Annotated in this window: 23 protein-coding genes and 1 tRNA gene; 13 read left to right on the top strand and 11 right to left on the bottom strand. The window is 43.9% G+C overall.

The features are described from left to right. Together ACYQ4O_RS10675 and ACYQ4O_RS10670 are read right to left on the bottom strand one after the other, a co-directional pair. Positions 1-184, bottom strand: a 184-nt coding sequence (locus ACYQ4O_RS10675) for a type II toxin-antitoxin system RelE/ParE family toxin (RefSeq protein ID WP_460175567.1), incomplete at its 3' end; no start/stop codon positions are given. Beyond that, complete coding sequence (locus ACYQ4O_RS10670) at positions 181-486, bottom strand: type II toxin-antitoxin system RelB/DinJ family antitoxin (RefSeq protein WP_308513091.1); 306 nt, start codon at positions 484-486, stop codon at positions 181-183. The genes ACYQ4O_RS10670 and ACYQ4O_RS10675, both read right to left, overlap by 4 nt. Before the next feature lie 54 nt (positions 487-540). On the opposite strand from ACYQ4O_RS10670, the gene ACYQ4O_RS10665 reads away from it, so the two are divergent. Next, positions 541-594, top strand: coding sequence for an ESPR-type extended signal peptide-containing protein (locus tag ACYQ4O_RS10665; RefSeq protein ID WP_374041553.1), 54 nt, complete (start codon positions 541-543; stop codon positions 592-594). A gap of 138 nt (positions 595-732) precedes the next feature. Here ACYQ4O_RS10665 and ACYQ4O_RS10660 read toward each other — a convergent pair whose 3' ends face one another. Both ACYQ4O_RS10660 and ACYQ4O_RS10655 read right to left on the bottom strand, forming a co-directional pair. Beyond that, positions 733-1356 (bottom strand): DedA family protein, encoded by a 624-nt coding sequence (locus ACYQ4O_RS10660; protein ID WP_066592900.1) that lies wholly within the window; start codon positions 1354-1356, stop codon positions 733-735. A 166-nt stretch (positions 1357-1522) separates the two neighbouring features. Further along, the gene (locus ACYQ4O_RS10655; protein WP_308513090.1) at positions 1523-2440 is read right to left on the bottom strand and encodes a YicC/YloC family endoribonuclease; all 918 of its coding nucleotides are present in this window, start codon (positions 2438-2440) and stop codon (positions 1523-1525) included. 84 nt (positions 2441-2524) lie between these two features. Here ACYQ4O_RS10655 and rph point away from each other — a divergent pair, with 84 nt between their 5' ends. From rph to ACYQ4O_RS10620, 7 genes are all read left to right on the top strand, one after another. After that, positions 2525-3244, top strand: a complete 720-nt coding sequence (rph, locus tag ACYQ4O_RS10650) for a ribonuclease PH (protein WP_308513089.1) — start codon at positions 2525-2527, stop codon at positions 3242-3244. 2 nt (positions 3245-3246) lie between these two features. Beyond that, positions 3247-3843, top strand: coding sequence for an RdgB/HAM1 family non-canonical purine NTP pyrophosphatase (gene rdgB / locus ACYQ4O_RS10645; protein WP_308513088.1), 597 nt, complete (start codon positions 3247-3249; stop codon positions 3841-3843). 2 nt (positions 3844-3845) lie between these two features. Next, positions 3846-4991: a radical SAM family heme chaperone HemW gene (hemW, locus tag ACYQ4O_RS10640; protein WP_308513087.1), complete on the top strand. Its 1146-nt coding sequence runs from the start codon at positions 3846-3848 to the stop codon at positions 4989-4991. Positions 4992-5170: 179 nt separating this feature from the next. Then, positions 5171-6586, top strand: coding sequence for a type I glutamate--ammonia ligase (gene glnA, locus ACYQ4O_RS10635; protein ID WP_308513086.1), 1416 nt, complete (start codon positions 5171-5173; stop codon positions 6584-6586). Positions 6587-6654: 68 nt separating this feature from the next. Then, positions 6655-7722, top strand: a complete 1068-nt coding sequence (glnL, locus tag ACYQ4O_RS10630) for a nitrogen regulation protein NR(II) (RefSeq protein ID WP_460175566.1) — start codon at positions 6655-6657, stop codon at positions 7720-7722. Beyond that, entirely contained in the window at positions 7719-9164 is a 1446-nt protein-coding gene (gene ntrC, locus ACYQ4O_RS10625; protein WP_460175565.1) for a nitrogen regulation protein NR(I), read from the top strand. Before glnL ends, ntrC begins: the two co-directional genes overlap by 4 nt. Positions 9165-9195: 31 nt before the next feature. Beyond that, the gene (locus ACYQ4O_RS10620) at positions 9196-10194 is read left to right on the top strand and encodes a radical SAM protein (RefSeq protein ID WP_308513083.1); all 999 of its coding nucleotides are present in this window, start codon (positions 9196-9198) and stop codon (positions 10192-10194) included. Between the two features lie 28 nt (positions 10195-10222). Here the strand turns inward: ACYQ4O_RS10620 and xth are convergent, their stop codons facing one another. The 5 genes from xth to ACYQ4O_RS10595 all read right to left on the bottom strand — a co-directional run bounded on the left by xth (position 10223) and on the right by ACYQ4O_RS10595 (position 17401). Next, complete coding sequence (xth, locus tag ACYQ4O_RS10615) at positions 10223-11020, bottom strand: exodeoxyribonuclease III (RefSeq protein ID WP_308513082.1); 798 nt, start codon at positions 11018-11020, stop codon at positions 10223-10225. Positions 11021-11127: 107 nt separating this feature from the next. Further along, a complete protein-coding gene (locus ACYQ4O_RS10610) occupies positions 11128-13182 on the bottom strand; it encodes a M3 family metallopeptidase (protein WP_308513081.1) in 2055 nt (684 codons plus the stop codon). Further along, entirely contained in the window at positions 13179-14045 is an 867-nt protein-coding gene (folD, locus tag ACYQ4O_RS10605; protein WP_308513080.1) for a bifunctional methylenetetrahydrofolate dehydrogenase/methenyltetrahydrofolate cyclohydrolase FolD, read from the bottom strand. The genes ACYQ4O_RS10610 and folD overlap by 4 nt, the downstream gene beginning before the upstream one ends. 82 nt (positions 14046-14127) lie before the next feature. After that, entirely contained in the window at positions 14128-14793 is a 666-nt protein-coding gene (locus ACYQ4O_RS10600) for a response regulator transcription factor (RefSeq protein WP_277037160.1), read from the bottom strand. A gap of 223 nt (positions 14794-15016) precedes the next feature. Beyond that, positions 15017-17401, bottom strand: coding sequence for a PAS domain-containing sensor histidine kinase (locus ACYQ4O_RS10595; protein ID WP_460175564.1), 2385 nt, complete (start codon positions 17399-17401; stop codon positions 15017-15019). A 149-nt stretch (positions 17402-17550) separates the two neighbouring features. On the opposite strand from ACYQ4O_RS10595, the gene rpiA reads away from it, so the two are divergent. Beyond that, positions 17551-18243 carry a ribose-5-phosphate isomerase RpiA gene (gene rpiA, locus ACYQ4O_RS10590; protein WP_374041552.1) on the top strand — a complete coding sequence of 231 codons (693 nt, stop codon included), beginning with the start codon at positions 17551-17553 and terminating at the stop codon, positions 18241-18243. Positions 18244-18638: 395 nt separating this feature from the next. Further along, the gene (locus tag ACYQ4O_RS10585; protein WP_308513077.1) at positions 18639-18851 is read left to right on the top strand and encodes a transposase; all 213 of its coding nucleotides are present in this window, start codon (positions 18639-18641) and stop codon (positions 18849-18851) included. A 212-nt stretch (positions 18852-19063) separates the two neighbouring features. On the opposite strand, the gene ACYQ4O_RS10580 is transcribed toward ACYQ4O_RS10585, so the two are convergent. Further along, positions 19064-19154 (bottom strand) — tRNA-Ser (locus tag ACYQ4O_RS10580). A gap of 735 nt (positions 19155-19889) precedes the next feature. Then, positions 19890-21569, bottom strand: a complete 1680-nt coding sequence (locus ACYQ4O_RS10575; RefSeq protein ID WP_460175563.1) for a ShlB/FhaC/HecB family hemolysin secretion/activation protein — start codon at positions 21567-21569, stop codon at positions 19890-19892. A gap of 876 nt (positions 21570-22445) precedes the next feature. Between ACYQ4O_RS10575 and ACYQ4O_RS10570 the strand changes: the two genes are divergently transcribed. The 3 genes from ACYQ4O_RS10570 to ACYQ4O_RS10560 all read left to right on the top strand — a co-directional run bounded on the left by ACYQ4O_RS10570 (position 22446) and on the right by ACYQ4O_RS10560 (position 43459). Next, positions 22446-39521: a leukotoxin LktA family filamentous adhesin gene (locus ACYQ4O_RS10570; protein WP_460175562.1), complete on the top strand. Its 17076-nt coding sequence runs from the start codon at positions 22446-22448 to the stop codon at positions 39519-39521. Then, the gene (locus ACYQ4O_RS10565; RefSeq protein ID WP_460175561.1) at positions 39467-42451 is read left to right on the top strand and encodes a hypothetical protein; all 2985 of its coding nucleotides are present in this window, start codon (positions 39467-39469) and stop codon (positions 42449-42451) included. The genes ACYQ4O_RS10570 and ACYQ4O_RS10565 overlap by 55 nt, the downstream gene beginning before the upstream one ends. A 483-nt stretch (positions 42452-42934) precedes the next feature. After that, positions 42935-43459: a hypothetical protein gene (locus tag ACYQ4O_RS10560; RefSeq protein ID WP_460175560.1), complete on the top strand. Its 525-nt coding sequence runs from the start codon at positions 42935-42937 to the stop codon at positions 43457-43459. The last annotated feature ends 123 nt before the right edge of the window (positions 43460-43582 follow it).

Below are 43582 nucleotides of genomic sequence, written 5' to 3'. Positions count from 1 at the left end.
ACCACGGCTCTTGTTCAAAACGACGACAGCGTTCAGGCATATAACTGAGGGAGGCAATGCCTTTGTGAAGTTTTTCAATCAGTCCAGCCGCTGTTTCCGGTAAACATTGTTCGTAGGCAATAAACTCAAATATGTCACAAAGATCTTGCTCAGCGGATGCGGTAATTTCAATGCTGAAAATCATTTGCCGGTTCTTTCTTTGAGTTTCGCAAAAACCTCTTCCATTGGAAGAACACGTCCTTCCTCAATGTCACGAAAACTTCTTTCCATCCTAGAGTCAAACTCTTCTTTACTCATCTGCGAAGCATCTAAATGTCTCGGCATCTCCAGAGTAAACGGCAGGGCCTTTTCATCGACAACTCGTTTTAAAAAAATACGGATGGCATCCGACATGGTTAATCCCATGGATTCAAAGACTGCATTCGCCTCGTGCTTTAACTGTTCATTGATACGAACTCGAATAAATTCATTGGCAAGAGCTTGCATAACGTCACCTTTGACAAATTACGTATTCACGTTGTAGACACAATTATAGGACTAATGATGAACAAGATATTCAAAAAAATCTGGAATAAGGCTAGAGGAATGTCTTAGGGGCATAAACAAATATCTTGAAGTCTTCGAGTTCGGTCCTACTTTCATGCCACCTTCCTCTTGACGAAGTTCCTTGTCTTTCAAGAAAAATGGTATCTCATCCTTGGGATAGTGCTGAAGATAATCAGCAGTATGCCTTCACTTTTCCTTTCTTTTCTTGTAAACGGCAGACCCAAGAATCCCTACAATAACAATCAGAATGCTTCCGACTACCAACCAGGAAAGATTGTCCTTGATAAAAGGAATTGAGCCGAGCCAGTAACCGAGAGCTGTCGAAATACAGGTCCATGCCAAGGCACTCAAAGCGCTGTAAATGTTAAAAAGCATAAAGTTCATCTTTGAGGAACCGGCTACGACAGGGATAAGAGAGCGAATAAGAGGAATAAAGCGGGCAAGGGCTACCGCATTGCCGCCGTGCTTGTCAAAAAAGAGCTTGGCCTTTTGAAGATTTTCTTGATTGAACCATTTGCTGGATTCGTGGGTGAAAAGCCTTTTGCCAATCCAGGCTCCAAAGAGGAATCCAACAATATTGCCGAAGAGCGCTCCGACCGTTGAGCCGAGAATGACAGCCCAGGGATCAAGAACGCCGGCAGCGGCTGTTGCACCAGCGACGAATAGTAGGGAATCTCCGGGAAGGAAAGGTCCGGTAAAAAACACGCCGGATTCTAAGAAGAAGATTAGACCGAGAACCACATACAACCAAAGACCATAGGTCTCGTGCATATGGCTCAAAAACAAATCTACATTGGTGAATAACTCCATGAACACGGCGCCACCTTCCACTTACTCTCACTCTTATTTATCAATTCTTACTCAGATAATAAGGAGAAGTGGAGGATAAAGGGGGAGTTCATTGCCATTGTGGTGACATAGAAGATATTCAAAGAAAAAAGGACCGTTTAGACGGTCCTCTCCATGACAAAAAGTGTTATTGAAGGTTCTGAACTTGTTCGCGCATTTGTTCAATAACAACTTTTAGTTTTACTGCTGTATCAGTCATTTCAATAGCACTGGCTTTGCTGGCTAAAGTATTGGCTTCTCTATTAAGCTCTTGAATAATGAAATCCAACTTGCGGCCCAAGGATCCACCTTCCTTAACAGCGGCACGAATCTTAAAGACATGGGTCAGCAATCGATCCATTTCTTCGGCAACATCAATCTTGGTTGCAAAAAGAGTGACTTCCATTCTGATTCTGTCATTGACTTCTTCGGCAGTCAGAGAGCTCTTATTGCTTAGTTCATCGGTTAATGCCTCAGCAAGTCGTGCTTGAAGTTTAGCCTTTAGTGCATTAATGATTTCAGGGACTTTCGGCTGTAGTTCCTTGACTAGCTTTTCAATCTCATCGCATTGACGAAGCATGATTTCAGCCAATTTGTTTCCTTCTTCATTTCGAGAAGTATTGAAACGGTTAATGCATTCCTGCAAACCGGCTAATACTGCCGTTTCAACTTTTGCGTTGACATCGGTCTGATCGTTGAAAATTCCCGGCACTTTCAAGATTTCCCCGATAGTCATGTCTTTGACTTTGACGACTTTCTTTATTTTTTTTGAAAGATCGTGAAGATTTTTAATAGCTTCCATGTTGACGGAGCTAATGTTCTGCAAAGGACAAGTTCTATTGGAAATGTAGATTTTGCATTCGACTTTTCCTCTTTTGATGTCAGCACTATCGCCAATAAGCTTTCTGACTTTGGGTTCCAGAGAACGCAAGCCGTCTGTCGCGGCGTTGTAGTAGAAATCTAAAAATCTTGAATTGACTGCTCTTAACTCGATTTGAAGAGTTCCTATTTCTGTATCCGCAGAGACCGAGCCGAAGCCTGTCATGCTGTAGATATTGTTGCTCATTTTTATGTCCTTGAATCTTCTAAAATTGCTCTATTCTAAAACTATCACACTATTAGTAAACGTAAATACTTTTCGGAGGCATAGATGGAGACTGTAGTAAGGCCGAGCGGCCGGACTCCTGAACAAATCAGACCTGTTCGAATTACAAAGAATTTCACTTGTTACGCAGAAGGTTCCGTGCTTATTGAAATGGGTAACACCAAAGTCATCTGTACCGCCTCAGTGGAAGAAAAAGTTCCGGGTTGGATGAAAGATGAGAACCGCGGCTGGGTCACGGCAGAGTACGGAATGCTTCCGCGTGCTACCGGAACTAGAACCGATAGAGAAGCAGTAAAAGGTAAGCAAAGCGGAAGAACTCAAGAAATTCAGCGTTTGATTGGACGTTCTCTTCGTGCAGTTGTGGACATGGAGAAGCTGGGGACTAGAACAATTAAGATCGATTGCGACGTCATTCAAGCAGACGGAGGTACACGGTGCGCTTCTATTACCGGGGCTTATGTGGCCTTAAAAGATGCGGTAGAAAAACTTCTGAAAGAAGGGCTTATTCTTGAAAATCCAATCAAAGCTCAAGTTGCAGCTTTGTCTGTCGGAGTCTTTCACGGGCTGCCGGTCTGCGATTTGGATTATGAAGAAGATCATCTCTGCGATACCGACATGAATGTTGTGATGACAAGTGAAAATAAGTTTGTTGAAGTTCAAGGGACAGCAGAGGGAGACCCGTTTGACGAAGAAACACTCGGCACTTTAATCCAACTGGCTAAGAATGGTATTAAAGAATTGATGAAGGTTCAAAATCAGGAATAACGATGTTTAATAAGATTGTTTTAGCAAGTAATAACAAGAAAAAAATGAAAGAGATGAACGAACTTCTTGCTCCTTTGGGAATAGAAGTCGTCTCTCAGGGCAGCCTTAATATTTCTTCTGCCGAGGAGCCTTTTTTTACTTTCATTGAAAATTCTTTGGCAAAAGCCCGTCATGCCTCCAAAGAGTCTGGGTTGCCTGCAATTGCTGACGATTCCGGTATTTGTGTAGACGCTTTAGGGGGAGCTCCGGGAGTATTTAGCGCTAGATTCGCCGGAGAAAATGCTGATGATGAAAAAAACAATCAGAAGCTTCTAGAGTTGATGAGAACTCAAAACAATAAACGAGCCCATTACGTTTGTGTTTTGACTGCCGTTCGTAGTGCAGATGATCCTGAGCCTCTCATTGCTGTAGGCAGATGGGAAGGTGAAGTTAGCCAAGAAAGAAAAGGCCAAGGCGGCTTTGGCTACGATCCTTATTTCCTTATTCCTGCGCTGGGCAAACATGCAGCTGAACTGTCCGCCGAGGAAAAGAACGCTATCAGTCATCGAGGCAAAGCAATGCAGCAGATGAAAGAACTCATCGTCAATAATTGGAAATAACAATGATTCCATTATCTGTCTACCTTCACTGGCCGTGGTGTATTCATAAGTGTCCCTATTGTGATTTTAATTCTCATGAATTTAAGAGAGAAAAAGATTCCGAAGATCAATATGTGAAAAACCTCCTCTTAAGTGTTGAGAGGCTCTCACACAGGGGAGGGGGTCGGCAGATTTCAACAATCTACCTTGGAGGCGGTACCCCGTCATTGCTGTCTCCATCGTCTATTTCTCAGATTCTTGAGGGACTTCATCGGAACTTTGTTGTTGCGCCGAATGCTGAAATATCGATGGAGGCTAATCCGGGAACCTTTGAATATAAGAACTTTGCAGGATACCGAAAGGCCGGAATTAATCGTCTCTCAATTGGAATACAAAGTTTTGACGATCAAAAACTTAAAGTTCTCGGAAGAATTCACTCAAGTGAAGAAGCCAAACGCGCAGCTGGCGCAGCGGCTGAGATTTTTGAGAATTTTAATCTTGACTTGATGTTTGCTTTGCCGGGACAAACTTTTGAAGAATTAGAAAAAGATATCTCAACAGCATTGAGCTTCGGAAGCACTCATCTTTCTTACTATCAGCTTACTATCGAGCCTAACACCTATTTCGGTAAATACGAACCCGCTAATCTGCCCGATGACGATATGAGAGCAGATATGGGTGACTTGGTTGCTGAATCGCTGGTCCAAAACGGATTCGAGCATTACGAAATTTCCGGCTATGCAATGCCCGGATTCCAATGCCGTCATAATTTGAATTACTGGCAATACGGAGACTATCTTGGAATCGGACCGGGAGCGCACGGCAAACTCACGCAAGACAAAGAAATTTGGAGAACGGTCAGTGCGATGAACCCGGAACTCTGGAGAGAAAAGGTCCAGTCAGGGGGCACGGGACTCGTGATAGATATTAAGACGCCTCAAGAAGACATACCCTTTGAATTTATGCTCAATGCTCTTCGATTAAGAGAAGGAGTTCCGACAGAACTGTGGAAACAAAGAACTTTTCTGTCTTATGAGTTCATTCGGCCCACGGTCGAAAAGCTTCAAAAGGAAGGTATGCTCGTCAGAGATCCAAATCTCGTAAAAACAACGGAAACAGGTTGGAACTTTTTAAATTACGTACAAGAAGAGTTCCTATGCACTAATTAGGCGCAATTGCACTAAAATGGTGCTTTTCGTACGAAGAAGATTGCTCTGTATTTTTGCCGCGGCTTTCATGCACCAACGTGGTCACTGCTGTTTAGAGTTATCACTGAAAATGTTGGCACGGTTTTTGCGTATAGTTGATTAACTTCTTAATACACATGCTACTCAGTTAGGAGAAAATGATGGCTAAAACAGCTGACGATGTAATGGACCTGATCAAGGATCAGGATGTTAAATTCGTGGATCTTCGTTTTTGCGACTTTATGGGCAAAGAACAGCATGTCTCCGTTCCTGTTTCTTCATTTGATGAAGACAAATTCGAGGAAGGCCATGCATTCGACGGCTCTTCAATCCGCGGATGGAAAGGCATCGAAGCCAGCGATATGTTGTTGATGCCGGATCCGGACAGCGCAAGAATGGATCCGTTTACTCAAGAACCAACACTTATTCTTACCTGCGACGTCGTTGATCCTGCAAACGGTAAAGGTTATGAACGCGATCCCCGTTCCGTTGCCAAACGTGCAGAAGCTTATCTCAAGAGCACCGGCATCGGCGATACTGCTTTCTTCGGTCCGGAACCGGAATTCTTTATTTTTGACGGTGTTTCTTGGGAAACATCTATGGACAAATCCTTCTTCAAGGTTTCCTCTTACTGCGGACACTGGTCCAACAAGGAAGATATGGAAGGCAGAAACACCGGCTTCCGTCCTGCAGTTAAAGGCGGCTACTTCCCGGTTGCTCCGACAGACAATCTCAACGATGTCCGCGCAGCAATGTGTCTTGCTCTTGAAGAACAAGGCGTTCCTGTTGAAGTACATCATCATGAAGTGGGCGGCGCAGGTCAATGCGAAATCGGAACTAAGTTCAGCACATTGGTAAAACGTGCTGACTGGACACAAATTCTCAAATACACTGTTTGGAATGTCGCTTTGAATTGGGGACATACCGCTACATTCATGCCGAAACCATTGGTTGGCGATAACGGTTCCGGTATGCATGTTCACCAGTCTATTTGGAAAGACGGCAAGAACTTGTTTGCCGGCAATGGTTATGCCGGTTTGTCTGAAATGGCTCTTTATTACATCGGCGGCGTTATCAAACACGCCAGAGCATTAAATGCCATTACCAACCCGACAACAAACAGCTACCGCCGCTTGGTTCCGGGTTTTGAAGCTCCTGTTAAATTGGCTTATTCTGCACGTAACCGCTCAGCTTCTTTGCGTATTCCGTACGTAGCTAGCGACAAAGCACGCCGTGTTGAAGTCCGCTTCCCGGATCCGATGGCCAACCCATATCTCTGCTTTGCTGCCTTGTTAATGGCTGGTCTTGACGGTATCCAGAACAAGATTCATCCGGGTGAAGCTGCTGACAAGAACCTTTATGATCTTCCTCCGGAAGAAAATGCCAAGATTCCGACAGTTTGCTCTTCTTTGGAACAAGCCCTTGATAGTCTGGCTGCTGACCATGACTTCCTGACAGCCGGCGGTGTCTTCACCGAAGATATGATTCAGGCTTACATTGAAGTCAAACGTCATGACGTTGAAAGAGTCATGCTTGCCGTTACACCGGAAGAGTACGACATGTACTACGCCCAATAATTAAAATCTTTTGACTGAAAAAGGGCATCCGGTCTTGTGATGCCCTTTTTTAACTCGGATTGCTACCCATGAGGTTAGACACTGACAAAATCGGCGGATTGAATCTACTCTCCACCAGTGTGTTGATTGTAGATGTGAACGGCATGATTGAGTATGTAAATGCTGCTTGTGAATCTCTGCTCGGACGTTCTAATAAAATTCTTTTCGGTTTTCCGGTGTCTTCCTTTTTACCGAAAGCCAGAGAGTGGATCGGAAGTTATAAGAAGAATACTTCCTCTCTTTTTTCGATGCGTGCTGAACTCACCGAGCTCATCCTTCGTCCCGGAGCGCTGGTTCAGGTTTATGCCTCCGTTCATCCTTTGCCTGAAGAAGAGCAGCTTTTAATAATCGAGCTGCAGCCTGCGAAGAATTCTTTGCTGCTGAATCATAATAAACACATGAACGACTTGTCAGAAAATACAAGGCGTTTATTGCGGAATTTGGCCCATGAAATTAAAAATCCTCTCGGAGGAATTAGAGGAGCAGCCCAGCTTTTAGAGTTCGATCTCAAGGATGAAGAACAGAAAGAATATACCCGTGTGGTTATCAGCGAAGCCGATAGACTGCAAGGTTTGGTCGATAAACTTCTTGCTCCGTACCGTCAGCCCTATAAACCCTCTAAAACCAATATCCATGAGATATTGGAAAAAGTAAGGCTTCTTATCGAGTCCGAGTTTTCTTCCGGCCTGACCATTGTTAGGGACTACGATATTAGTGTTCCGGACATTGACGGCGACCGAGGTCAGCTAACCCAGATTTTTTTGAATCTATTACGCAATGCAGTAGAAGCACTTGAAGAGCAGATTAGAGAAAATACTGCCCGGCTGACTATTTCAACTCGAGTTGTTCATCATGTCATGATTGGTGCATTGCGCCACAAGACAGCTCTGAATATTCATATCGTAGACAACGGTCCGGGAATTCCTCCGGAACTCCAGGAAAGCATCTTTTTTCCATTGGTGACAGGTAAAGCGGGAGGCACCGGACTTGGTCTGTCATTAGTCCATTCCTTCGTAGAGCAGCACGGGGGTTCAATCGAAGTTTACAGTAGGAAAGGGAAGACAGATTTCAGTCTGCTGTTCCCTCTGGAATTATGAAAAAAGTTTGGATTGTTGATGATGATTGGTCGATTCGTTGGGTTTTAGAAAAAGCGCTTCAAAAAGCTGAAATCCCTGTCCAGACCTTTCAAAGTGCTGATGAAGTTCTAGAAGCACTGAAAACAGAAACTCCTTCGGTTCTGGTTAGCGACATCAGAATGCCGAATCAAAGCGGATTGGAACTCCTTGCCGAGATAAAGAAAAATGCGGACTGGACATTCCCGGTCATTATCATGACTGCTTTCTCTGATCTGGACAGTGCTGTATCGAGTTACCAAGGAGGCGCGTTCGAATATCTTCCAAAGCCTTTTGATATCGGCAAAGCCATTGAGCTGATAGAACGAGCGATAGAGGAGTCTACTGCTGATGAACAAACATCTGAAGTCCTCCCTCTCGATGCGGAAATCATTGGTCAGGCTCCGGCAATGCAGGAAGTGTTCCGTGCGATTGGAAAACTCTCTCAGAGCAATGTCACCGTATTGCTTACCGGAGAGTCTGGCTCCGGTAAAGAAGTGGTGGCCCGTGCTCTGCATCATCATAGTCCTCGTGCAAAATCAGGCTTTATTGCTTTGAATATGGCCGCTATCCCACGCGAATTGATGGAAAGTGAATTGTTCGGCCATGAAAGAGGGGCATTTACCGGTGCCAACAATATTCGGCACGGCAGATTTGAACAGGCAGAGGGTGGAACTCTGTTTTTAGATGAAATCGGAGATATGCCTTTCGAGCTCCAGACTCGTCTTCTGAGAGTTCTATCGGATGGATATTTTTACCGCGTTGGCGGTCATCAGCCTATAAAGGCAAATGTCCGTGTGATCGCTGCAACTCATCAAAATTTAGAAAAGATGGTGAAAGAGGGAAGCTTCCGAGAAGATTTATTCCATCGTCTTAATGTGATTCGTTTGCGTCTTCCGCCGTTACGTGAAAGAAAAGAAGATATCCCTTTATTAGTGCCGTATTTCTTATCCAAGTCCGCAAAACAGCTTAACGTGGAACCAAAAGGCATCAGTAAAGAAGCCATGGATATTCTTGCAAAATTTGATTTTCCCGGCAATGTCCGTCAGCTGGAGAATGTCTGCAATTGGCTGACTGTGATGGCTCCCGCACAAATTATCACGCCTGCGGATTTGCCGGAAGATTTTAATCATGAAAAAGAAGAAGTCCAGTCCCATGACTGTCGGACACAAGAAAATACACCTGTTCCGGATGCACAGGTGCCGATTAACGGCTTTGATTGGACGGAAAGCCTTAAACTAGCAGTCAGCCAGCAATTGGAGGCAGCTACGCCTAACTTAATGAAACAGTTGACGGAAACCTTTGAAAAAATTGTTTTAACAACGGCATTGGCTGAAACAAAAGGGAAGAAAGTTGAAGCCGCTTTGAAGTTAGGAATCGGCCGCAACACCATGACAAGAAAAATTCAAGAGTACAACTTAGAATAAAGCACTAAATAATAAAAGTTGTTATTGATTAATGGAAATAAGAGAAGTTGAAGAAGCGCTCCGCCAAAATGGAGCGCTTCAGGTACATATAGATCATTTTTGGCGCCAGTGGATTCTCAGAAAAGCGCCGACTGCGCGTACTCCTCGTTTGCCGCTTTCAGTCCAAGAGACAGCACACAAATATAAGGATGAACTCAATAAGCTTGCAGAAGTCGTAGAGGAATGCTCTTCATCCTCTGATGGAACGCGTTTGGTTTTGAAACTTCATGACGGACAATTAATCGAGTCGGTAATTCTTCCGCGAGGTGGTGTATGTGTTTCGACTCAGGTCGGCTGCGCTGTGGGATGTGTGTTTTGCATGACCGGGAAGTCAGGTCTAATTCGTCAATTGAGCGACTTAGAAATTTTGGCTCAGGTTGAAATTGCAAGACGATACCAGCAGATTAAGAAAGTGGTATTTATGGGAATGGGAGAGCCGTCCCACAACCTTAAGAGAGTTCTTTCATCCATTAACTTCTTGGCAAAGTATTCTGGTATTTCCTATAAGAACTTAGTTCTTTCTACTGTGGGGGACAGAAGGCTTTTCGATGCCATTATGGCCTCTAAAGTTAAGCCGGCTTTAGCCTTGTCCCTGCATTCAACGTTTGATGAAAAAAGAAAGCAATTAATGCCTAATATTCAACCGATGCCGGTTGCGGATATGATGGCGTTTGCCGCAGAATATGCCAAGGCTGGCGGTTATCCTGTGCAATTTCAATGGACGTTGATTGACGGTGTGAATGACGGAGACGAAGAAGTTGAGAACGTTATCTCTTTGTGGAAGGGACAAAAGGCCATTCTCAATATGATTCCCGTCAATAAAATTGCAGGAAGTCCTTACGAGAGGCCTTCCGAGGAAGCTATGCTTTCCATAGCGGAACGTCTGAAGAAAGGCCACGTCCTATTGAAGTATCGTCATTCTGCCGCGCAAGAGGTGGAGGGCGGCTGCGGTCAGCTTCGAGCCAGAAAAATAGAAGAACTTCCCGAATAATTAAATGCCGGGAGGTCCCGGCATTCGCTTAAAGTTCCAAGGTCAAAGTAACCGGAGCGTGATCACTTGGTCGTTCTAGACCGCGGAAGCTTTTGTTAACGACAACTGAGCGGTTGAATTTAGCTAAAGGTTCAGAGATAAGAATATGGTCAATTCTGAGGCCGAGATTTCTTTGGAAAGCCTTCATACGATAGTCCCACCAAGAATAAATCTTTTCCGGCTGTTCATGCTGACGGAAACTGTCGACCAATCCTAAGTTCAGCAAATTCTTAAATTTCTGACGAACTTCCGGAACACAAAGAACCGTGCCTTTCCATTCTTCGGGGTGCTTGGCATCGATGTCTTCGGGAGCAATATTGAAGTCACCGAGCAGTACTAAGTTCGGATACCGCTTCAGTTCTTCTTCCAACCAAGCTGTTAAATTGTCGAGCCATTTCAGCTTATATGGAAACTTTTCACTTTCGGTTGTTTCTCCGTTGGGAAAGTATCCGTTAACGATGCGCAGCGGCATTCCGTCTAAAGATAAAGTCATTGCCAAGAGACGGCTTTGAGGATCCTCAAAACTGGGAAGGTTTTTGACGATGTCAGTACACTCAGAGAAAACGCTCTTTTTCGTCAGTGTGGCTACACCGTTGTAGGTCTTTTGACCAAAGGCTTCGGTGTGGTAGCCAAGTTCAGCAAAAGCCGGTGCATCTACTTCCTCGGTGGGTTGTTTAAGTTCTTGAAGACAAAGAATGTCGGGTGACTCTTCTTGCAAAAATTGGAGAACGTGAGGCTTTCTTACTTTAAGGGAGTTAACGTTCCAGGTGGTAATTTTGCATTTCATAAAAAATCTCGTAAAAATGCCTTCTTATTTAAGAAAACGGCAGACAAAAGAAAACGCCTGCCGAATTTCCGGAGGCAGCGGCCTCTGCCGGAACAGAGGCCTAAAGACTAACGATCCAGCAGACCATATGAACGCAGCAATGCGTCCGGAGAAGGATCTCTGCCACGGAAGGCTTTGAAGCTTTCTTTAGCAGGGCGTGAACCTCCGACGGCAAGAACTTCCGTCAGCCACTTCTGTCCGACTTCCGAATTGAAGATGCCTTTTTCTTCAAATAAGGAGAACGCGTCTGCAGAAAGTACTTCGGCCCACTTATAGCTGTAATAACCCGCAGCATAGCCGCCGGCGAAGATGTGAGAGAAAGAGTTGGCAAAACGGTTATATTTCGGTGGGAAAACAACCGCTACTTCTTTTCTTACGGCATCCAATAGTTCCTGAACGGTACAAGTCTTCGGATCATAGTCACAGTGAAGGAGCATATCGAAGAGGGCAAATTCAATTTGACGAACATTTGCCATACCCGCTTCGAAGTTCTTAGCTGCGACAATCTTGTCAAACAATTCCTTCGGCATTGGTTTGCCGGTATCCACATGGGATGTTAATGATTGAATGATGTCCCAATTCCAAACGAAGTTTTCCATAAACTGGCTTGGCATTTCCACGGCATCCCATTCAACATCGGCGATACCGGAAACAGACAAGTCCGTTTGCTTAGTGAGCATGTGGTGAAGCCCGTGGCCGAATTCATGGAAAAGTGTTTCAACGTCGTTAAGCGTGAGGAGGGCTGGTTTGTCCCCGACAGGAGCGGAGAAGTTGCATACTAAATAAGCAATCGGTGTTTGAATTTTGCCGTCGACCTCTCTGCGAGATCTCTGGTCGTTCATCCAAGCACCGCCGCGCTTACCTTCTCTTGCGTAGAGATCAGCGTAGAAGGAGGCGATTTCTTTTCCGGCTTTGTCTTTAATGACAAAATACTTGACTTCGGGGGCCCAAACAGGAGCCTTGGTTTCTTCCACTTGAATTCCGAAGAGTTTCTCAACTAGTCCGAACAGACCTTTAAAGACGGTGGGCTCAGTAAAGTATTGTTTTACTTCCTGATCGCTGTAAGAATATTTTTTCTCTCTTAAGCGTTCGCTGGCATAAGTCAGATCCCAAGCCTTAGGATCTTCGAGCTTCAGATCTTCTTTGGCAAATTTCAGAAGCTCTTCCATATCTTTCTTTGCGGCCGGTTTCGCCTTAGAGGCAAGTTCTCTCAAGAATTTGATAACTTCTTCCGGAGAATCTGCCATCTTCATCACTAGAGAGACTTCGGCGAAATTTTTATAACCTAGCAAACCGGCTTCTTGAGATCTCAATTCTAGGAGTCTCTCGATAATGGGGGCATTATCTTTACCCGCAGGGCTGAATTCAGAAGCACGGGTGCTGTAGGCGTGGTAAAGCTGTTCTCTTAGGTCTCTGTCAGCAGCGTACTGCATGATGGGAAGGTAGTTAGGCATATGTAAAGTAATCTTGTAACCTTCCTTACCTTCTTTTTGAGCCTGCTGTTTAAACAACTGCTTCTCAGATTCCGGAACTCCCTCTAATTGTTTGGTTCCTTCGGGGAGATACAAAGAAAAATCGTTGGTGCAGTCAAGAAGATTCTCAGAAAATTCCTGAGAGAGCTGGGAACTTTCTTCATTGATGGCACTGAGTTTTTTCTTATTTTCTTTGGAGAGTTCAGCGCCGGAAAGAACAAACCCTGTAATTTGTCTTTCTAGGATGCGTTGGCGCGTTTTGTTGAGTTGTTTACCTGCTTCAGAGCCTCTGAGCTCTTTGTACTTTGCGTAAAGCTCTTCATTTTGTCCTAACCAGCTGTAAAGCTCGGAAATAGAGGGCAAAAGTTCATTGACGATCTTGCGAAGCTCGGGAGTATCTTTAACGCTGTTTAAGTGGGAAATAATCGTCCAGCCGAAATTTAAATTTTCTTCAGCATCATCAAGTCTGTCGATGATGTTGTTCCAAGAAGGAGCGCTTTTAGATTCAGTAATGCCGTTTGTTGTTTCTTTGACCTTTGCAATTAATTCAAGGATTGCAGGCTTAAATGATTCCTCATCCAAATGATCGAAAGGAATAAGCTTGTCCTTGTTTTTAACGACATCTAAAAGAGCATATTTTTGGTTTGTCATTGGTTTTCCTTTTTCTGGAAACTGTTTTCAGCAGCGATTAGAGTGTTTTCAAGAAGCATCGTAATGGTCATGGGACCAACGCCTCCCGGTACCGGTGTGATAAATCCAGCCGTTTCTTTGACATTTTCAAAGTCAACATCGCCGCACAGTTTTCCTTCTGAATTTCTATTAATACCAACATCAATAACGACGGCACCGGGCTTCACCATTTCAGCTTTCAAGAAAAGAGGACGCCCGACAGCAGCGATAATGACGTCAGCTTGCAGAGTTAGTTCCTGAAGATTACGTGTTTTGCTGTGGGCAAGGATGACTGTCGCGTTCTTTTCGAGCAGAAGCTGAGCCATTGGTTTTCCGACGATATTGCTTCTGCCTAAGACGAGGGCGAGCTTGCCTTCCAAATCGATATTGGCGGATTCAAGCATTTTAATAACCCCGTGAGGCGTGCACGGTTTTAAACACGGAAGGCCGCAAGATAATGCGCCGACGTTATGAAGATGGAAGCCGTCAACGTCTTTCGCAACATCGATTGTTTCGATGATTTTTTGTTCGGAAATATGTTTAGGAAGAGGCAGCTGAACGAGGATTCCATCTACTTCTTTGTCCTGATTTAAGGTATTAATTAAATCTATAACTTCTTTTTCCGTGGAGTCGGCAGGAAGTCTGTGAAGAATGGACTTAATGCCGCAGTCCCCGCATGATTTAACTTTATTTCGTACGTAAACTTGGCTGGCCGGATCTTCACCTACCAAAATGACAGCCAGACAGGGCTGACGGTATTCTTTCGTTAATTTAGAGGCTTTGTCTTTAATACTTTTCCTGATCTGCTGAGATAAATCTTTTCCGTTAATTAGTTGTGCGGTCATCTGTTACTCCATAAGTTGTTCTGGAAGTCTAAACAAAAACGAGAAGGGGAGGCCTTCTCGTTTTGTAATCTGTTTTTAAGTCTTAGCTAATGGAGCTGTCTTTTAAGGGAGCCTTGTTGGCATTAAGAACCACTCTCATCAGATCTGCAACTGTGCCAGAGTTTGTTTTATCCATGATGGATGCTCTGTGAGCTTCTACGGTCTTGATTGAGATGCCTAAATCAGAGGCGATTTGTTTGTTCAAGCGACCGCTGACGATTCTCTCTAAAACATGCTGTTCACGCGGGGTGAGCTTACTTAACAAGGCATCGTTAAGAGAGCGGCGTTCTGCTCTGATACGTCTCTGTCTTGCTTCCTGGAGCATTCTTTCAACCTGTGAGCGCAAAGCGGCCTGATCGAAAGGTTTTTCAATAAAGTCGACGGCACCTTTCTTTAAGGTGGAGACGGCCATTGAGACATCACCGTGTCCGGAAATGAAGATAATTGGAATGTCGCATTTACGGGCAATCAAGTGTTCTTGAACCTCAAGACCGCTCATACCCGGCATTCTTACGTCCAATACGAGAACTGCGATAGCATTGGGATCGAATTTAGCAAGGAACATCTCTCCGCTGTCGAAAAGTTCAACGCGATAGCTAGATGCTTCTAAGAGCCACTTAAGAGAGTCTCTAACAGCTTCGTCATCCTCTACGATATAGACGACACCTAATGTCTCAGGATTGTCTTGAGTGTAGTTTTTCGAGGTCATCTGAATCATCTGTACGCCTTTCAGAAATTATTCTCAATAATGTTTATACGAAGATTTTTAAATTTAAGGTTCGCTGCTCACGCTAGAATGCTAACTAATTTGAGCTACCCTAATTATATACTTTTTATAAATACCCCGCGGGTATTACCCGTGGGATAATGATAAAAAAATTCAAAAAATTTTCACTAAAGTTCAGATCATAAGTAGTTTTCTCTAAGATTTTCTAATTATTTGCAACGATTTTGAGTTCGAAGGAAAATATTGTTCCGCCTCCTGGGTTATCTCTAACTTCAAGCCTTGTATTGTGGGCTTCAGCAATCGTCTGACACGTACTCAAACCAAGTCCGAGTCCGTTCTTTTTAGTTGAGAAGAATGGAGTGAACAAACTTGCCTTCATGGTGTCGTTTATTCCCGGTCCATGATCTTCAACAGCAATCGCTACGTGATCTTCTTCTTTTGTGACTCTGACGGTGATTTCTAAATTCGGACTCTTTGCCTCAGTGCATGCATCTGCTGCATTGCGGATGAGATTAAGAAGAATCTGCACCACCTGCACCGGATCGCACATAACTGTCGGAAGGGTTTTTGGAACTTCGTAATTCAGACGAACACCGTTGTATTTCTTTTCAATAAGTTTTCCCAGTTCCATCGTATCGTTAAGAACATTTCCGAGGAGGATCGGTTCAAGGCTAGTTGAACGTCTCTTAGCAAAGGAGCGGATGTTTTTAATAATTTTGTCGATGCGGGTAGCCTGAGCGGAAACTTTTTGGAAAACTTCAATAACCTGCTTTTTATTTACCTCAGAAGCGTTGTCCATCACTTCGATAGCGGTACTCGTATAAGCGACAATCGCCGTGAGCGGCTGGTTAATTTCATGAGTAATCGTAGAGGCCATTTCACCCAGTGTAATTAAGCGGGATGAAATCTCCATTTTGTTTGTTTGTTCCTCGAGGGTTTTTTCACTGATTTTCTTATCAGTGATGTCTTGCGCCGTTTGGAGCGTAACATGAGAACCTCCGGGAAGCGTGATTCTGCTTTCCGAGACGTTGAACCATTTTTCCATCGAAGAAACCCAAATATCTCCGGTGCGCTTGCCTTCGGCATTAAAAGGTTCATGGAAAGAGCGAGAAATGTCCTGATGCCCTTTTACTGTAGAGCCCATCGTTTCCACATATAAGTCATTGCGCATTCCGAGAATATTTCCCGAAGGCTTGTGAGTGACTACAGAGATACAGGAATTCACGGAATTCAGGAGTTTTTCATAAGACGCAATCGCGTCATTGATCAATGTTTGGGAATTAAAGTCGTTTGTATTATCGCGAATCAAGTAAATCCAGCCCGATTGCTCTCCATCTTGCGAATAGAAAGGCGATGCTAAAAGCATTCCTTTTATCTTCTGAGAGTTCTTTTTCCGAATAGTGATATCGAACCGATACGGAAGCTCAGAAGCATTTAAATCTTTAGCTGAAAGAATAGTAGATGGAAGAGGAGTCGAGTCCCCCCAGAAAGGATAGGGACTTTCTTTTCCGAGAAGTTCGTTTTCTGAGTAACCGCAAAGATTGCACATTGACTGGTTGAGATAGATGATGGTTGAGTTCATATCCGTGATCAGAACTCCCATCAGCATAGACCGCTCGATTGATCTTCGTAATTCAACTTCCTTTGTTGCCGCATCCAAAGCGTTTTGATTCTGCACCATCTTTTTATATAAAAAGAACAGCAACAAGAGGAGGAACAACATCAAGCTGCCAAGCCAAAAGAGTAAAGGGCTGGCAAAAATTAAAGGACTTTCTACAAGATTGCAGCCATAGAGCTGAATAGAAGAGGGAAGAGGGTCGGCGGAGCGAATATAGCTTGGAATCGTGAAGTCGTCAGGCGGATTGTAAAGAGCTTTTCCTGCGATCAATTCTGTTCCGTGCATCAAGCTAAATTCGTAATCTGACCGAAGAATATTGGGAACCGATTCCTCAAGAAGTCGAGAAAGAGAAATACGGGCGAGGAGCGCGTATTCTTTTTCATTCAATGTAAACGGATAGATAATTACCGTATTAGGAGATGTTGAATCATATGGGATCTCCCAATAGCTGCTGTAAACGACTCGTTTAGCGGCAAGTGCATCCCGAATACTGTCTCTTACTACTGGCGGATAATCAAGGTAGTTATATTGTCTGAAACTTTCATTTCGAATACGCGGGCCTACGAGAGCAGTGATTCCTTTTCCATTGGGCTCAATGAGTCTTAAGAGAATAACCTCAGGGTTTTGGAGTAAAAATTCTCGGCCGTATTTATCGAAGACTTCTTTGCTGGGGCCTTCTTGCTCTAATTTCTCAATAACCCTGGCCATGGTTGAGCTGGTTGAAGTTAATCTCAGCTCAATGTTGTTTGCCACCTGGGTTGTGCTTTTCATAATGTTCGTTCTTAGGATGGTCTCGTTATTTGTCCGAACATTGATATATAAAGCGGCAAAGATAACAATAAGAAGGACTGCTATCGCCCAAATAAATGGGGTGATACCGGTAGATAACTTAGATTGTTTTTTTAGAGCGGTGACAGATTCACCGAACCGGTCCATTATCTGACTGCTGTAAGTAGAGTGGGCTTCGCTCATGAGAAACTTTTTTTTCGCTAAGGTCTGAAAGTATATAACCAAAATATCTTCTGATTTGAAAGACCAACGGCTAAAACAAATATTTGTTTTAAAGAAAGGTCGTACAAGAGGATAAAATCACATGTAGTTTTTACCTAACTTAAGGACAAATAACAATGGATGAGCAGGCAAGAAAGAAAGAGCTGGCTGCAAAGGCTGCAGTCGACTATGTTATTGAAAATGAATATTTAGGGGTTGGTACCGGCACGACAGTAAGCTTTTTTATTGCCGCTCTTCAGCAATCCGGGAAAAAAGTTAAAGCCTGTGTTTCCAGTTCGGATGCAACTACAAGACAGCTTTTAGCTTTTGGCTTTCCGGTAGTAGAACTCAATGAAATTGAGGGAAGAATCCCTGTTTATGTTGATGGCTGCGACGAAATTGATGCCAATTTCAACATGATTAAAGGGGGCGGAGCTGCTCTTACGGGCGAAAAGATCGTTGCCCAGGCCAGCGATAAATTTGTTTGTATTGCCGACGATACAAAACTCGTCAAACAGCTCGGCGCATTTCCTCTGCCCTTAGAAGTTCTTCCCAAGGCTGTGGAACAAATTAAAAAATCTATGGAAGGTATTCGAGGAGTACCTAAAGTCAGAGAATGCATCACTGATTACGGAAACAACATTATTGATGTGTCCGGTTTACAGATCCAAGATCCTTTAAAGCTTGAAGAAGCCATTAACCAATTACCGGGCCTAGTTACCTGTGGAATTTTTGCCAAGAGAGGAGCCGATGTTTTAATCGTAGGTTCTTCTGACGGCGTAAAAATTACAACAAAGAAGAATAAATTCTCTTTTAAGAAGTAAGAAGCAGAACTATCTCTCTCAACTTTTTTAGTTTGAGAGAAAAACAAAAAGATTTTTTACGAAAGCCCCCAGAATTCCGCAGGCCTTACTCTGCAGATGGACAGGGGCTTAATCGTCTACATGACGTTTCAGTTTCTGAATGTTTTTCTCAAAGACTTGTATCGAGGCATCATCGCCCACAGAAATCACTTTCCCGTGAGTTCTCAGAGAAAAGATAATCAGTTTGACCTGGTCTCAGTAGCTGATAATGAAAACAATTTGACACCTTAACGAGAAACGACACTTACTACTGGACAAATTGCTCGAAGATAATGGCTTCAGGAAGCGCTATATTCTCTCGTAGGCTTACTCATAAAGATATGTAGTGCAAGGATACAAAATCCTATGATGAATGGATGAAGTTTGCTCGCAAGCTTCTGTTTGTATCAACAATAAATATAGCTTGGCTCCGCCAAAAGTTTGCGGCTATGCTTAAAGGAAGAAAGGCAAGCATGATCTGTGCCGGTAAATACGACTACAGCTCGGGCCAGCTAGAAGAGGCGAACAGCAAGATCAAAGTGCTCAAACAGACTGCTTACGGTTACCGGACGTCTAGTACTTCTCGCTGAAGTTAAAAGGCGTTCTATCAGACAAGCTTGACTCGCCTTGGAATACGATGAAACGGGGCTATGCTGTACTCAAGCCAGGCTTACGGAATACCCTACCATTCTCACGAAAGACTTGAAGATCCTAAGTGAGTGAAAGCGTAATGATCTTTAAGGCTTTGTTGCGCTTAATGAGATGTAAAAAGACGATGAAGAAACTTTAAATGACTTGATTGTGGCGGAGAGGGGGGGATTCGAACCCCCGAAACCTTTAAAGGGTTTACACGCTTTCCAGGCGTGCGCCTTAAACCACTCGGCCACCTCTCCGTAAAGAAGTCAGCATTGTATACAAATTTTTTTCGTTTGTCATCTCTGCTGAATAAATTTATTTCGCCTCAATTGTGACAAATTCTCTACATTCAAAAAAAGTTAATAAAAACAAAAGTCTCCAGAATTTATCATTCTAGAGGTTTTAAAAATTGGACATTCCGTAGGCCTGAATCTATTTGAGTTATATACCGACTTTTCCACATCATGACGTGGAATTTAGCCTACGTTTCTACATTTCACTATAGAAAAGTAGGTAATTGAGGTAAATAGATTTCTGAATACGTAAGTCGTTTACCAGTACGGCCTGTAAAGCTCCGTTCTTCAGGCGCGTGATGTAAAGGTTGAATCTAAGTTTTTCAGTCAGGCATATTCTGTTGTCAAATGTACTCTTTGATAATAAATGGGAGCTCCTTCACAACATGCGGCGAAATGGGAAGCACGGAACGGCTCTACATAATTGACAACGGATGGAGGAGCACTTCTTTTTTCGAATATTTACGGAGCCATTTGCAAAACAAAATAAATAGCCTCTGCCTCTCCGTTAATTTCAAGTACGCACAGCCTTTTGATTTTGTTGAGGAAACCAAAGTTTCTCTGAGCTAAGCCAACACAGGCTCCGACATGTTCTTTCTGTGAATATCGAATTGAAGCTTTTCTATCAACCTTGTCTCGACGTTTGGTCCGGACAAGGTGAGCTAATAAAAAGAGATTGGAAAACTTTTGTTTGGCAGGTTAAAAGACATAAGTCAGACTAAAGTCAAGCCTTCCTCTTGAAATATGCTCAACTTCTTTATCACGAAGATGTCTTTTCAGCGGGAAAGAAAGAGTTAAAGAAGAGGACAGGTTGTTTCTCCAATACCAGTCCAAACCTACACCGGTGCCTGCGAGCCAACGCTGCTTATTAATCGAATAGCCGGAAAGGCGTCCAAAATCAAAGAATGCCTTGGCATTAAGATTCCAAGGTTGGAATCGATAATACATTTCTGAGTTGATTGTCCATCCATTCTCTGCGCCAATGATATCGATAGGATAGCCTCGTACTCCCGATGTTTGACCCAGATAGAAGTAGTCGGAGGAGAGAGCATCTCCGCCACCTAAAACGCTCTGAACGGAACCCTTAACAATGCCAAAAATGCGTTTGCCTTCATCCCAGCGCCCGTACCCTGAACTTCTAAATAAAACCGGATTTGTCGTTTGGTTGTACACCTCATTGGTTGAATGGTGTCGGCTCAATTCTGCATGGCCATATAATGTCCAGGGTGTGCCTACCTTTAAGGCATCCGCACCCAGCGTCATAGAGTCGATTTTGGTTTGCGCAACACGCAAAGAACCAAAAACATCCGTGTGCGATTTTTGTTTAGATATTTGAATGTAAGGCGTTATTTTTACCTGAGAAGAAAACACAAAAGCTTTTTCTAACTGCAAGCTGTAGTTTGAAGAGCGTCCTTTCACATTTAAGTCACGAGAAGGGCCTTTCTTTACTTTGACATTGCCGCCGGAGGCAGAAAATATCAGTCTGGTTCCGGTTGCAGATAAAGGCAAACTGTAACTTGTATATCCCAGCAAGCTTCCCTGGCTTTTTATGACCATTGCGGTGAAAGAGTCCTGCATTCCCGTCATGCTCGGAAGCTCCAAAGTTCCGCTTACTCTCAATTTGCCGGTGGAATAAGAACCATAGGTATCGGAAAACAGGGAGGCATACCAATAGGGCTGGTCATCTGCGATGATATTGTACGAAGTTGTTCCGTAACGGCTTCCCGGTTCAATATCAATATGCAGCTGCAGACTGTTTGTCATATTGAACTTGATGAGGTCGTCAACCATTTTTGCGTAATTTGCGACTCGATTTTCCGGTAAGTCAAAAGCCTGCAGGATATAAGAGTCTCTAGTGTACGGAGCACCTTTTACCTTGACTTTATCGGTTTTGCCTTCTATTAGGGTAACTGTTAAAACTCCAGCGGTTAGCTTCTGAGGCTGTAAAGTGGCCTTGCAAACTGCATAACCTTTGCTGTGGTAGAGCGTGTCAATGGCCTTAAGCAAGTCAATAAGATCGGAGGAAGTTACTTTCTTACCAATCCAGGGAGACACAGTTTTTTCAAACTCTTCTTCTGTGAGGACTTCACTTCCTGTGTGTTTTACACCGTTGAGCATAAACACAAAGCTGTCTTTAGCGGGAAGTTTCTTCTGGAGTTTCTTTTCCGATTGTTCTTTGGTAAGTTTCTCGGCTCTTTGGAGAGACTGCATCTGTCTTTCCTGACGGACAGAATCAATTACCTGATCCAGCTCTCTTGCCGGCAGACTTGCGGCGGGGAAGGCTGGAACGTTCTGTGCTGCGCAAGTAAAAGGAACACCGGCCAGAACAGCTAAACCCAATAAGGAAGTATTTAAGGTTTTTCTGAACGAAATATGCACAGCAGTAGCGAGAGAGATTCGGCAGGTGTCTGATTTCCGGGATATCGGTCGAATGAAATCAGACGAGAAACGATTTGTTCTTAACATTTTTATTTTTACTCTTATTTGAGATTGCTTTTTCAGGCAATGGGGCTTTTTTTGTCAGAGGCAACTTAAAATTTAACAGTGTAATTAGTTTTTCTGATTTTCTCTTTTTGAGTTACCAATTTCCTCATCGGCATTTAGTACTAATTATTCAAGCATCCTTTCTGATAAATATTTCTAAAGCTTAACCTTCCCGTTGTCAACTTTGTGACGTATCGGGATAAGGATGATTGTGAAGAGCAGTTCTGGATCTCCTAACCGACTTTTAGTCACCAAAAAAACTTTGAAGCGTTACGTTGTTTTCCTCCAACATTTCACATTCTTGACGGCCAAAAATATGACGAAGAAGTTAACTCATATAGACGTTTTTTTGATTGAAATTTCCGTAAATAGGAACGTTGTTTTTTAATTGTAGTAACGGTATCTACTGAGAAAATGACACTAGTTATGTTAGGCGTTTTCTTTATATTTATTCGAATTGACGATGTAGTCAAAAGCATGTAACAACTCGTAATATTTCATTAAGTATTAATACTTATATTACTTCGATATAAAAATGTTTTATGTAACTATAAAATGAAATAAAGTCATTAAAAATCATAAAGTTGAAAAGATATTCTTCCTGATAAAAGGTTTGAGGCATTAGTTGTTTTATAGGTGGGATATTTTGTAAGAATTAATGAACCGTTTAAAATTAACTAAATATAAATAGACTGCCGGTAGTTCGTTCAAACGAATTTAGAACTAGAAAAAAATGAATAACCGACAAAAGAAATAAAGTCCAGGGGAAATATGAATAAGATCTATAAGGTTCTGTGGAACTCTTCTCGTAACAGCCACGTTGTAGTGGATGAAGCGCATCATGCTCACGAAGGTTGTTTTAGTTCTGCTAGCGGTTGTTCTCCCTCAACACATCATCATTCTTTAAAACTCGTCTTAGAGACGCTATTGGCAGCATCGGCCTTTTCTATAGCCGGAGGTTTGGAAGCAGCGGGTAGTGAAATTACGCCGGTTCAAAACTGGGGTACGACGATTACAACGAACGGAAATGTACACGAGATCACTACCAATAAGATTGTTAATGATGTGGTCGGCGTAAATCGCTTCGAAAAATTTAAAGTTTCGGGCGGAGAGATCGCCAATATGATTTTCCCGAAAGACACTGCTCATCTGGTTAACTTTGTAGATGATAAGACTTTAGGGATCGTAATCGATGGAACCGTTAACGGAGTAAAGGGAGGAAAGATTGATGGTGATCTTTATTTCGTTTCTCCGAAAGGTTTTGTAGTAGGTGCCACGGGCGTGGTTAACGCAAAAGGCTTGACGGCAATCGTTCCGACTGAAACAGAATACAACTTGATGGAAAGCGAGCTAACCGGGAGGCTGAGTACATCGGGCCTTGAACTCCTTAGGAAAGGCCAGAAGGAAAAGGGCACAGACCTTCCTCTTAATCCTCACGGGGTGGTGACAGTTCAGGGCAAAATTAATGCTGGCAATAACCTAACCTTGGCGGCTGCAAATATTACCATCCCAAAAGATGCAGTCGTTCAGGCTGGTGTTACCGACTTCTCTGACTATGTAAATATTAAAGACGGTTCAAATATAAAAGTTAATAGCGGTTTAGATCCGCAAAATCTAAAACTCACTGAAGTGGACGGTGAAGTCGTTCTTCTGGCATCTGCCGAGACGAATTTAAGCGATTGGAACCCAGTGGATATTGGAGCCTCGGAACACAGCAAACGTGAGGCCCATATAACTATAGGCGGTGAAGTATCTTCTAAGGGTAAAACAGGCAACGTCAAAGTAGCGGCTAAGGCTAAAAATAGCGACAATCTTCTTGGAAATATTTCAGCAAAGGTCAAATTGGAGACAGGGGGTAAAATTACAGCTTCGGGAAATGTCTCTGTGACGGCTGAGGCAACAACGAATTTAAAATCCAACGGGCATCTCTCTGGAGTTACGGAATATGTGCTCGATTTTCTTGGGGGCCAGATCAATCTTCCTTTGCCAAAGGTAGCTTATTCGAATTTAAAAACAAGTGCTCTGATTGATATCGATCAAGGCGCTAAAATTTCGGCTAAACAAGATGTGTCCCTGACTTCTAAAGCTACAGTCAAGGATAAGATTGGCATTTCTGCGGCTGACAAAGGAATTTATCAATCTCCGATAAGTGAGGTGGTAGATCAGTTTCCTCAGACGGCATCAGTAATAGGATTTTCGACACAATCAAGTGCTGTTAACGTAAAAGGTTCCATTTCAGCGGAAAAAGACTTATCAATTCTGTCTGAAGGTAAATTCAATTTAGATTTGAGTGCAAAAGGCAATTCAAATAAAAAATCGGTTGCGGCCACCTCTTTTATCTACTCTGACACTTCCGCAAATTCTTCTGTGACAGTTGCGGATACCGCTATTTTGGATCTTGGCTCCTCCGACTCAATACTTGATATACAGTCAAGGCAGACGAATGATGTATCCACAGACTCGACAGTCACTTATAAGTCTGAAAAATCTGCAACATATGGGGGAATAGCATTTAACTATTCTGTGTTTAATTCAGCATCGAATGTAGAACTGAATTCCTCGCCGAGAGTTAAAGGACAGGAAGCACCTCTTAAATATATCAACCTTTCTTCAGATAACACTACTTCTTCCTGGCTTGTTAATTCCGCAGTTGATTCCAAATGGACCTGGGCCTCAACTGCTTTGGTTGGTGCAGCTGATTCTGCCTTTAAACTTGAGGTGATGAACAAGATTTTGGGTTTAACAAACCAAGATCTTGTCAAGGCAACTGCCCAAGAAAACTTCCGTGGGGTTGTAGCAACCACTTTCGCTTTGGGTTCTCAGACCTCTAACGTAAAGGTAGGAAACGGCGTAAAACTGTATTCAAGATCCGGAATTGATTTATCGTCAAATGCCGTTGTTTCTGACTATGTATTTTCCGCAACTGGCCAAAGTTGGGCAACTGACGAGGGAACCAAAGGACTTGCGGCAGTTTCCGTTGTAGTGGCAAAACCGTCTTTTACTGACTCTAGTATTTCTACAGTAGATTCTCAAGTGCTTATTGGAGACGGAGCCTCTCTTATTGCAAACGGAGACTCTTATATACCGAAAGAGGAAGTGGACGGAAAAGAGGTTTCAGGTGAGGAAAAGAAGGGGATTAGGATTCAGAGCTCCTCTGCGATGGAATGGGATCGGTTTAATTCTTTAGTCGAGGAGCTCAACGAATCCTGGGATCTCCTTTTGAAGCAATTTACCAAAGAGAATGATATCTATCAAAAACTTCTAGCCTTTAAAACAGATACCGAAACTATTCGACAAAATTTAGCCCAAGTTTCAGGAGATAACACCCTTTCTGCATGGGGGAAAACTAAAAAGGTTGGTGAATCTCTTAAGGGGATGCTTAAATATGTTAAAGATTTAGAGGGTGTCTATAAGGCGATTAAGGACATCCCCAACCTTACTCATTTGACCTCGCTGCTAGAGTCTGCTTTGGCCTTTATTGGAGCAGAAAATTACGCCAATATTAAGTCTTATGCCGCAACGATTGCCCCAAGTACAGATGGCACATCCTCTGCCTTCGATTTGGCGTTATCTGCAGCTTACGCACAACAGCGTACATCTAGCTCGATTATTGTAGGCAATGGGACAGTTATAGAGACTAAGGGAGGTTCTGATCTAGTTTTAGATTCTTCTAGCGATAATGCCCAAGTAGGCATTACAGGCCGATTAACAACTGAGTTCGTTAATTGGATTGATGTCAATACCAAATCAAAGTCTATTGGCGGATCTGTATTTATTCCGGTTCTTGAAACAAAAAATGAAATTCATTTAAACCCGAATGTACAGATTATTTCTGACGGCGACCTTGGAATAAACGCCAAGGATAAAGTTACTGCGGTCTCTATTGCAGTCGGCGGCAGTGATACTGACAATGTTCTTGCCATAAATGGAATGGCTGTTGCCTCTTCTGTGGATGCTTCAAACCGAATTGTTATTGATCCGGGCGCTCTTCTGAAAGCTAAAAATATTCACATTGAAGCTTCCCGTAAGGACTCTATTCAGACCGTTGCCGGAGCCTATAGTGGATCAGGCGGAGCGGCATTCGGCATCGGAGCTGCCATCAATATGGACGGCTTTGTTAATGAAGTTCAGATTGGAAGCAAGGAAGAAGGTAAGGAAAAAGTTAAGTTGGAAGCCGCTAAAGGTGAGGACGGACTAGAGGTGCTTGCCTTTTCAGATACAGCAGTCAACGCGGTAGGCGTTGCAGGCGCTCTGTCAACTACAAATCCCTCTCGGGAAGAGACCAGCGGCCTCCAGTCAATTCTGACGACCGGTGGACGAAGCCTTATTACGGTAGTTAATGAAAAAATCACATCGAGCTTTGCCGGCAAGTTTGCGGAATGGGGAAAAACAGCTGCTCAGAAATTAACACACAGTCAGGATCAGGCCTCTAATGCAGCTAACCAGAATGCTTCAAATAACAATGCAGGGCTTCAGAATAACGGACAAAATCTTGCTCAGAATCAGAATCAGGCGCAAGTAAACAATCAGCCTCAACAACTCAAAATGCAGTTTGATTTGGCAGGAAGCGTTGCTTGGAATGATTTCCGCCTTGCCAATACGGTTGAAATGAGTTCTGTTATTCTTGACTCTCAAAAGGTTTCGATTACTGCGCATGATGACAAATGGATTGGGGCATGGGCAGGAGCTGCGGCCTTAAGTATAGGGAAGTCAGATAAGACTTCTCACAGCGTGGGTATCGGTGGAGCTGTTGGCGTCAACCAGGCCAATATCACCAACTCTGTACTACTGAATAACGTTGAAATCAAAGCCGGAAAAACCTCTGTCTCTGCTCGCTCTAAAGGAACAATTACCGTAGAAGGTTTAGCCCTGGCCGTTTCAACAGGAGGTAAAAGAGGATCAGAGGCCTTTGATGGCTCGGTTTCGGTCAATATGATTGATCAAACCACCCAAGTAGATGCTGACAATATTGTTTTGACATCTGACTCTTCAGATGCTCAGGGGTATGAACAGACTGCTTGGAATGGTGTGACTCAAGTTACCGGCGGTACTTCGGCAGGTTTTTCTTCTTCTAAAGGAACTTCACTTGCCGGTGGCTTCTCTGTAGCTATTTCTGAAATTAACAATAACATTGCCTCTAAACTTAAAAATGCAACCTTCACGTCTGCCGGTGATGTAAGGATAGCAGCTCTTGTTTCCGGGAACCAAATTACTCATGCCTTTACCGGTCAACTTGCAGTTGGAGGGGACTCAACATACGCATTTGCCGGAGCAGCCGGCGTAGGGCAATTGAACAACACCGTCTCCGCCGGATTGGAAAATTCCACAATAAAAGGAAAATCTCTAAAAGTTGAATCTAGGACTGCAACGAATGAGGAGGTAAAAGAGTTATCTCAACAAGGTCCCGAGAGCAGTAATGCATCGAATGCAGCTTCAGACTATCTTGAAGAGCAAGGTATTCAAAAAGAGGATGGAAAGAGCTCAAGCGAGCAGGCTCAGGAGATTCTTTCCGATCTGAAGTCTGTTTCCGGCATGACGGTTAAAGTCGGTCAAGAAGAAGGAAAAACAAACGAAATTGGCTCCTTTGTAACCGGTAAGCCTTTGGTTCAAGTAACCGTAGGAATCGACATTGGTATTGGAGGAAAAAGTGGCGCAGCAGGTGTTGTTGTCAACACGATAGATAATTCTTATTCCTCATTGGTAAGCGGCAATACGCTGACTCTATCCAAAGGTCTTTCTGCCGGAGCTGTAAACAACGTGACCAGCGTCGGCGTAGCCGCGGGAGCTGCGGGCGGTAAAGGCAGCTTTAACGCTGCCGGACAGGTTGTTGTCTCCAATGTAAATCAGAATGCGCTTACGACAATTGACAACAACATCTTGTCTTCAGAAGGAACGGTTTCCTTAGATTCAAGAAATAATGCAACGACGGTAAATGTTGCCGGAAATGCAGGATTGAATTTCGGAGAGGGGGTAGGACTCGGTGCAGCAGTCTTGGTAATGAATACCAACAACACTGCGGACATTCTTTTCAAGAATACTAACAAGTTTGCGGCTTCAGCATTAAACGCAGTAAGCGCTAATAAATCTTCTTCCTGGGCTGCTGCCGTTGACGGATCTTTCACAACAGGTTCGGTCGCAATTGCAGGGGCAGTGGCGGTCAACCGTGTCCGAAATACTGCTAGGGTTACCGGAGAGACTCTCATACTCTCGTCGTTAAATAGCGCGACTTTTGATGCGTCCGACGAATCCGCACTCTGGACTCTTTCCGGCGCAGTTGGAGGTTCAGCCGGTACGGGCGGCATCGGAGGTGCTGTATCTTATGCAGGATTTGGCCAATATGGAGATAACGGAACAATCATTCATCTTAATACGATCGAGCTAGGAGAAAACTCCTCTTCAACAGCCCTGAGTCTTTCTGCTCACGGTAAAGAAAAACTTAACTCTTTGACATTGGGGGTTGGAGTCTCGGCAGGGACCTTTGGTTTACAGGGAGCTGCTTCCGTTCTCGAATCCTCCGGAAAAGTTCAGGCTGTTATTGATAATCTTCGTGGATCAACTCTTGCCTCGCTTGACGTTCAGTCCAAACATGACGCTTCTCTAGGTAATTTGTCAATCTCAGCGAGTGCAGCGGGAACCGGAGCAGGCGGCGCAGGTATCGCTATTAATCGTATTAAAAACTGGCAGACACTCTCTTCAGTTGGCAACGCAGGTAATTTGACTTCACCTTTGACACTCGACGCCTTATCTATCACGGCTAGGGAACATCTAGCGATTACGGCAATCGGAGTCGGTGGCAGCGGTGCCGGAACAGGAGCATTGCAGGCTAGTCTGTCTCTAAACCAGATCAATTCTGACGTTTCAGCAGGTCTTCTCAACAGCAATATCAATAGTTCTTCAGTGGCTCTTATCGAAGCCGTTCGAGATACCGATGTTGAGACCTACAACGTGCAGGGAGCCGGGGCAGGAACGGCCTCAGGAGCTTTAGGCGTTACATACTCGGAAATTAAGGGTAATTCTCACGCAGATGTAAAGAATTCAACCATTAAAGTTGAGAACGGAAGCACAACCAGAAAATCTTATTCGGGCAAGGATGCCATAGAAAACGAAGAAATTGTTCACGGTTTGTTGTCTAAAATCTCAGCGAAAGATTTAGGTGCGCAAAGGAAAGCAAGCGAACTATCTGGTCTTGCGGTGCACGCAGATTCGACACAGACGTTTAAGACAATATTTGCTGCAGGCTCAGGTTCGGGTTCTGCGTCTCTTACGGGGACGGGCAGTGGAATTACGAGCCAATCCAATTCTGCGGTTAATATTGAAGGAAGCACACTTTCTTCTGTAAAGAAGGCTGATGTTTATGCGGGGAATGATTCCAATGTCAATGCGCTGTATCTGACCGGCTCAGGGGCTGCCACTGCTGCCGCAGCAGCAACAGTTAATGTTCTTAGTTTTGAAAACAAGGCTTCCGTCGGTATAAAGAATTCAGCAATGACGGGCGAGAGCATGAACATTGCATCTCGAGTTAGAGAAGGAAACAGTCTTTTCGGAATCCAAGGAGCAGGGGCAACCGCTGCGGCTGGTGCGGTCTCAGTCATGGTGGTAAGAGAGAATTCAACCTCCTCAGTAGCGGTTGAAAATTCCACGCTTACGACAACAAACGGAGATTTGGCTCTTTCTTCTGATCTGTCTTCCTTTAGCGCGATTCTCGGTGTATCAGGTGCAGGAGCACAAGGATTCGGAGCTGCCGGGGATGTTTACTGGGTAAGAGGTCGAAACGTCTCAAACCTTGCAATTTCTAAAGGCTCGGCTTTAAATGCTGCCAAGAATTTAGGGATAAAAGCTTTAGCTGAGGGCAAGGTCAACTCTATAAATGCAGATGCAGCAGGTGCTGAATTTGTAGCTTTGGCTGCAGGAGTAACAGGGACGGATCTTAAGACGGATGCTTCCGTTTCTGTTGAAAACTCGAAGGCTTCATCATCAGAAGACGTCTCTATTACCGCTGAAAACAGCAATACAACTAATTTAACACGTGCAGATGCCAGTGGTGCCCTTGCCGCGATTGGAGCGGCTGTAGTTGTTGAAAATCTAAACGGAAATGCCCGTGTGTTGATCAACAATAGTCAAATTGAAGCCGCTAAGAATTTAACGATAAAGGCTCTGGATGATCGATCTACAAACATCGGGTTAGGTTCCGGTTCAGGTGGTTTAGGCGTTGGCACGGCTGCTGTATTCGTATCCACGCACGGCTCTCAGACTCCGGATTTCCTTACAGATGAAAGTGCTCGCAAACGTTATGAAGAAGCGAAATCTAAATACATTGATGATGCTTCATCAAACGGAACTTTAGACTTTATACAGAAAGCGTTCAATGCAAGTAATTTGGGATCGGCCCATATCTCTGATACGGAAAGCGACACCATCAAAAAGTCTCTAACCTCTGACAACAAAAACATCGGAGCTCAAAGCGGTGCTTCGATTAGTGTCACATCGAGTAATTTGTCAGGTCAAAATATAGATCTCTCGGCACTTCAGGATTCAAAAGAAAAGTCCGGCACGCAAGGTATGGTCGGAGGAATCGCGATAGGCGGAATTACCCTCGGAGCGTCTGTTGGCATTATTCGCGATCATAATTACGCTGGTATTAGCGTCACGAACAGTACTCTGCATGCAACAGATACTTTGAAACTCAAGTCTGAATTAGACACAAAGAATAATCTGAAAGTTTTCCAGGGATCTGGTGGCGTTTTTTCCGCAGCAGCGACAGTCGCTGATGCGGCTTTGGATGGGCAAGCTCTCGTTAACATATCAGGAGGAGCCCTTAAAGCTTCCAACATGGTTGCTTCCACTGTTCTCAATAACTCCCAGACAGAGCTTGAGAGCTGGGGTATACAAGCCGGAGGAATCACCGGAGGAGCTTCTATAGCTTACATAACGGACAGTACGGGTCTGAATTCGAGAATTCAAAACGCTGAGATTGATGCATTAAATGCAAATATTCAGACGGTCGCAGCCAGAAAATTAAGCGCTAAGGCAATTGCTGGATATGGAGGCGGTGTAAGCGGAGTGGGTTCCGATTCAAAAATTACCATTGCTAAGCCAACAGGTTCTGCTTTATCTTCTTTGCTGAATTTAAGTGGCAGCGTAATCAAAGCTCAGAACTTGACGGTTCTCAATGATGAGCATAGTCAATTTGCCGTCAAATCGTCTGGTTATGGTGGAACCGGCATAGCTATCGGCGTCTCATTAGCGAAGATTGAAGACTCTTCTGCCTTATCTACAGTGGTGGAGCGCAACACTATCAATGAAGCCAGCCAAGTAAAGGTTATGACAGCCGCAGGAAAGGATTCAGATGAGGAAGCCGCTGGCGATGACAATATCCTGAAATTCTCAGCAGAAGCTGTTTCTTATGGCGGAGCGGCTGTTCAGTCACTAAATAATTCTGCTTCTGTTGTAAATACAACCTCTGTTAGTACGACTTTCCAAGGGAACAAATTTGTTCCTGCTGAGGATGCAAAAACAAAGATAATACCGACATTGCAAGTCTTGTCACAAGGTGTAGCCAATTACGAGGTGAAGTCTTTAGCTGGAGAGGGCGGAGCCATTGCAATTGGCAGCGGTGTTTCAGAAATCACTCACGGTGTAAACGTTGCTACTACAGTTTCTGAAAGCGTTGGAACGACATTGCAAAATCTAAATATCGGCGCAATTAACGAAGAAAACGTTAAGGGTATTTCGGAAAGTGCCGGAGGAGCTGTTCTTCTTATTGAGGGTACAGGAACGAGTTGGGACGCTGCCCGCGTTGTACACACAGATAACTCTGAGACACAAGTCACTGTGAATGGTAATTGGCAGGTGGCCGACGAAGTTTCTATTTTTGCTGAATCTCATCATAACTTACGTTTCAAAGCGGACAACACTAAGGGAGCTTTGGCTGGAGGATCAGGTGCGGCTGTTGTCAACACCCTTTCAGGCACTTCTTCTGTCACGGTTGGAGACAATGCGATAATAAAGGCGGGCTCGGATATTTGGATTGGAGCAGAGGACTATCTTGATATTGCAGCGACAGACGGTGCTTATATTGTCGACTCCGGCGTTCATGGAGCTTTTGCAGGGTCAGGAATTCACATTGATACGGACTACAACCACTCGAACTCTGTGGTGATCGGTGCGGGCTCTCAAATCAGTGCCGCTGAGGTCATTAGGCTGCAATCGTATACCGATATCAATGCAGACTTGAAGGTTCTGGCAGACTCTTATGGAGCGGTAACCGGCGCAACAGCAGCAGGGAATCACAAGTTTACTTTAAACAACACTGTGGACTTGAAGGAAAAGAGTTCTTTGAAGACTACTGGAACTTCATCAGAAATTGTTGTTTCAGCTTCCTCTACAGAGAACCTTCATCTGGAGTCTATCGGCAAAGTAGCCGGTGCTTTGAGCGGCTCAGGCGCTTCGGTGAATGCAAATGTAGCAAGAACTGAGTTAGTCACGATCGAACAAGGTGCTCTTCTGGACAGTAACGGTTATGTTCGTTTGTACTCGGGTAAAGATGCCTACGGGTCGGAAAACAAACTGGATCTTTTGGCCTATTCTCATGCCTACGCATATTCTGCTCTGCCTGCTGCCTCTACTAAAGTAGAAGGCCACTATGTCCTGACAAACAAGATTAATGTTCTAGGCAACGTTTATGCAGCACGAGAAATTGACGCGTTTGCATCTGAGGGAATAGTAAACAGCAAAGAATCTGCTCGTGCATGGAGATGGACCGGTACTAACCAGGGAGACATTAAGGTTGCTACAACTGAGGCCGGAGAGGTTCTACCTGATTCTTTCACACTGGATAATCAGATTTCAGTAGCAGGTTCTTTGATAGCAGGCAAAAATGTCTCTTCTGATATCGTGATATCCGGAGTTGTGAAAAAAGAGAGTGATGCCTTCCAGCTGCTCTTAAATGGAGCCCCTGTTACTTCTTTAATTAAACCGGAAATTACCATTACAGGCGAAGGGCCTGAGGTAATTGATCTAGGCTTTGAGCAATACTCCAATTTATATTGGAACCGGTATGCTGAGCTGCAAGCTTTGATTGCTGAGTATAAATCTACCGATTCGGCAGCATTAGTTGCTTATACCACAGAGGCTCAAGCACTTTTACAGCAAATGCTTGATAAAGGCTTTGCTAAAAAAGAAGGTGATGTAATTGTTCCGGTAGCATCTTCTGAAGTGGGAATTCTTACTTTGGCGGGACTTTCTATCTCTGGAGGCAATGTTAACTTGAAGTCTTCTCATGTAGTTGGTAATGGAACGATTGCCGCCCGAGGAGCCAAGCACATTAACATTGAAAACAAATCCAACTTGTTATTGGAACTCCAGGATATTCAGATTCTGGATAAGGGCGGAGTCATTACCTTCAACAATAAGACTAATGCAGATGTTTCGCTTCCGGAATTTACAGGGACAAAAGAGTATTCAACGGATTCTCAAGCTCCGGAGTTTAAAGTTACAACTTCGTTTAACGGGAAACTGCAGGCAAGAGGAGAGATCCAGTCAGAAGAAACACAGAGCAAAGAGATTCATATTGTAGATGTTCCGGTCTATTCGGATGTACGTATCTACGGCAAGATTCAAAATCTGTCGGGTAACTTGTCTATTAATTCCGGCGGAGATATCTATGTTGATGCGCAATCAGCAGTCAATGCTGCAGGCCAGGTAAACCTTCAAGCTACAGGAAACGTCACTCAATCATATCACGAGGGTATTTTGTCTGTTGGCGGCAGTGTTGAGGAGTTTTGGAAGGATGAATGGGAGACAACTAAGAAGACCGGAATAGGACAATCGAGTGCCGAAGACAAGACTCATAGTGCTTCTGTAGGTATTCACGCTGGCGGTGATATATTTATCGCAGCCGATATGATTAACGTCAACGGTACTATTCAAAGTGGGTATGCTTCTTATGATTTGACACTGGACGCAACGTCCGAGAAAAGAATTTCCGCAATTAGAGATTCCTGGATTGCCCAAGGTTCTCCGGATTCAATCAATGTATATTCAGACCAATATTTGTTGACAGACGGCCTCGATTTTGTCGGAGGCGACGGAAACTGGCATAAAAACTGTAAAGCCTGGTATAACCCGGTAACCGATCAGATTGTGCTCGATGATATTTCGCCTAAAGGCGGTCGTATCTATTTGACGGGCAAAATTGCCAGTACCGGAGGCGGAAAGCTGAGTGCGGTCGATGGCAGTATAGATATAGATATAAATTCTGGAACCCACTCTATACTTACTGGTGATATTAATACCGGAAACCTTCATGGAAGTATTCGTATAACAGATACCGCTTGGGCTGGTGAAACCAAAAATGGAGAGGTGGTAGCTGCTAAAGTAACCGAATACAGCAACACCCAGGGTAATAAGGAGTACTGGTTATATAAATCTGGAAAGACGTCTGAGGCAACGACAATTGCGGAGAGGACTTACAACCCTCGTAAAGGTTTAACCTATCTGTGGAGTGACGGAGCCCAGGTCACAAATGTTAAGGTTGAATCAACTAGTAAACGTTTCCATATTTGGGGAGCTTGGAAGAAATCTCCTTTGACCTGGACGATGGAAAAAGAGACGAGTGAGGAAAAATCTGACCTGAAGAAAGGAGGGACCATAGGGATTTTGGCTTCTCGCCCTTCGGGAACCAATGTTTTCGAAAGTTGGGTTACACCAGAAAAGCAATACTCGTATGTCGACAGTATTGAGGATTGGGTTGAGTATGATAACTGGACTCACTTTAATGGTTATTACAAGGCTAGAAAAACGACAAAATCAGGTGCTCTTGTAGTTCGTCAATACGCTGTTAAAGCTGATCAGCCTATCGATGTAGGATTTATTACAAAGGGCCAAAATTCTATTAACCTCTCCAGCAGCAAGAATGTTTCTATAGGGGGAATTCTTAGTGCGGATGGCGGCACAATAACAATCAATGCCGGAAATGATATTCTTTCCGATAACGCACGGGCTCAGCTTTCAGGAGCCGAAAAGATTAATTTGACGGCAGCCGGGAATATTGGTTCAGAACAAAACGCGATAAAACTGACTTCCAAGAGTGACGTGTTAGTCAGCGCTGTCGGCGATGATATCTCCTTGAACGCTAGTCAAGTCCAAGGAACGGTATCAGGGTCAATTCTCGGCCGAGGTGATGTACAACTTTTAGCACAGAATACTATTGGCTTGCAGAGATTCGAATCTCAGGACGGCAAAATTACATCTGAAGCTGGAGATGTGAGGATTGCTAACCTTACCCAAATTTCAAAAGTTGATGGAACCTCCCGCTTGGACGTCAATGCTAACAAAGGACAGGTGTCCATTACAGCTAAGGGCGATCTTGGTCTTGGAATTCTTAAAGCGAACAAAGTTGAAATCACAACTGATGGTGCTTTGTTGGATGCGCTTCCCAGGGAAACAGCCGACCAGGTTTCTCTAGAAGAAAAACTTCAAAGTAGGAAAGAAGCCGGAATTCTTGGTTCCGCAAACTCAGCTAGCGAAGAAGCACTTAGGAACGGTATCGCCGAACGAATCACCCAACAAATGAAGGGTGAATTTGAGCGGTATGCTGAACTCGTAGAAGCAGAAGATTCAACTTTAAGCGCTGCGCAGAAAGAATATCGAGATTCGTTAGGGAAGAAACTAAGCGATTACTATGAGCGCAGCGGTAAGAAGGGCGAAGATCTTAAGGCCGATATCGAAGAACAGTTCAAAAAATATATCTCAGCTGCAGAAGCGAATCCTAAATCCGAATTGGCAAAAGCCAAGGCGCCTAGTTATAAAGTTTGGACAGAATCAGAACTGATTTATGCGGTTTCTGACGTGATTACCAATCCGAAAGCTTCTGACACTCGAGTCTTAGACGGAGTGGCAAACATCGTTGCCGATACTGTAGTCTTGAAGGCAAAATCGATTGGGCAAGAAGTCGATCCCGTGACTTACCAGTTCTCAGATTTAAGCGGAGATCAAGCGCTGAATGTTTATAAGACACTTGCCTCAGCCGATGCCCATGATGTTAAATGGGATGCAGACCAAGGACAAATAACAGTCGGTCTGAAACGCTCAATTTCTGTTGAAGCGTCTAACTTAACGGAGTCTTTGGGCAAAGTTCATCTTGATGCGAATACTACGGAAGGAAATGTCTTTGTAGAAGCTGAAGATAATTCTGCCTTATACGTAGGAAAGGTGATCAGTGATAAGGCAAATTACGAAGTCAGACTTTCCGCAAAACAAGGCATTTATAACGGTGAAAGTCTTTTGAGAAGTGCTGATTCTTCACTGATTAAGTCTTCGAGAGTGACATTGCGCGGCGGTATTGGTTCATTAGGAACGTCGGTGGCTCGGTTGAACATTGAGCTTATTAATCCTAATGAACTTAATGCCTATGGTTCATTTAGCGCATCTTCAGGCGTGTATCTGAATGCAGCGGACGGAGTTTCTACTAATCCTTTCCGAGTAGACGCAGTTGCTTCAGATAAGATTGTTGACATTAGTTTGAACGGTAAAGCCTTGCTGATGACAGAGCCTTCGGGTTCAGAGTCGATTGCTTCAAGCTATATCAAGGCACAGGAAATCATTCTTCGTGATGCATCCCAAGTAGGAAGTGATAAGAATTCAATTCGTCTGCATTCCGAAAAAGACGGGGAGGCTCTGCTTACTTTTGTTACCGGTGAAACTTCGCAAGATAAGCCGAAACTGTTAAATATTCGCGATACTGGTTCCGGGACATTAGACGTAGCTTCAGCCGAAGGCGAATATGTTGGAGGTTCCGAAGAAAAGTCGAAGCGTAACGGTAATTTATCTCTAAACGGTGACATTAAACTCTCTGGAGAGGGAAGCGTTGTAAGCGGTAACTTAGAAAGTAAATCTGGAAATGTGCAGGTCAAGGTTGCGAACGCAGCGGCCGTTGGAAATATCTCGGCAAATAATGTTGAGTTGGCGAGCTCTTCTGGTGCAATTACAGCTAAAGAACTTACAGCTAAAGAAGGTGCTGTTACCGCAACAGCTGGAACGACATTGACTACTGAAAACGTTGTTGCTGCCAATGAAGCTAATTTAACGGCAATGAGTACAGCTCAGGTTGGCAATGTTACGGCCACCAAATCTATTCAATTGGCAAGTACCGACGGTTCTGTTACTGCTGGCGCACTGACGTCTGAGGAAGGCTCAATCACCGCAACAGCTGGAGCAACATTGACCACAACAGGGAAGGTGCAATCAGCTGATCTTGCAGAATTAACGGCCAATGATGCAGTGAAAGTGTCCGATGTTAGGGCTAAAGAAATTCAATTGACCAGTACTAAAGCTGATGTCACGGCCGGAGCTCTTACTTCAACAGGTGGTTCAATAACTGTTAAATCCGGAACAGAGCTGAAGACAGGGGCCTTAACATCACAAGGTGGTTCAATAATTGCCAACGCTGGTACATCCCTGACAACAACAGGAAAGGTAAATTCTGCAGAAGCGGTCACATTAAGTGCTCAGAATGACGTGGCTATGGACGCAGCAGAGGCTGAAGGCGTTATATCAGTTTTAAGTACAAGTGGCAATGTATCGATATTGGGAAACTTAGTTAGCAACAAAGGTTCAATAGGAATTTCTGGGGCTCAAAAAGTTCAGGCTGCTGACCTCCATGCATTTAAGGAGATCGAAGTAACAAGTAAGACTAGTGGAATTGAACTTGGAAACTTGACTTCGGAAACGGCTGGAGTAACTCTGAAAGCTCCGTCGTTTGTAAAATCTCAGTCAATTTCTGCAGCCAACGGTAAGCTAGGTATTGATACCGGAGGAGAACTGACACTTCCTACCGTGGTTGCTGACAGCGTAGATTTGAAAGCAAAGAAGGTTATTAGCAAAGATAATTCTCCTATTAATATCGAGACTCGAGGGGATATTAGCGTTAAAACCGAGACAATCGAGGCTGAGTCAGTCATTCTTAAATCTGGCGAAGAGAATGTAACTACGACAGGGTTTACTGAGAATTCCTCGGCAAAAATTACAGCCCAAAAAACAGTTGATATTCAGGCCCAAAAAACCGCTAAAGTCGATTTGGATGGAGAGATTGACCTCGATGGAGACTTCAAGATTTCTGCAAACAGGATTGAGGGAATCCAAGAAAACTCTACTGTCTCAGCAGGATCGGTTTCTATCGCTGCAGGTTCAGGAGATCTTTCTCTGGGAACGTTAAAGGCTAACGAATTTAATGTAGATGTATCTCTTGGCAGTGGCAATCTAAGCCACGCTGGAACTATTTCAGCTGAAAAGGGGAATGTCACTTTAACCGCATCACTAAACACTTTCAAAGATTCGAATGTGTCAGGCAATGCTGTGACAATTTCGGGAGAAGTGAAAGGTGATTCTTTGAATGTCAAGTCAACTGGGCAGACTAAATTTGGTACAACAGCGTTGGATATAGATTCGGCATTAGTCGTTGATGCAGAGTCTATTTCTGGGTTAGAGAATATTGAAGTAACTGCCGGAACAATTACTTTAATATCTGAGAAAGACCTTGAACTGAATAAGCTCACTGCCGAAAAATCAAGTGTATTAGTCAATGCTAAAGAAGCTAACGTTGTATTTAACTCTGATTTATCTGCCAAAGAGGGAATCACCGTTAATGCAGATGCTGTAACAATGAAAGATGCCGAAGCTGAAATAAATGCTGGCTCTAACATTGATATCAAAGCAAAGACGCTTACAGCCGATGGTTCTTTGTCACTCTCATCGACAGCTGGTTCTGCAGATATGAATGTAGAACAAAAGGTTGAAGTAGAGAAAGAGCTCACAGTCAAGGGACAAGCTGGATCTGCAGTCTCTGCAACTGCACTGGAGGCACAAAGTACGTTCATTGGTTCCGATTCAGGAACAGCGCTTCTCAAGATAAATACCCTGACCTCTGATTCGTTGAAGATGACGAGTACAGAGGGAGACGTGGGTTTCAAAGTACTATCCGAAGAGGTAAAGCCCAATATAACCATCGCAGATTCAATTGATTTGAAATCTGGTAAGAATCTGGATGTAAGTGCGTTGAATCAGTACGACAGTCTTAAATTGAATAAAGATCTTCGTCTTAGCGCTGAAAAGGGAGAACTCACAGGGCTTAACTCCTCTTCAAAATTGAGTATAGACGCTAGAAACGTTGAGATTCTTGCCAAGACAGGAGCTCAAACGATTGCCAAGGTTCAGGCAGCTGGTACGGTTAATGTCGCTGTTGAAGACCTCTCAATAGGAGAAGTGGAAGCCAAGGAAAAGATTACACTTGCCGGCACTAAGAAAGTTTCTGTTGGACAAGTTACCTCAACTGGAGATACTAATGGAGATATTCTTGTTAAAAGCTCTGAGGGAGAGGTCTTAGCTACAGGAACTATTCAAAGTAAGTCCGGGGGTGTCTCTATCGTTGGAAAAGAGAAGGTGGAAGCCACAACCATAGAAGCCTCTAAAGATGTTTCAGTAACCAGCGACAATAATGGCATTATTGTTCAAAAGATAACTTCTGCTAATGGAGCAGTAAGTTTGGATTCTCTTTCATTTATTAATGCGGATAGTATCTCTGCCGCTCAAAAGGCATCAATCACCACAGAGGGCAGTTTAAAGCTTCCTTCTTTGGTTGCCGACTCTGCTTATGTTAAGGCAAAGGATATTTCGGCAGATCATTCCGTTGATATCAAAACAAAAGGGGATATCGATGTTGATGCAACTTCCATTCATAGCAAATCGATCAAGCTTTCCTCCTCGGGTGGAAATATTTCGATTGAAGCTGCAAATGATTGGACTGTCGTTGGGGATGTAAATATTTCCGCATCGGGGAAAATGCCAAAGTAGAAGTCGGTTCTCAAAAAGAATTTTCAGTGACTGGCGGTGCATTTAACATTAACACTCCAAATGGCGCAGCAAAGGTATACGGCAATAAGGGCTTGACGATTGATCACGATCTGGCGATAACCGCTGGTAAAGACACAACGTTGTTTACAGAATCAGGAGATCTGGATATTGGGTCCAACTCTCAAATTCACGCAATTAACACTTCTGGGATAAGTAAGCTTAATGTGCAGTCCGGAGGAAATCTTTCAATCGGAGAGAGTGCAGACTTGTATGCCAACGTGATAAATGTCTCTGCTCAGAAGGACGTCTCCCTGGGGTCTGATGCATTTATTCACTCAATAGTGAAATCAGATTCTCCCACTGAATCGGGAACTGTTGACATTAAGAGCTATACCGGGAGCGTCACTATTGCAGATCGTTTTGAAATTGGGGCGGATAACCTAACAACTATTACAGCCGAACAAGGAAGTGTCGGGATTGGCAATGATGCCGATGTGTATGTCAGCGGAGATCTTTCGATCAAGTCAGGAAAAGACTTTGTCATTGGAGACGACGCATTTATCGCTACTGAAAAGAGCAGCGTGATTGCAGATGAGAAAGGGCGGCCAAAAGGCCGATCAGATGTTTCGATTGTCTCCGGAGGAAATGCCGTTTTTGGTGAGGGAGCTTGGATAATTTCAGAGGCCGATATTTCCGTAGTTGGAGGGAAGGATGTGAAATTTGGTGATGAGGCTCTTCTTGTGGCCTTAACACCCTCCGCCGAGCCTACCGAAGGAAATCTGACTGTGAGAAGTACAGGCGGTTCCGTCCTATTGGAAGGGACAGCCATTATTTACGGAGAAGAATCCGTTGATTTGGATGCAGCAGATAAGCTTACCATTGGTGGAGATGCTTACCTTGCTTCCGAAAAGAATGTTGACGTTTATGCCGGTGAAATTCGCTTGGACGGAACGTCTGAAGTTTTGACGACGGACGGCAGCGTTAACCTAGTATCCACGGGAGGTATAACCCTTGCGTCGGATGCTAGCGTCAAAGGACCCGCCGGTGTTTCCATATCTGCTGCCGGACGTTTGGTTGCCCAGGGTACAACCGAGATCTCTTCGGATAAGAACGTCAAGATTCAAGGCGGAGAAATACGTCTTGACGGTACTTCTGAAGTTCTCTCGGACAATGGCGGCGTTGAAATTCTTTCCAAGGGAGATTTGACTCTTGCCTCTGATGCAAGCGTGAAAGGAGAGACAGGCGTTTCCATATCCGCTGAGGGACGCTTTGCTGCCCAAGGTACTACCGAGATATCTTCAAAGAACAAAGTTTATATTCAAGGCGGTGAAATACGTGTTGACGGCGCTTCCGAGGTTCTATCGGAGAATGGAGAAGTCCAGCTCAAGTCGTTGGGCGATATGACCCTTGCTGCCGATGCTTCTGTTAAAGCACCGCAAGAAGTTGTTTTAGTCGCCGATGGAAACCTTGTTGCTCAAGGGAGTACCAAGATTTCTTCTGATAATTATGTAAACATCGCGGGAGGAAACCTCCGCTTTGACTCTGCTGCTGAAGTGTCTTCTGAGAATGGAGGAGTTGTTCTTGATTCCTTAGGGGATCTGACTCTTGCCTCCGATGCCTCTATTACAGCACAAGAAAATGTAGTTCTGGCAGCTAAGGGCCTTCTCACTGTACAAGGACGTGCAGATATATCTTCTGATTCCGACATTGACCTCTTGGGATCAAATGTCACACTCGCAGGCGGAAGTGAAATCAAAGGCTCTAATGTCGAGGTTACTGCATTTGCAGGTGACGTGAGGATGCAGGGCGATTCTTGGGTGTATACGACAGATGACTCCGGAGACGTTCGAATTCAGGCCTCAAGAGATATTCGTTTGTTGGATCAAACTAGGATCGGAGCTTGGGATGAGGAAACTGATCTAAGTACTCATCTAGTAGTCCTGAAGGCAGGTAACGATGTCTATCAGAGACAGAATAAAGGAGATACCGGTGTTACGGCTGAAAGATTGGAAGCAACGGCCAATGGCAGTATTGTCTTAGGCTCTGTGACCAAGATGGGAGAAGCCGGTGAGTTTGGTGGAAACTACATTACAGAAGCTGTTCTTGAAGCAGGTAAAGACGTCAATTTAGCTTTGACTGGCTTTGCGACAACGGTGTATGTAAATGCCTCTCAAGGCGGAGTTGTTAACGGCCATGTGTCAATTCATGGCGAAGAAAATGTGCTGAATATTGGCAACTCGATATCGGCGAAGAATGAGGTAATGCTCCATTCAGCTTCCGTTAGCGGGTCGTCAATTGTGTCTAAGGCGGGGATTGAAATTTCATCTTCTCTTTATGACAAAGAAGGTTCAGCAATTGATTTCGATACCGTTCATGGTAAATCTGTAGGCATTCTTTCCGGAAACGCTGAAATTAATATTGGTTCGGTTTTCGGTCAGGACTATGTAGATATTTATCGAAGAGCCAACGGCGTCACTGGAAACATTCAGGTAGGAAACGTTGAAAGCAATCGCTCGGTTATGTTGTATAACGGTAACGGGAACATCGTGGCTGAAACGTTCCGAACTCCCGGCATGATTGCTGTCACCAGACAAGGAAGTATTTTTGGCCCCGTCTTAGGTAAAGGTGTTTACGTGCTTGAAAACGGCCCTGATCTATACGGATTCCTGAATATTAAGGGAGTAACGGGAACTTATGCGGAGGATGTCCCCTTCGGTGTTGTTCCGCATTTCTCCTCTCTGGTAACAGAAGTATTCGGACTAGATCGAACTCATCGTGGCTTGGTGATCCGAATGAAAGACGTGATTAACCGCAATGGTGAATTCTCCTTCCTTAAATGGCGTCAAGAGGATTCTGATGAAGAAACTTATTTGCCAAGAGAGTTAGCGGAGGATAACTTAGTAACCATAAATATTCCGGAAGCAAATTAGAGAACAGTAAGACTCCCGAAGATCTTCAAAAATCCTCGGGGGTTTTATTCGTTAGCGACGTCCTACTATAGTCCCGGTTGACCGACTCTTATTTTCCTATTGAGTCTCAAACAACATATTGGGACTTTTCAAAAAGGTTTTCTCTCGAAAGTTCAAACTTGTGCCATAAGAGGAAGTTTTTCTTCCTTCATCAAGCTTTTCCCAAGGAAGCAATTTTTCTCAATGTGGCGAACAGTCCAACTTGATGTAGGACCTGTAAGACATTTTTAATTTTACGACAAAATAGTGTACAATAAAGTGTCAAATATTTAATTTCTGAGACCAATGGGTTAATTTTTAATCGTTCCAAAGAATCTAAAGAACACTGATTTTGGTCAGGATTAGGCTATTTTTGTGCCGATTTTCTGTCCGGTGTTCCGAAGGACGAGCCGAATATTTATTGCATACGGCTTTGTTTTCTAATGAATTTTGTTGGAACGAGCAATGAGAACATTGAAACAATTCAGAAAATCTTCCAAGAACCCAGCATTTGTTGCTAGAGGTCGCTTGCCATTCATCGAATTTTTTCAACCCATTATTTTTGGGTATGAGCCGGAGAGGCTTTACAGTGGTGAAGTAAGATTACCGGTCGCCGCTGAGAGAAAGCTGATTGGATACGTTAGATTTGTACCTAACCGTCCGGACCAATCAGAATTTGTGAGCGTCTCATCGGTCTGCACTTTGTCTAAAGGTGCCGACATCGCAAGAGGAGGAAATAACAAGGATTACATTTTCTGGTTATGGATAAACTCTCGCCGAATCTGCTCAGACTACGTGACAAAGGCACGGTCAGAGGAAATGAAGGACGTCATAGAAGCCGTCAGAGTCACCTATAAAAACAAAGCGGTGCCTATGTATTTCATTGAACACATCTGTGAGGCGGTCCTGACCGCTGAAGAGACCGTAAGAGTGCTTCAGAATAAATGGCAGGTTCAGAGAGCCGTGCTAGAGAGGGGAGAAAACGCCTGAAAAATTGCATTTCTAGAATACCTAACTTTTTAAAATCCTAAAAAATTCTTTATTTTCAGTTGCTTTCGTTGACTTTTTGTGCTAAACTAGATAACCTAAATAGATAATTTATGAGATCATGAG

This window comes from Turicimonas sp. TL08 (genome assembly GCF_054660695.1).
Note: the sequence above shows the minus strand (reverse complement) of the source record. Positions and strands in the feature narration are given on the sequence as shown.

Coding starts and splice junctions, on each gene's coding strand:
- xth (WP_308513082.1), bottom strand. CDS start 11,020: ATGAAATGCAAAATTACCACCTGGAACGTTAACTCCCTTAAAGTAAGA.
- ACYQ4O_RS10585 (WP_308513077.1), top strand. CDS start 18,639: ATGAAGTTTGCTCGCAAGCTTCTGTTTGTATCAACAATAAATATAGCT.
- ACYQ4O_RS10570 (WP_460175562.1), top strand. CDS start 22,446: ATGAATAAGATCTATAAGGTTCTGTGGAACTCTTCTCGTAACAGCCAC.
- folD (WP_308513080.1), bottom strand. CDS start 14,045: ATGACCGCACAACTAATTAACGGAAAAGATTTATCTCAGCAGATCAGG.
- hemW (WP_308513087.1), top strand. CDS start 3,846: ATGATTCCATTATCTGTCTACCTTCACTGGCCGTGGTGTATTCATAAG.
- ACYQ4O_RS10620 (WP_308513083.1), top strand. CDS start 9,196: ATGGAAATAAGAGAAGTTGAAGAAGCGCTCCGCCAAAATGGAGCGCTT.
- ntrC (WP_460175565.1), top strand. CDS start 7,719: ATGAAAAAAGTTTGGATTGTTGATGATGATTGGTCGATTCGTTGGGTT.
- ACYQ4O_RS10600 (WP_277037160.1), bottom strand. CDS start 14,793: ATGACCTCGAAAAACTACACTCAAGACAATCCTGAGACATTAGGTGTC.
- ACYQ4O_RS10610 (WP_308513081.1), bottom strand. CDS start 13,182: ATGACAAACCAAAAATATGCTCTTTTAGATGTCGTTAAAAACAAGGAC.
- glnL (WP_460175566.1), top strand. CDS start 6,655: ATGAGGTTAGACACTGACAAAATCGGCGGATTGAATCTACTCTCCACC.
- glnA (WP_308513086.1), top strand. CDS start 5,171: ATGGCTAAAACAGCTGACGATGTAATGGACCTGATCAAGGATCAGGAT.
- ACYQ4O_RS10655 (WP_308513090.1), bottom strand. CDS start 2,440: ATGAGCAACAATATCTACAGCATGACAGGCTTCGGCTCGGTCTCTGCG.
- ACYQ4O_RS10560 (WP_460175560.1), top strand. CDS start 42,935: ATGAGAACATTGAAACAATTCAGAAAATCTTCCAAGAACCCAGCATTT.
- ACYQ4O_RS10670 (WP_308513091.1), bottom strand. CDS start 486: ATGCAAGCTCTTGCCAATGAATTTATTCGAGTTCGTATCAATGAACAG.
- rph (WP_308513089.1), top strand. CDS start 2,525: ATGGAGACTGTAGTAAGGCCGAGCGGCCGGACTCCTGAACAAATCAGA.
- ACYQ4O_RS10660 (WP_066592900.1), bottom strand. CDS start 1,356: ATGGAGTTATTCACCAATGTAGATTTGTTTTTGAGCCATATGCACGAG.
- rdgB (WP_308513088.1), top strand. CDS start 3,247: ATGTTTAATAAGATTGTTTTAGCAAGTAATAACAAGAAAAAAATGAAA.
- ACYQ4O_RS10595 (WP_460175564.1), bottom strand. CDS start 17,401: ATGAGCGAAGCCCACTCTACTTACAGCAGTCAGATAATGGACCGGTTC.